The organism is Halioxenophilus sp. WMMB6 (assembly GCF_033283405.1).
GTDB lineage: Bacteria > Pseudomonadota > Gammaproteobacteria > Pseudomonadales > Cellvibrionaceae > Halioxenophilus.
Map to the genome: position 1 here is coordinate 1 of NZ_JAWMQR010000007.1, position 57,671 is coordinate 57,671.

General features: G+C 53.8%; 50 protein-coding genes and 1 rRNA gene (1 of these 51 running past the window's edge). 20 read left to right on the forward strand and 31 right to left on the reverse strand.

Annotated elements, in window-relative coordinates:
* The first annotated feature begins 5 nt into the window (after nt 1–5).
* The 5 genes from rrf to SBL51_RS15955 all read left to right on the forward strand — a co-directional run bounded on the left by rrf (nt 6) and on the right by SBL51_RS15955 (nt 4,879).
* Nucleotides 6–121, forward strand: a 5S ribosomal RNA gene (gene rrf, locus SBL51_RS15935).
* A gap of 963 nt (nt 122–1,084) precedes the next feature.
* Nucleotides 1,085–2,080, forward strand: coding sequence for a phytanoyl-CoA dioxygenase family protein (locus tag SBL51_RS15940; RefSeq protein ID WP_317932080.1), 996 nt, complete (start codon nt 1,085–1,087; stop codon nt 2,078–2,080).
* Nucleotides 2,081–2,142: 62 nt separating this feature from the next.
* The gene (locus tag SBL51_RS15945) at nt 2,143–2,898 is read left to right on the forward strand and encodes a class I SAM-dependent methyltransferase (protein WP_317932081.1); all 756 of its coding nucleotides are present in this window, start codon (nt 2,143–2,145) and stop codon (nt 2,896–2,898) included.
* A gap of 32 nt (nt 2,899–2,930) precedes the next feature.
* On the forward strand, nt 2,931–3,896 hold the full coding sequence (locus tag SBL51_RS15950; protein WP_317932082.1) for a glycosyltransferase family 2 protein: 966 nt from the start codon (nt 2,931–2,933) through the stop codon (nt 3,894–3,896).
* A gap of 5 nt (nt 3,897–3,901) precedes the next feature.
* The gene (locus SBL51_RS15955; protein WP_317932083.1) at nt 3,902–4,879 is read left to right on the forward strand and encodes a glycosyltransferase; all 978 of its coding nucleotides are present in this window, start codon (nt 3,902–3,904) and stop codon (nt 4,877–4,879) included.
* Nucleotides 4,880–4,935: 56 nt separating this feature from the next.
* Here the strand turns inward: SBL51_RS15955 and SBL51_RS15960 are convergent, their stop codons facing one another.
* The 6 genes from SBL51_RS15960 to SBL51_RS15985 form a co-directional block, all read right to left on the reverse strand.
* Nucleotides 4,936–5,727, reverse strand: a complete 792-nt coding sequence (locus SBL51_RS15960; RefSeq protein ID WP_317932084.1) for a 2OG-Fe(II) oxygenase — start codon at nt 5,725–5,727, stop codon at nt 4,936–4,938.
* A gap of 627 nt (nt 5,728–6,354) precedes the next feature.
* On the reverse strand, nt 6,355–7,107 hold the full coding sequence (locus SBL51_RS15965) for a 2OG-Fe(II) oxygenase (protein WP_317932085.1): 753 nt from the start codon (nt 7,105–7,107) through the stop codon (nt 6,355–6,357).
* Nucleotides 7,108–7,197: 90 nt separating this feature from the next.
* The gene (locus tag SBL51_RS15970; protein ID WP_317932086.1) at nt 7,198–8,913 is read right to left on the reverse strand and encodes a hypothetical protein; all 1,716 of its coding nucleotides are present in this window, start codon (nt 8,911–8,913) and stop codon (nt 7,198–7,200) included.
* An 8-nt stretch (nt 8,914–8,921) separates the two neighbouring features.
* Nucleotides 8,922–10,241, reverse strand: coding sequence for an NAD(P)/FAD-dependent oxidoreductase (locus SBL51_RS15975; RefSeq protein ID WP_317932087.1), 1,320 nt, complete (start codon nt 10,239–10,241; stop codon nt 8,922–8,924).
* Nucleotides 10,222–11,283 (reverse strand): lysylphosphatidylglycerol synthase transmembrane domain-containing protein, encoded by a 1,062-nt coding sequence (locus tag SBL51_RS15980; protein WP_317932334.1) that lies wholly within the window; start codon nt 11,281–11,283, stop codon nt 10,222–10,224. Before SBL51_RS15980 ends, SBL51_RS15975 begins: the two co-directional genes overlap by 20 nt.
* A complete protein-coding gene (locus tag SBL51_RS15985; RefSeq protein WP_317932088.1) occupies nt 11,228–12,184 on the reverse strand; it encodes a glycosyltransferase family 2 protein in 957 nt (318 codons plus the stop codon). Before SBL51_RS15985 ends, SBL51_RS15980 begins: the two co-directional genes overlap by 56 nt.
* 366 nt (nt 12,185–12,550) lie before the next feature.
* On the opposite strand from SBL51_RS15985, the gene SBL51_RS15990 reads away from it, so the two are divergent.
* Nucleotides 12,551–14,476 carry a sulfatase gene (locus SBL51_RS15990; protein WP_317932089.1) on the forward strand — a complete coding sequence of 642 codons (1,926 nt, stop codon included), beginning with the start codon at nt 12,551–12,553 and terminating at the stop codon, nt 14,474–14,476.
* Between the two features lie 23 nt (nt 14,477–14,499).
* Nucleotides 14,500–15,789: a hypothetical protein gene (locus tag SBL51_RS15995; protein WP_317932091.1), complete on the forward strand. Its 1,290-nt coding sequence runs from the start codon at nt 14,500–14,502 to the stop codon at nt 15,787–15,789.
* A gap of 1 nt (nt 15,790) precedes the next feature.
* Here SBL51_RS15995 and SBL51_RS16000 read toward each other — a convergent pair whose 3' ends face one another.
* The 6 genes from SBL51_RS16000 to imuA form a co-directional block, all read right to left on the reverse strand.
* Complete coding sequence (locus tag SBL51_RS16000) at nt 15,791–17,305, reverse strand: MBOAT family O-acyltransferase (RefSeq protein WP_317932093.1); 1,515 nt, start codon at nt 17,303–17,305, stop codon at nt 15,791–15,793.
* A gap of 17 nt (nt 17,306–17,322) precedes the next feature.
* Nucleotides 17,323–19,980 (reverse strand): DUF2339 domain-containing protein, encoded by a 2,658-nt coding sequence (locus SBL51_RS16005; RefSeq protein ID WP_317932095.1) that lies wholly within the window; start codon nt 19,978–19,980, stop codon nt 17,323–17,325.
* A gap of 138 nt (nt 19,981–20,118) precedes the next feature.
* Nucleotides 20,119–23,208, reverse strand: coding sequence for an error-prone DNA polymerase (locus tag SBL51_RS16010; protein ID WP_317932096.1), 3,090 nt, complete (start codon nt 23,206–23,208; stop codon nt 20,119–20,121).
* Between the two features lie 7 nt (nt 23,209–23,215).
* Nucleotides 23,216–23,554, reverse strand: coding sequence for a hypothetical protein (locus SBL51_RS16015; RefSeq protein WP_317932097.1), 339 nt, complete (start codon nt 23,552–23,554; stop codon nt 23,216–23,218).
* 332 nt (nt 23,555–23,886) lie between these two features.
* Nucleotides 23,887–25,581 carry a DNA polymerase Y family protein gene (locus SBL51_RS16020; RefSeq protein ID WP_317932098.1) on the reverse strand — a complete coding sequence of 565 codons (1,695 nt, stop codon included), beginning with the start codon at nt 25,579–25,581 and terminating at the stop codon, nt 23,887–23,889.
* The gene (gene imuA / locus SBL51_RS16025) at nt 25,581–26,441 is read right to left on the reverse strand and encodes a translesion DNA synthesis-associated protein ImuA (protein ID WP_317932099.1); all 861 of its coding nucleotides are present in this window, start codon (nt 26,439–26,441) and stop codon (nt 25,581–25,583) included. Before imuA ends, SBL51_RS16020 begins: the two co-directional genes overlap by 1 nt.
* Before the next feature lie 174 nt (nt 26,442–26,615).
* On the opposite strand from imuA, the gene SBL51_RS16030 reads away from it, so the two are divergent.
* Complete coding sequence (locus tag SBL51_RS16030) at nt 26,616–27,413, forward strand: SIMPL domain-containing protein (protein ID WP_317932100.1); 798 nt, start codon at nt 26,616–26,618, stop codon at nt 27,411–27,413.
* Nucleotides 27,414–27,439: 26 nt separating this feature from the next.
* Here SBL51_RS16030 and SBL51_RS16035 read toward each other — a convergent pair whose 3' ends face one another.
* Nucleotides 27,440–28,186, reverse strand: coding sequence for a metallophosphoesterase family protein (locus SBL51_RS16035; RefSeq protein WP_317932101.1), 747 nt, complete (start codon nt 28,184–28,186; stop codon nt 27,440–27,442).
* 46 nt (nt 28,187–28,232) lie between these two features.
* Between SBL51_RS16035 and SBL51_RS16040 the strand changes: the two genes are divergently transcribed.
* Nucleotides 28,233–28,853, forward strand: a complete 621-nt coding sequence (locus tag SBL51_RS16040) for a hypothetical protein (protein ID WP_317932102.1) — start codon at nt 28,233–28,235, stop codon at nt 28,851–28,853.
* Nucleotides 28,854–28,960: 107 nt separating this feature from the next.
* Here the strand turns inward: SBL51_RS16040 and SBL51_RS16045 are convergent, their stop codons facing one another.
* Nucleotides 28,961–29,344, reverse strand: a complete 384-nt coding sequence (locus tag SBL51_RS16045; protein WP_317932103.1) for a VOC family protein — start codon at nt 29,342–29,344, stop codon at nt 28,961–28,963.
* Between the two features lie 605 nt (nt 29,345–29,949).
* On the opposite strand from SBL51_RS16045, the gene SBL51_RS16050 reads away from it, so the two are divergent.
* A complete protein-coding gene (locus SBL51_RS16050) occupies nt 29,950–30,831 on the forward strand; it encodes a DUF4382 domain-containing protein (RefSeq protein WP_317932104.1) in 882 nt (293 codons plus the stop codon).
* Between the two features lie 80 nt (nt 30,832–30,911).
* On the opposite strand, the gene SBL51_RS16055 is transcribed toward SBL51_RS16050, so the two are convergent.
* Together SBL51_RS16055 and SBL51_RS16060 are read right to left on the reverse strand one after the other, a co-directional pair.
* Nucleotides 30,912–31,484: an Hsp20/alpha crystallin family protein gene (locus SBL51_RS16055; RefSeq protein ID WP_317932105.1), complete on the reverse strand. Its 573-nt coding sequence runs from the start codon at nt 31,482–31,484 to the stop codon at nt 30,912–30,914.
* A gap of 154 nt (nt 31,485–31,638) precedes the next feature.
* Complete coding sequence (locus SBL51_RS16060) at nt 31,639–32,154, reverse strand: Hsp20 family protein (RefSeq protein ID WP_317932106.1); 516 nt, start codon at nt 32,152–32,154, stop codon at nt 31,639–31,641.
* Between the two features lie 1,291 nt (nt 32,155–33,445).
* On the opposite strand from SBL51_RS16060, the gene SBL51_RS16065 reads away from it, so the two are divergent.
* The 4 genes from SBL51_RS16065 to SBL51_RS16080 are packed head-to-tail and all read left to right on the forward strand — an operon-like array spanning nt 33,446 to nt 36,212.
* On the forward strand, nt 33,446–34,333 hold the full coding sequence (locus SBL51_RS16065; protein ID WP_317932107.1) for a DUF6662 family protein: 888 nt from the start codon (nt 33,446–33,448) through the stop codon (nt 34,331–34,333).
* 24 nt (nt 34,334–34,357) lie between these two features.
* Nucleotides 34,358–34,900, forward strand: a complete 543-nt coding sequence (locus tag SBL51_RS16070; RefSeq protein ID WP_317932108.1) for an FMN-binding protein — start codon at nt 34,358–34,360, stop codon at nt 34,898–34,900.
* On the forward strand, nt 34,897–35,700 hold the full coding sequence (locus SBL51_RS16075) for an FAD:protein FMN transferase (protein WP_317932109.1): 804 nt from the start codon (nt 34,897–34,899) through the stop codon (nt 35,698–35,700). Before SBL51_RS16070 ends, SBL51_RS16075 begins: the two co-directional genes overlap by 4 nt.
* The gene (locus SBL51_RS16080) at nt 35,697–36,212 is read left to right on the forward strand and encodes a hypothetical protein (RefSeq protein ID WP_317932110.1); all 516 of its coding nucleotides are present in this window, start codon (nt 35,697–35,699) and stop codon (nt 36,210–36,212) included. Before SBL51_RS16075 ends, SBL51_RS16080 begins: the two co-directional genes overlap by 4 nt.
* 75 nt (nt 36,213–36,287) lie before the next feature.
* On the opposite strand, the gene SBL51_RS16085 is transcribed toward SBL51_RS16080, so the two are convergent.
* The 3 genes from SBL51_RS16085 to SBL51_RS16095 all read right to left on the reverse strand — a co-directional run bounded on the left by SBL51_RS16085 (nt 36,288) and on the right by SBL51_RS16095 (nt 38,351).
* Nucleotides 36,288–36,548 (reverse strand): hypothetical protein, encoded by a 261-nt coding sequence (locus SBL51_RS16085; protein ID WP_317932111.1) that lies wholly within the window; start codon nt 36,546–36,548, stop codon nt 36,288–36,290.
* A 356-nt stretch (nt 36,549–36,904) separates the two neighbouring features.
* The gene (locus SBL51_RS16090; RefSeq protein ID WP_317932112.1) at nt 36,905–37,150 is read right to left on the reverse strand and encodes a hypothetical protein; all 246 of its coding nucleotides are present in this window, start codon (nt 37,148–37,150) and stop codon (nt 36,905–36,907) included.
* 16 nt (nt 37,151–37,166) lie between these two features.
* Entirely contained in the window at nt 37,167–38,351 is a 1,185-nt protein-coding gene (locus SBL51_RS16095; RefSeq protein WP_317932113.1) for a Na/Pi symporter, read from the reverse strand.
* Nucleotides 38,352–38,798: 447 nt separating this feature from the next.
* Between SBL51_RS16095 and SBL51_RS16100 the strand changes: the two genes are divergently transcribed.
* Genes SBL51_RS16100 through SBL51_RS16110 form a run of 3 tightly spaced genes read left to right on the forward strand, consistent with a single transcriptional unit; the run spans nt 38,799 to nt 40,724 of the window.
* On the forward strand, nt 38,799–39,281 hold the full coding sequence (locus SBL51_RS16100; protein ID WP_317932114.1) for a DUF4265 domain-containing protein: 483 nt from the start codon (nt 38,799–38,801) through the stop codon (nt 39,279–39,281).
* 23 nt (nt 39,282–39,304) lie between these two features.
* Entirely contained in the window at nt 39,305–40,099 is a 795-nt protein-coding gene (gene yaaA, locus SBL51_RS16105) for a peroxide stress protein YaaA (protein ID WP_317932115.1), read from the forward strand.
* Nucleotides 40,100–40,124: 25 nt separating this feature from the next.
* On the forward strand, nt 40,125–40,724 hold the full coding sequence (locus SBL51_RS16110; protein WP_317932116.1) for a DUF938 domain-containing protein: 600 nt from the start codon (nt 40,125–40,127) through the stop codon (nt 40,722–40,724).
* Nucleotides 40,725–40,776: 52 nt separating this feature from the next.
* Here the strand turns inward: SBL51_RS16110 and SBL51_RS16115 are convergent, their stop codons facing one another.
* The 5 genes from SBL51_RS16115 to ubiA all read right to left on the reverse strand — a co-directional run bounded on the left by SBL51_RS16115 (nt 40,777) and on the right by ubiA (nt 47,027).
* A complete protein-coding gene (locus tag SBL51_RS16115; protein ID WP_317932117.1) occupies nt 40,777–42,441 on the reverse strand; it encodes a tetratricopeptide repeat protein in 1,665 nt (554 codons plus the stop codon).
* Between the two features lie 82 nt (nt 42,442–42,523).
* Nucleotides 42,524–43,669 (reverse strand): GNAT family N-acetyltransferase, encoded by a 1,146-nt coding sequence (locus SBL51_RS16120; RefSeq protein ID WP_317932118.1) that lies wholly within the window; start codon nt 43,667–43,669, stop codon nt 42,524–42,526.
* A gap of 151 nt (nt 43,670–43,820) precedes the next feature.
* Nucleotides 43,821–45,146 (reverse strand): phosphate regulon sensor histidine kinase PhoR, encoded by a 1,326-nt coding sequence (gene phoR / locus SBL51_RS16125; RefSeq protein ID WP_317932119.1) that lies wholly within the window; start codon nt 45,144–45,146, stop codon nt 43,821–43,823.
* 144 nt (nt 45,147–45,290) lie between these two features.
* Entirely contained in the window at nt 45,291–45,995 is a 705-nt protein-coding gene (gene phoB, locus SBL51_RS16130) for a phosphate regulon transcriptional regulator PhoB (RefSeq protein ID WP_317932120.1), read from the reverse strand.
* 129 nt (nt 45,996–46,124) lie between these two features.
* Nucleotides 46,125–47,027 carry a 4-hydroxybenzoate octaprenyltransferase gene (ubiA, locus tag SBL51_RS16135; RefSeq protein WP_317932121.1) on the reverse strand — a complete coding sequence of 301 codons (903 nt, stop codon included), beginning with the start codon at nt 47,025–47,027 and terminating at the stop codon, nt 46,125–46,127.
* A gap of 110 nt (nt 47,028–47,137) precedes the next feature.
* Here ubiA and SBL51_RS16140 point away from each other — a divergent pair, with 110 nt between their 5' ends.
* On the forward strand, nt 47,138–47,413 hold the full coding sequence (locus tag SBL51_RS16140; protein WP_317932122.1) for an HU family DNA-binding protein: 276 nt from the start codon (nt 47,138–47,140) through the stop codon (nt 47,411–47,413).
* A 126-nt stretch (nt 47,414–47,539) separates the two neighbouring features.
* On the opposite strand, the gene SBL51_RS16145 is transcribed toward SBL51_RS16140, so the two are convergent.
* The 3 genes from SBL51_RS16145 to SBL51_RS16155 all read right to left on the reverse strand — a co-directional run bounded on the left by SBL51_RS16145 (nt 47,540) and on the right by SBL51_RS16155 (nt 52,427).
* Nucleotides 47,540–48,955: an aminoacyl-tRNA deacylase and HDOD domain-containing protein gene (locus SBL51_RS16145; protein WP_317932123.1), complete on the reverse strand. Its 1,416-nt coding sequence runs from the start codon at nt 48,953–48,955 to the stop codon at nt 47,540–47,542.
* Nucleotides 48,956–49,227: 272 nt separating this feature from the next.
* Nucleotides 49,228–51,309, reverse strand: a complete 2,082-nt coding sequence (gene recG, locus SBL51_RS16150) for an ATP-dependent DNA helicase RecG (protein ID WP_317932124.1) — start codon at nt 51,307–51,309, stop codon at nt 49,228–49,230.
* Nucleotides 51,310–51,500: 191 nt separating this feature from the next.
* On the reverse strand, nt 51,501–52,427 hold the full coding sequence (locus SBL51_RS16155) for a hydrogen peroxide-inducible genes activator (protein ID WP_317932125.1): 927 nt from the start codon (nt 52,425–52,427) through the stop codon (nt 51,501–51,503).
* 163 nt (nt 52,428–52,590) lie between these two features.
* Between SBL51_RS16155 and SBL51_RS16160 the strand changes: the two genes are divergently transcribed.
* Nucleotides 52,591–53,484, forward strand: coding sequence for an SDR family oxidoreductase (locus SBL51_RS16160; protein ID WP_317932126.1), 894 nt, complete (start codon nt 52,591–52,593; stop codon nt 53,482–53,484).
* A 6-nt stretch (nt 53,485–53,490) separates the two neighbouring features.
* On the opposite strand, the gene SBL51_RS16165 is transcribed toward SBL51_RS16160, so the two are convergent.
* The 4 genes from SBL51_RS16165 to gmk form a co-directional block, all read right to left on the reverse strand.
* Nucleotides 53,491–53,874, reverse strand: a complete 384-nt coding sequence (locus tag SBL51_RS16165; protein WP_317932127.1) for a RidA family protein — start codon at nt 53,872–53,874, stop codon at nt 53,491–53,493.
* Between the two features lie 127 nt (nt 53,875–54,001).
* On the reverse strand, nt 54,002–56,113 hold the full coding sequence (locus SBL51_RS16170; RefSeq protein ID WP_317932128.1) for a RelA/SpoT family protein: 2,112 nt from the start codon (nt 56,111–56,113) through the stop codon (nt 54,002–54,004).
* 322 nt (nt 56,114–56,435) lie between these two features.
* Nucleotides 56,436–56,687 (reverse strand): DNA-directed RNA polymerase subunit omega, encoded by a 252-nt coding sequence (gene rpoZ, locus SBL51_RS16175; protein WP_317932129.1) that lies wholly within the window; start codon nt 56,685–56,687, stop codon nt 56,436–56,438.
* A 64-nt stretch (nt 56,688–56,751) separates the two neighbouring features.
* Nucleotides 56,752–57,369 (reverse strand): guanylate kinase, encoded by a 618-nt coding sequence (gmk, locus tag SBL51_RS16180; RefSeq protein WP_317932130.1) that lies wholly within the window; start codon nt 57,367–57,369, stop codon nt 56,752–56,754.
* A gap of 225 nt (nt 57,370–57,594) precedes the next feature.
* On the opposite strand from gmk, the gene SBL51_RS16185 reads away from it, so the two are divergent.
* A protein-coding gene (locus SBL51_RS16185; protein WP_317932131.1) for a DUF502 domain-containing protein crosses the window boundary here: on the forward strand, nt 57,595–57,671 show its 5' end (the start). It continues 544 nt past the right edge of the window; 77 of the gene's 621 nt are visible here — the first part of the coding sequence; the start codon lies at nt 57,595–57,597; its stop codon lies off the right edge, out of view.

The window sequence follows — 57,671 nt, forward strand, 5'->3', positions numbered from 1 at the left end:
AATTGCTTGACGACCATAGAGCGTTGGAACCACCTGACCCCATCCCGAACTCAGTAGTGAAACGACGCATCGCCGATGGTAGTGTGGGGTCTCCCCATGTGAGAGTAGGACATCGTCAAGCTTCTATACTAAAACCCCGAATCAGTGATGGTTCGGGGTTTTTCTGTTATGGGGCATCTCATTTTATTAATGTGGGGCAGCTCCCTCAGCAATGCGTATAGCTCGTGTCGTGGCGGGCTAGCCGAGCGGTGCTCGTCTCTAGATGCCTGCTGTCCAGTGAGTTCAATGGATTAGGGGACTTGGAATGCGCAAGAGGAGGTTGTGTGCTCCGAAAACAGAGAGTTTCTAAAGGGGGGGATTGTTCTTGTTCCTTGAGAACTAGCCATTGGGTAACCGAGTTGATAGTTGCAAATCAGCTAAATCAGGCTTGCCCCATAGGTGTTCCCTTGCTAGACAGCTTGTCTTGATAAAAAGATCGGCATTGTGTCTATCTTTCTGTGCATTTAAGGGGACGTAAATTAGTTCCACATGAACGGAGGTCTTTGAATCCTATCTCATTGTTTAATATAAAAAATACATTGAGGTCGAACAATGCAACCTCCTACATAAAGAATGGAAACCATTATTGCTGAGTTAGTTAAGTCCCTGCGATGGACCTGAGTTTGCGAGTTTAATAAAGCGCTGTCAGGCCTAGAGCAGTAAGAATCATAATGATATGAACTGTAATTAGCTTTGTTTTATCGTATTGTGTTTCTCTTCTGGCGTTATTCGAAGTTCGCTTTAAAGGTTTTATCAGTTAGACAAAAGTACGGGAAATGTGGATTAAAGCTACGTATGCCACTAGCCAGTGCTATAAATTTATTTGTTTGTTCAGCGATCGATGACTTGAAAAGTTAATTAACTGAACCGCATAAACTAAAGAAAAATGTACGGTACATAACCGACTGGCCTAATCAACTCCCCGTAAAGGTATCGTAAGAAACCTGTTCTTATAGAGATCAATAGCCTAGGATAACGGTGGTGCTGCTTTCTATAGTTAGGTGCGGCGATAATAAAAATCCAAAATGTTTTATGGAATGCCGCCATGTCGGGACAAGAGTATCCGAATAACCTACAACAAATGGATATTTCCAATCATTTGTTGAAAAATGCAAATCTCTTGAAGCAACGTATGAAGATGGATGGCTACCTCTACTTTAGCCAGATTTTGCCAGTCGAAGAGCTATTTGCACTGAGGGCAAAGATTACCAGTGTTCTGGCCGATTGCGATTGGATCTCCGGCGGTAAAGACAAGATGGAAGCCCGCTCGATATGCATGCCTGCACGAGAGGGCGAAGAAGAATATTTCCGTGTGCATGATCAATTAGTGAAGGTTGAAGAGCTATATCGCCTCGCACAAAACCCTAAGTTATTAGAGGTTATGAAGTTGGTGTTAGGGGATGGTGCATTTCCGCACCCGCTATCTATTATCAGATTGGTCTTTCCGAATAATCCAGAAATTACCACGCCACCCCATCAAGATTTCCGTAATAATCAAGGTACTGATCAATTGACGGCTGCCTGGATTCCTCTATCTGACTGCCCGATATCGATGGGGCCTATTGCTGTTCTAAAAGGTTCACATAATATGGGGGTTTTACCCTTAGAGTTTCATTTAGGACCTGGTAATCGAAGAGCAACGATTACCAATGAGGTTGCGAAGCTCACGTGGGTGTCGACAGATTTTAAATTAGGCGATGTATTGCTATTTCCAGCACTTACTGTGCACAGCGCATTAGAAAATAGAGACCCAGAAAGAATGCGCTTGTCTGTCGACTTTCGCTATCAATTAGAGGGCGAAGCGTTGGTTGAACAGTCTCTAAATCCACATTTTCAACGAGTCAGTTGGTCGGATATTTATAAAACATGGAAGAACAGCGATCTACAGTACTATTGGCAAACGTTAAAATTTAGGATGGTTGAATGGGATCAAACATTACAAGATCTACCAGATGACCATCTGCCTGAAGCAGTCAGGTTATCCCGAAAGTACAATGTGGAAAGACTAAGTCGTTTTCAAAAGAAAGCAGATACCAATTAGGTCGGTATTTTACAAGAAGGATGACCGAAAACATCCAGCTAGATATAAGAAGAGTACACTTGATGCCGATTTATCTACCCCCCTCATTACGTTATTTTGATAAAAATTTTAAAATCATCAGCTCTTGGATGGATCATGTCCCTTTTGGGTATGACTTAATTGAAGCGATAAAACCTAACCTGTTAGTAGAGCTGGGTACCCATGCTGGATTGTCTTTTTTTACTTTTTGCCAGTCCGTTGTTGATCACGATTTGGATTGTGTTTGCTACGCAGTAGACACATGGGAAGGTGAAGAGCATTCAGGAAAATATGAAAATGAAGTTTATGACTCGGTAGCTAATTACTGCCGAGAGAACTTTTCGGGGTGTTCGTATTTGTTAAGAATGCTGTTTGAACAGGCGTTAGGCCACTTCCAAGACAACTCAATAGATATAGTACACATAGATGGCCTGCATACCTATGATGCGGTGTCCGAAGACTTTAAAAATTGGTATCCAAAATTAAAACCTGGTGGAATCATGTTGTTTCACGATACAGCAGTTCGTAGAGATGATTTTGGCGTATGGCGTTTTTGGAACGAATTAGAAGCCAATGAAGGGGTAGAGACTTTTCAGTTTTATCATGGATATGGACTGGGCGTATTACGAAAACCCTTTCCGGAGAATAGCAATCTATTGCAAAAGGATTCTATGCTCCTGAGTTACATGTTTAGCGATGATACTAAAGATAAATCTGATTTGCGCGCATTTTACGTACATGCAGCTAGGCATAACGTGGTTAAGCACCGGCAGCCAAAAGTGCTAAAGCAAACTATTTAATTGGTGCAATTTAAAAATATAAGGAATGAATTTTGATAAAAAGATTGTTGCGGAAAAAATATAATCGAGACTCGAGAAAACCCCTTCTTTCTCTGGTGGTCATTATCTATAAAATGCCGGAGCAAGCTAAGAAAACACTTTTTTCATTGAGTGCTGAATATCAGCGGGACGTAGATCCAAATGAATATGAAGTTTTAGTTATGGAGAATGCGTCGGATAAACCGATGGGAAAGGAATATGTGTCAAATTTGAAAGGGAATTTCCGTTATTTTTACCGAGATGAAAAAATGCCTACGCCTGTACCGGCGATCAATGAAGGTGCTGCAAAAGCAGTGGGGGACCACATTGCCATAATTGTTGATGGGGCGAGAATGGCATCACCCGGTGTTGTGAAGCATATGATTATGGCAACGAGAGTTGCCCGCTACACGGCTGTTGCTGTGCCGGGCTACCATATTGGTGAAAAGGTTCAGCAAGAAGCAATTTACTCCGGTTATGGTTATGAAACTGAAAAAGCCCTGTTGGATGGCATTAACTGGCCGGAGGATGGATATAAATTATTTAACATAGCTTGCACTAGTGCCACGAGTCGACCAGGTTTTTTTCAGCCGATTGGTGAAAGTAATTGTATTAGCGTACCAACAGAGATATGGAATAAATTAGGTGGCTTCGAACCTAGATTTACAGAAACCGGTGGCGGTCAGGTAAATTTAGACTTTTATAAGCGGGTATGTGACTTAGATGAGGTCGAATTAGTGATGTTGGCTGGTGAGGGTACTTTTCACCAATTTCACGGTGGAGTTACGACGGGTACTATGGGTGACGAACGTGAAAAGATCATGCAAGCACATTTTGATCAATATAAATCAATAAGAGGTGAATACTATAACCCACCAACTAAACGGCCAATGCTATTTGGGACATTCAAAAATGAATCTCTGAGATTTGTGGATCATTCGATTAATGTGGCTAGGGCTGCATATCAATTGAATTGGTAATCTCAATGACGGGAACGCCAAAACTGTCGATTATTGTTATAGGCTATAAAATGCCAATGCAGCTGGAGCAAACGCTATATACTCTATCAGCACAATATCAGCGTGGTGTGTCAGTAGACGATTACGAAGTCGTTGTTGTAGAAAATGACTCCACAAATATGACATCAGAAGGCTATGTTCATCAGCTCGGTAAGAACATTCATTATTATTCCCGAAAAGAGCGAAGTCATTCTCCAGTGCCAGCTATTAACTTTGCTTTTGAGCAATGTCGTGGAAAGCTTATCGGTCTAATGATTGATGGTGCTCATATGGTCACTCCTCGCGTTGTTCAATATGCTTTAACAGCAAATAGAGCGTTTGAAAAGCCAATAGTTGTTGTGCCTGGGTATCACGTCGGTGGCCGCAGGCAATCAACTGACCCCTCTTATAATGAAACTGTAGAACAGGAAGTTCTTGCCGGCTTGCAGTGGCGAGAAAATGGTTATGAACTTTTTGATGTTGCTGAATTTAGCCCAGGTAATGAGCACAGCTATTTACATCCTATTATGGAGTGCAATTGTCTGTTCGCGCCCTATAAACTTTTCAAAGAGATCGGCTTTTGCGATACGCGCTTTATGCTAAAAGGTGGCGGCTCTGTTAACTTACATTTGTATAGACAGTTAGCGACCAAAAGCGGAACGACCATTGTGGTGCTTCCCGGTGAGGGGTCATTTCATCAGTTTCATGGTGGAGTTAGCACATCTTCATACGAACAGAAACAGCAGGAATTATCTGAGCATAGAAAACAGCTGCATGAAATATGGGGCGGGTCATTTCATTCAGTGAGTAGGGAGCCAGTGTTGCTTGGCGCAGTTACTCACTGGGCGCAGAGGTTTTTAGAACTATCTTCACATAAGGCACAGAAGCGATATAGGCGGCTTGCTAGTTTAGGACGTCAGGAGTGGGAAGACGACGACGCCCTTACAAAAACTGATGCTAGTTAAGCTGGTCTGATTATAAACATTTTCTATGAAAGCGTTAGCGCAAATGTTCAATATATTTAGATTACTGGATCTTTCCAGTCGGTGTAGCTTTGTGGAGATTTTTTACTATCGTCTCTACCATTTGAGTAATAGTACAGAGCAATCGATTTACGACTTCTATCAACTGGGCAAGTAAGTGGTTGTGGATGGCCATGAAACGAAGTTGGATTAGTGTTAAAGATAACGCACACGCCCGCTGTTGGTAACACCCGTTCAACGCACTCCGTCATCTCTTCATTCCATAATTCTAAATGACCACCAAACTCTTCTGGCCAATCTTTATTTAAATAAACGATAACGTTAATGCGTCTATCTAGCCCGTAGAGTGGATGTTTTTGAAAATCTGCATGGACTTTAAGCAGCCCATTTGTATGGGTTTCGTGCAGGCCGCCGCCATAGGTGAGGGGGTCAGAGATAAGGCGGGGTATACCGGTCAATCTTTGTAAAAACTGGATAAAGGGCCGAGAATTTAACTCCCAGATTAATTGTCGGGTGATTGGTCCCATCTGTAGAAAATCAGCACTATCCTTCTTTTTTAGTGAAGCATAGCTACCATTATCTAATGTGGCCTCGCGCTCATGCCATTTTATCTGGTCTGAGGCGCTGGGAAATTCAGCTAAAATCTTATCTATTGCTGCCGGTTTAATTAATTCAGAGATTATTAAATGAGGGAAAGGGGGTTGTTGCTCGTAAACTTCTCGTCGGTTACTAGCGAGTGGCATTAAGTACTCGAAATTTAGTAACCAGCCATTACTAAAATAGCAATCTTCGTTTTTTGTGCCAGCGTTAGGTTGTTTAATACCGAACATGATTGATCTCTGATAATTTAAATAGCAATACCGTCTGTATGTTGATAGTAGTGTACAACATACACCATGGTGGGACTGAATGCCGAGCTAATACCTGACTTAATCTTCGTATAATTCCTTGCGTTATTCGGAAGTAAAATGCAATCTCCGGCAGCTAGCTTAACCGTTTGATTGTTATAGAAAACAGTGCATGATGAAAGCGCGACAATAGTGGTCAGAGCTCGGCGTAAGCCATTGCCGGGGTGGGTAATGGCGTCCAGTGGCAAACAGAGCGTGCGTAGGAACGGTAACGGGTATAAACCCGCGTGTAAAGAGTATGCGTCTGGTAGCAGCTGGGATAAGCCTGAGGCATATTCGATATTCGTGATTACCGAGCCAGAGTTGAGCTCATAGAATAATAATCGTATGGCCTGATTAAATTGACCTGGCGAGTGAGACCGTAACTGTCTTAAGTCGCGGCATAGTTTACTACTGACGATTTTAGGCAGAAAACTATACTGTGTTGAGGTGCTCGAGTGGGAGATTTCCTCGATACACGATGTTAATTGCAAGTAGTCTATAAGCCCACAATTGAACAAATAGCTATTTTCTGTTGGGTTGCTGTTGCGCTTACTCATTAAGTACAACCTACTCTAGATCCGGCTTGATATGATCAGGTAGTTTTTGCCAGTCTGTTGCATTTGTTGCTGAGACAGGCTTATCGTCGCGGCCGTTGGTATAGTAATACAAGGCAATAGATTTTCTCGATTGCCCTGCTGGGCAATTTACCGGGTCTGGATGACCATGAAAAGAATCAGCGTCAGTATTAAATACAAGGCATCGACCTAGAGTGGGTTTGATCCTTCGGGCACATCGACTCATATCTCTTTCCCAAAGTTCAATATGCCCCCCGTAGTCTGCTTGCCAATCTTCATTAAGGTATAAAAGCACATTTATTCGACGGTCCAGCTTATAAACCCTGTGTTGAGTAAAATCGGCGTGTACACCAAGAATCCCACCTGGCAATGTTTGGTGAAGGCCACCCCCTTGAAGCAGTGGGTCTGCTATAAGCCCTTTAATTCCGGTGAGCTTTTCCAAGAATTTTAAAAAACTGCTGGAATTCATTTCCCACAACAGTTGCCGTATCAATGGATGAATTTCCCGCTCGTGTGGCAAACCCAGTTTGTTATACTGAACGTCGGTATCGTCGAGTTTTGCGTGAATCTTCCTCCAGTTTAAGCTCTGCTGTGCGCTGGGGTAGTGTTGTAATATGTTGGATAGGTGATCTTCCGCAATAAAATTTTCAAAAAGTATATGTGGAAATGGCAAAGCAGTTTGATAATCACTCGAGAAGCGGTCCGCTTTTGCCATTAATTCAGATTCTTCAAAATAGGTGAACATACCACCTCCTGATTTTATTTAATGCTCACACACGCTTATCGAATGTAAATTGATGTCAATCAAATAAAGCATTTGGTAAATTAAGGGTGTTTACGTAAATGGTACGTAATTAAAAATATGTATGGCCAACGGACTATTGATGTTGGTTATTTTACACCCGAGAATTTCATAGGATTCATTTTCGTAAAGTAACGAATTGCATTGAGGCAAGATAGAGTTTGAGGACCTTAGCAAATTAGAAAAGAACTTATTTCTTACAAATGCGAATTCAATTGGCGTATCTAGGGCTGCACGAAATGCTCTTTTTTCATTCTGACCATCTTTTATAAAATGTTCAAAGCCGGACTGGTAAAAGCCAAGTTTTAATCCCTGTGCAACGTCTTTATTCATCGCCAAGTAATAATTTTCATCGAATACTAAGTGAGACTTTAGCACCAGATAGCAGTCGCGAAAATTAAGTGCATCAGGCAAAACGTACTCGATTAACCGTGGTGTGTCCCAGCCGCAGCCAACTAATGGTAAAGCTGTATTTGAGTTTCGGATAAATTGTGCAGTTAAATTTGCGTCACGTGAGAAACTGTTTGCAAGTGATGAAAGAAAGCGTTGTTGAGCGTGGTTGGGAGACCAGATAGATAGGCTTAATAGTGCCGATATTACTATAAGCGGTAACGCTTTAACTCTTGTATCTCGAAGGATAAACATAGTCCCAACAAATAAGAAAAACACACCAAAAAACAGATACCGAGTAATACCAATGTAGCCGTTGGCTATGAAAATATTCCAGGTTAGATGGGCAAAGCCTGCGGCCATGAGTGCCAGGCCGGAGTTGTGCTGTTTTGATCGAAAACTAAGCACTAATGTTGCACACCCGATTATTACAAAAGTGATAAATAACACTAGTAGGGCATATGGATGTATGGAATAAGTACGAAAATGGTCACTAATATAACCTAAGTTTACCGAGGCGTTTTCCAGGATATAGTCAAACTTATTAACGGCGTCTGTAAACGGGCCGAGGCCCGATCCGTAATAATTAAAAAAGATTTTAGATTTGTTTTGGTGGGCTAATAGCTCGCTTACCGATAAATGACCAAACACCATCTGGGTATACAGTTTCCAAACAGTTAATACGGCCAGGAATGTCAATAAGAATGGCAGGAGCGGCGCGGCTCTAATAGATTTTTTAGGCTGCGACGAAAGTACATCCAGTAAGAAGAAGCACAAAAAACCTGATATGGGAACCAAGGCTAGAGTTTTAGTTAGTACAGCTAGTCCGGCGCAAAGCCCGGCTGCAGCGCCTTTTGTTCGGCTATTTAAGCGATCACTATAAAGCAACACTACTGAGAGTGTAATGAATAATACTACCGAAATTTCGCCCATAATTGTGCGCCATAGGCTTGGTTCGTACCAAAATGCGAATAATAAAATGGATAAGGTAAAAACTATTGTGGGCTCCGCATCGTTATTCTTGTGAACCAGCTGGAGTAAAATACCAAGTAAGGCAAGGTTCAAAACCAAAGTGGCTATGGCCGGTATCCATGTTTGTGGGCCTAAGAAATAAATTGCCAGGGCAGAAGGTAATAAAGCTGGTAGTCCGGTGGAAAGACGAGGGTTTAACGGCTCTATAGTGTGATAGCTCGTGGCGATACCTATTCCATTGGCAATGTTTTTGGCAACGGAAGCATTAAAAGCTTCATCATAAAGTAAATGTGGATCGTCAATCGCCAAAGATACGTTATATAAACAAAACAGCGCGAACAGCACTATTGATATCAGATGCCAACGGTTCGGTATTGATAAAGACACAACCATCTTTAATTTTGTGATCCGATAAAATGAGCTATTTTTGCGCCTTCTCTTATAGCATAGTTGGTGCCTCGGTCCTCTGGGTATATTTGTGCCATTGAGGCTAGATAGACATTGTTAACGGGTGTGCGGTGATCAGGAATTAATGTGCTGTAATTTTTCTCGACGATCGGTTGTGAATGTTCGGCCTTGTATAGGTGGGTTGCTAAAACCCAACTGCTGTCGAAATCAGGGAACATTGCTTTAATATGAGGTATGGCATACTCAAACATTTGCCCTTTATCCATCTTATAAAGAGGGTCGTCTGTCGGTAGATATTTTGATAGATAAACAATATGTCGATTAGCGTAGTTCTCTTTTGGTTCGAAGTTGGTATGTTCAATGATGCCAACGAAAGGAAAGTTTGGGTCACTGATATTTAGCCAATAAGTTTTAGATAGGCTTCTGTTCAGTTCCAATGTCAGGCAAACATTGCCGAGATATTTAATACGACGTAGACGGGCAAGGTATTCACTGGTGACATGCGGTTCTATTATTTGAGCAAATATAGGCAATGGGGTGGTGCAAAGTACCGTATCCACTTCGAACGACTGTGTCGGTGATTGAACGGCAGTAGCACGATTACCATAAACAGTCAGGCCGTGTATTGGCGTATTAAGGTGAATTTTACCTCCATTCTCTTCGACTTTTTGGCGGATGGCCTCCGCCAGTGCTGAAAAGCCACCTCGATAGTAAGCTAAAATCTCCTTGCCGGAACTATCTCGGCTACCACCACGCAGAACCAATTTATTCCAAAACCAAACGGCTGAAACATCTTCGGAAAACTTACCAAATTTCCCAATTAATAACGGTTGCCACACTTTTTCCAATACTTCGTTACCCGCCATCTTACGGATCCAATCGTAGGCAGAGATATTCTCCAGCGACTGCCAGTTACGGACTGTTTTGGCAATTAATACCAACAATCCCATACGCAACCGAGCGTAAAGAGAAATTGGTGTGTATTTGAGTAGGTCCAGGGGGCTGCTCAAACGAAATATTTTATTAGCGTAGTAGGAACCGGTTTCTGTGGGGCGATAAAGTATATTGCCCTCTTTACCCAGTTCACGAATTAGATCTGTAACGTAAGCGTCGTTGGTAAACCAGTGGTGATAAAATTTCTCAAGCTGTTCTCCTCCCACCGTAAAAGAGCCAGCCAATCCGCCAAGCTGATCATCGGCCTCGAAAACCTGAACCTTGTATCCGAGCTCGGAAAGTTTGAGCGCGGCAGTTAATCCAGTGAATCCGCCACCAATTATGGCGATTGATTTATTTGGCATTGAATTCATTTTTATGAACCGAACCTTTTAGCCTGTTGAATCGACCGAAACCGTGTGTCAGCCAAAGTAAAATACTGCCTATTAAAGTGATTGGGGCCCAAACCACTAAATGGATTAACAAAGCTGCTAATGTAGCTTGTGATACCTCCAAGCCTATGAGAGTAAGAGTTCTTGCAGCGAAAAAATCAAAAGTACCAGCATAGCCGGGACTGCTTGGTATTAGAGTGGATAATGTGCTTATCGCCATGGTCATCCATCCAGCTCCAATGGCAGGCTCAATACCTAGGCTAAGTAATACGCAGCTAAAAGCCAACCCCTCCAGAATCCAGGCAATAATTGTAGAAATGATTAAGCTGGCACTATTGCCTTTCTGATTAATTTCCACTAAGCCGGATATTACAGTTTCAATTGGTCTGATTGGTATTAAAAGGCGGGGCCTGTCACTTATTAAATGATGTGCTAATTTGAGTGGTGTTTGTAGGACTTTTGGAAAAACCAAAATCAATAAGATTGCGAAGGTTGCCACTGAAATCGGCAAGATTACAAACGTTTTCACATATTCATGCAGAGTTTCTGCCGGGAAGATTAGCAATGCGACTAACAGAGCCAGTAAGAGTGCTAACAAATCGTAAACTCGTTCGACTAAAAGCGTGCTAGCTATGTGCGCTCTGTCAATTTGAAGCCGGTCGCGGTATGCGGCAACTCTAACAATGTCGCCTGCACGCAGTGGCAGCACGTTGTTAAGAGCAAAGCCGCCCCAAAATGGTGTAATACACTGTTTGAGGGTTAGTGCTGAATTGAAGCAACGCAGCATAATCAACCAGCGAAAAGTCCGCACGCAGAAATCTGCTAAAAGTAGCAATACTGCGACGCCAACCCATATGACATTGGTTTGTTTGAGAGTGCTGAGGACGGATTTTATTTCAATTTGTCGGAATACGAGCCAGAGAAAAACCGTTGTAACGATCAGCCCTAAAAGTGTCCTGAGCTTGATATTAAAACCCCTTTTTGTCGCGAATGAGGTAGATAGGTCGATTTTTCGTGGCCTGATAAATTCGTCCTATATATTCCCCAATCAGGCCGAGGAACAACATTTGTACACCACCCATAAACAGGATGGTGACCGCTAGAAATGTCCAGCCGCTCACCCAATTGTCGGTGAGCAACCTTAATGTAATGGCGTAAAAGATACCCACTAATGCCAATGCCGAAGCGGTAAGTCCCATCCAGGTTGCCAATCGTAGTGGTTTGTTGGAAAAAGAGAGTATGCCGTCAGTGGCAAACCGGAGCATTTTGATAAGCGGGTATTTACTGGCACCGGCAAACCGTTCTTGGCGTTGGTAGGTTACCGCACACTGATTGAAGCCAACCCAACTGATCATGCCTCGTAGAAAGCGGTCTCGCTCTGGCATCAGGTGAATGGCATTCACCACTTGGCGGTCCATCAACCGAAAGTCGCCGGTATTCAGTGGAATTGGGGTATCCGAAAGCTGATTTAAGATGCGATAGAAATATTTGGCGGTAAGCAATTTAAGTGGGGATTCACCCAGGCGCTGCGTTCTTACACCATAGGCAACATCATAGCCCCTTTGCCAATGTTCTATCATGGTCAAAATAACCTCTGGGGGATCTTGGAGGTCCGCATCAATAAGTACAATCAAATCCCCTGCGGCAAAATCGAGCCCGGCGCTGACCGCATTTTGATGACCGAAATTACGGCTCAGATGAATACACTTACACTCTGGTTGTTGGGCACAGATGTTATTAAGCAGAACTTCCGTGGCGTCACTGCTGCCATCATTAATGTAAAGTATTTCAAACCGGAATGGTCGCCGTGAGAGCGTGGTGAGTAATTGAGTGTTTGTCTCCGAGATTACCTCCTGCTCGTTAAAGCAGGGCACAACTACACTAAGCAGTTTTCCTTCTATCGGCCTTATAAAATTTCCGTTCATAGCGATGTCCATGTTACTGCATAAAGCCTTTAGAAGCGTATCTAGTTCCCGGTGGGGAGATTACCTATCAAAAAAGAGGTTGTGGTAAGGCGCGCGGTGGTTGCTGGTTGTGGGTATTGGATTAGTAGCCCCACTGGCGCTGATCTGTTCAGTTATATTTGTTATACGGAAACGAGATTCCGGGCCCAGAATTTAGCAAAAGTTGGATTTTGCGTAAACAAGAGTAATACCATGCTCGATTCATGATCGATATACTAGCGAAGTTTGCCATAGAGCAATGGCGACTGTTTACCACTAATTGGTGCTCAGCCGGCGGAAGAATACGAAAAATAATGAAAAGGCCTAGCTAGCACAGGAGCTTTGGGTTTGAGGAGATATGGTTGGCCATGGGGGCTGTTGCTAACGGCTGTTCTGCTGCAGGCGGGGTGTGGTCCAAAGCAGAGTACACCTACGGGAAGTGACGAGGCCAGGCCCAATGTCCTGTTGCTCTACCTCGACGACTTTGGTTTTAACGATATGGGTGCGAATGGTGGGCCGGGGCCACTGCCCACCACCAATTTGGACAAATTTGCCCATCAGAGTGTTCGCTTCACCCGCCACTATACCGAGAGTACCTGTTCCCCCTCCAGAGCGGCGCTGCTTACCGGTCGCTACCCAGCGAGAGCCGGCTATACGCCAGATGGCCCGGGTTTATCACAACAGGTACAGACTCTGCCAAGGGAGTTAAAGCGGCTGGGCTACACCACCCACCATGTCGGTAAATGGCATCTTGGGCACGCATCCCTGCAGGCCTGGCCGGATGCCGTTGGTTTTGACACCTGGTTTGGCTTTCTCAGCCAGTGGTTGCTCACAGAGCCAGAGCAATACCCTTATCGCGAGACTATGTTCTCGCAACCGACGTACCAGAATCCGTGGTTAAACGATAACTCCCACAAAGCTGAACATTACACCGGCCATTTGTCGGAGATCATTACCGAGCACACTATCGGGTTGATTGAACAGCACGCCGGCGACGATCAGCCATGGTTTATCAATCACTGGTTTTATCAGCCGCACACCCCAATTCAACCAGCCCCAATTTATGCCGCGAAATACCCCAATACGCCGGAGGGGCGTTATTTGGCTGTACTTGAACAGCTGGATAGCAACGTCGGCAAAATTCTCTCCACTCTGGAGGCCTCTGGCCAAAGTCACAACACCCTGGTCATCATTGCCAGTGATAACGGTGGTACGAACAAACAACGGGATAACAATTGGCCCTTTTATGGCCACAAGGCTCAGTACTTCGAGGGGGGTATCCGAACGCCGTTGATGATTCGTTGGCCTGATGGCCGCTGGGCCGGCCAGGTTGTGGAGGATACGGTAACGGTGATGGACCTGATGCCGACTATCCTGCATGCAGCGCATGGTGTGGCTCGTGAGCCAATAGATGGCCTGGATCTTACCAGCCGTTTGGCGACAGGCCGCGCGTTGCCAGCGCGAACCTTAATGTGGGAGCACCGCATTCAGGAACGGTATATCTTTAGTGTGCTTAGCGCTGAAGGTCACTGGCGGGTAGTCACCCCGCTACTGGGTGGCCCGCCGCGCAACGACAATCTGCCGGAGACCACCGGTGTGGTACTTAACGATCTAATCAAAGAGCCCAGGGGCGAAACGGATGTAACAGCGCAGGCGCCGCAGGAGGTTGTTGCGTTAATGGCGCAGTATCAGCAGTGGTTTACCACTGTTCACCAACTGAATTTGTATTTCCAGGAGGGCGATGGTCGTGGCGTTGGTGTTATGAGTGGCGATGATCTGCAACGTACTCCTGGCAATGGTGCTATCACCTATGCATTTGCTGTACAGGGAAAAAGCCAGGGGGACGTTGGTACCATTATGTCACTCATAGAGCAGGCGGGTGTTTGGCGGGTTGATTACCACCCACAAGATCAGCGGTTAAGTATCCACTTGCAGGAGAATGGTTTTGAGGTTCCCTTTTCGTTAAACGATCAGTGCCAGTCGATCGTTCTGGCCGGGGTTATGGATCGGCGGTTCAATAATTGGCGCAGCTCAGAGAGCCGCATTTCGCTGAATGTCTACATCAATGGGGCATTGGCTGGAAATTTCTCCAAGCCCGGTTACCTGGCCACCGGTGAAGCAGTGGCGGAGCCCACCGTTATTGGTGGTTATGGCAGCGGCGAACGGGAGTTCAACGGCTTTATTGGCCCGGTGCATGTTTACAATGCCCCCGCCAGTAACAGTAACTACCTTAAGCCCATGCAGCTGCATCGGGAACTGTGTCAGACGCCATGATGAACACCCAGCCAGCAATCGCCATGGTTAAGTGCCGCCCTGCAGCCAGCAGAATCCTGCTGTGGAGCGTGATCTTACTCGCCTCGATCGGGATCCTGAATATCGCGGTTGATCCCTATTATCTGTTCGCCAGCCCCAATATCCGCGGGATAAATAAGTACAAGCCCGCTTTTTTCTTTCAATTGGGTATGACCAAGCCCTACCAATTTGTGCGTAGCAACGCCTCTGCGGTGATCATTGGCTCTTCACGGGCCGGCAGTGGTTTTAATCCGAGTTATGGCGTGCTGAGTAATCAGGGCGTCTATAACCTGGCGGTGCCCGGTGCCCGGATACGTCAAATTGATCAAAGTCTGCGCTCGGCGGTAGCATCGGGCGGTGTAAAGCGCGCTATCATCTGTTTGGATCTGTTTGGCTTTAACAGTCATGGTGATCTGCCGCCAATCTTTGCCGATGCCTTGCAAAATCGTTTTACCCAAAACCAACATCCCCTACTCGATGGCAAATTTCTGCACCAGGCGGTAATGGATTACTCCGGTTCGCTGTTTGCTTATAAAGCGATCTACGACAGTGTCGATACCCTCCATCGCCAGCCACTCTTCGAACAAAATAAGAATTCCTATTTTCAATTACACGACGATGGTCACTGGAGCATCCACTTTGCAGAGGATCGTAATGTATTGCAGGCCTTTCGCAATGCGGAAAACTCCTACCTCAACGGCAATTGGTTTCCCCAAAGCGATCACACTTTCTCTTTTGAAACCTACAGTGGCTTAAATCCTTTTGATGTTTTTGCCAAGATGCTAGATTTTGCCTATAGCAACAATGTTGAAGTGACCCTGGTATTGATGCCGGTACATGCACGCATGTTGGAAACGATGGACCAGGCCGGGCTTTGGCCGTATCTGGAGGAGTGGAAAAAACGCTTGGTAATGATAAATACCCGGCAAGCGCAGCTGGCGACCACTGAGCCCTATGCGTTATGGGACTTTTTGGCTTATTCACGTTTAACCATGGAGGCTATTGGCGACAAGACAACAAGCGAGGAGGTTGTTTGGATGTACGACTCTTCCCATACCAGCTATCGCACCGGTAACCGCATTGCGGAAATTATCATGGGGGCAGAGCCAAGGTTGGATGGTAAAAAGCTGGAAGTCACTAATGTCACTCGCTGGTTGGTATTTCAGCAGCAACAGCAACAGCAATATCGCTCGCAACATCAGGAGCAGTTTGCAGAAATCGGCAAACGCGTAGCGCGCCATCGGAACAAAAATAGTTGGCAGGTTGAGCCATTAACTTATTCCATTGAGCAGTAGCCTAAAACTGGAAATAGATAAATTCGCTAATGCCAAACATACCGATTATTGATAAGGCCAAGGCAGCCGCACAGAGGAACTCCCAGGCGCTGTGTTTGCTTGAGCTGGTTGGTTCAATTCGCTCAAACTGATCCAGTATCTGCATGCTGTTGGGGGCCAGTAAAATAAACGCCTGCGTAACCAGAATTAAACAAAGAACTACACACCAACTCGCTAAGTGTTCATTAAACAGCAGAAATAGAAATGGAGCGAAGCTTTGAGTCTGAATGGCTTGGTTAAGTGAGTGTGAAATACCCAGCTCCCCCCGGCCAAACAGTGCCATAACCACTGTGTTTGCATCGCTTAAACTCCCCGCCCGAAAATAGACCCAGGCCACCATAACCGCCAGCGTTGTTACCACTATGCCCAACCCGGTAAAGAGCCGGCTATTAAACAAATGGGCAAACGGTACGCGTCTGGCGGCTACGTGAAATAGATGATTGATTACCAAAAAGCCGCCGTGCAGCGCGCCCCAAACAACAAATGTCCAGGCGGCACCGTGCCAAAGACCACCCAGCAACATGGTCATCAGTAAGTTGGCGTGGCGACGTAGCTTGCCTTTGCGATTGCCGCCCAAGGTTATATAGAGGTAGTCTCGGAGAAAGCGCGACAAGGTCATATGCCAGCGTCGCCAAAACACTATAATCGACTGTGCTTTGTAGGGTGAATCAAAGTTAATTGGCAAGCGAATACCAAACATATAGGCCAAGCCAATGGCCATGTCTGAGTAGCCGGAGAAGTCAAAATAGATTTGAAAATGGTAAGAGATGGCTCCTATCCAGGCATCGCCAATAAGCAGTGAATTGGCATCGACTTGGTTGAAAAGCTGATTGGCGTAGACGGCAAAATTGTCTGCAAGCAGTACCTTCTTGCCAAGGCCGATACAGAAAAGGGCTGTGCCCAGGCCTAGATATTTGCGCCATTGGCCGGTGGCTGGCAAAGCGGCAAACTGTGGCATCATCTCCTTGTGATGGACAATAGGGCCGGCAATGAGCTGAGGAAAAAAGCTGACAAACAAAACGTAGTTAAGAAAATTTCGCTCAATCACCACGCCGCGATAGCTGTCCACTAAATAGGCAACCTGCTGAAAGGTAAAAAATGAGATCGCCAGTGGCAAGACAATGTTTTGTAAGGGTAGTGGAATAGTTATTAATGTGTTCAGATTGGCAATAAAGAAGTTGGTGTATTTGAAATAGGCGAGCAGGGCCAAATTGGCGGTTACACCCAATATCAATAACAGTTTGCTGTGGCGTGATGTCTGTAGATTGGTCAACCGTTGGCCGAGGAGGTAATTGAAAACTATCGAGCCTAACAGGATGGGTAGATTGCTCGGATTCCAGTAGCTGTAAAAAACAAAAGAGCCCACCACCAAAATTGCAATAGCCCAGCGTACCGAGAGATAACGTCTCGCCAGATAAAAGCAAGCCAATGTAGCGGGCAGAAACAGCAACAGAAAAATAAAAGAGTTAAACAGCATTAGCTTAAAAATCTACCTTACAAATGAGTGCTGGCAGTCTTATCGTGAGCGGTCAAAAATCGATGGCCGTAGGCCAGTACCAACAAGCTCAATCCCATCCCCATGAAGCTGGCAACCCGCAGCAGGCCTTTCAGGTCGCTCATATCAATTAGGAAGAGTTTAACAATCACCAACAGCAGCAGGCCCAGGGCAATGGGGTACCAGAAGCGCAGCTTCTGTCTGATGCCAACCACCATGCCGACAATGGCCATGATCATCCAGGCGAGTGAATAACTGTATACCTCGGGGTCGCCAGTAGGGCGATTATGATGCACATTGCTGCCAAAACTGAAGCGCAGCTCCAGAGACACAAACAGCACACTGGCCACCATGGCGGCCAGGGCCAGCCAGGCGGTGTTACCCCGCTCTTGGTAGCTTTGCCACAGCAGTGCCAGTGCCGGCAGGCCGTAACAGAGCAGCAGGGTATTAAACAGTATTACTCCCTCCACTTGGCTGTGGGAGTTGAGCAGCGGGTTTAAGAAGAAGAGCACAAACAGCGCGTAGTTGACGATGGCCATTACCCGCAGCAGGTTGCCGGCGAAGCGGTAGAGCAGCGCCAGGTGGTCGGCAAAACGGGCGCGGTAGCTATAACTCTGGCCCAGCAGGCCCCAGGTTAGTGTCTGCAGGCCGGCTTCGGCCAGAGTGTAGTCGCCTTCGAAGACCTCGCCCTGGTTCATCCAGTAGCGCACCTGCAACAGTACAAACAGGGTAAACAGGTGTAGTGCCGCGGCCTCCAGCCAAAGGTTGAATTTGCGCGGGCTGGCGTCGATGCGGCCGGCCAGGTAGCAGAGGCCGGCGCAGAGGGCGTAGGTGCCAATCAACCACTGATCCTGCTCGGGGTAGGTGAAGATGAACGGGTTGGCACTTAGGCGTATCACCACCACCGCCACCAGCGCTTTGATAATCCACCCCAATTGGTTGGCGTCAAAGCGCTTGCGCAGGTAGCTGAGCGAGAGCACTTGCACGGCCAACAGCAGAGTGAGTGTGGTGCGCTCAAAGATAAAGAGCACCGCCAGTGAGTAGCCCAGGTGAGCGGCGATGGTCAGTGCCAGCACGGCCTGTGTCGAACGGTGGTGGTTGGCCAGCCAGATAGCCCAACCCAGATAGAGGCAGGCAATCGCTGTTGCCGCCAGCGCCCAGGAGAGGTTGCTGGTTAACGCGGGCAGCAGAAAATAGCCGGGCACCAGGGTGAACAGTGGTGTGAGGGCGGCCAGTGAAGACCAGTGGCCAAGGCTAAAGCCCCGGCGCAAGTTAAACAGGGCCGCGCCCGAGAAGAGCGCCACAATGGCGGTCAGCAGGATGGCGAACTGATGCTGCTGTTCCAGGTTGAGCGGCCGCCAATTAGTGGGGAGGGTTGGCGTCCAGTGAGCCAGCAGCAGGGCAATGATGGTTGCCACCAGCGAACCCCAGGCGAGCGGCGTAAAGAGTGGCTTGCTACTGGCCAGGTAGAGGATAAAGGTTGGCAGGAGCAGGGTTTGCAGCAGATTGTAGTGGCCGGTGGCAATGGTGGCCAGCTGCACCGCCTGTAGAAGTAGCAGGGCAATCAACACCGCGAAGTTGCGTGGGTAGAAGTGACCGGCTTTGGCACTCTGCCAAAAGGCGCGCCAGCCGGTGATGGCCGGCTCGGGCGAGGCCTGCTGCAGCAGCCAGTCAAACCGGGGGGCGGCAAACAGTGCGTAGGCGAAAACAGCCACATAGAGGGTTAACGCCAGGCTGATCAACTCGTAGTTGCTGTGCATGCGGCTATAGGCCACCAGCCACCAGAAGCCGGTAAAACCGATAATCCCCAGCCATAGCCAGGTGCGGTAGACGTAGCGCAGCAACAGCAGGGCGCCCAGGTTGATGGCGGTAACGTACATCAAGGCACCGGCCACATTACCGCTGCCGGTATCCACCAAAATCGGTACGCAGTAGGCACCCAACAGGCCGATGGCGGCGAGTATGGGGCCGTGTACCAGGGCCAGGGCGGTGGTGGCCAGGGCGATGCTCACCAACCCCAAAAAGGCCCAGCCGGGGGTAATCAGGTGGTAGAGGTTAAGGGCCGCCAGCACTGCGCCAAACAGGGTAATACTGCCGGCGCCGGCGAGGGCGGCCAGGGCATCGTGGTGGCCGCGCTTGAGGCGTAGGTAGTGCGCGCCGCCGTGCAGCGCCAGGCCGGTGAGCAGGCTCATGACAATGCGCGCTGTCGGCCCAAGAAAACCGCGCTCGATACTGTATTTGGCGAGGAATATGCCCGCCAATGAGAGCATCAATCCGCCCAGCCAGATCATCCACTGATCCTTGGCGCGCGACAGCAGAATATCCAGGGGGCTTGGTGTGCTGGGGCGGGTGGTTGTGGTTGGCCGGGCGGTGGTTGTCTGGGCTGGTTTTGGCTGGTTGGCGGCCGGCGCAGGTGTGCTGGGCGGTGCAACCGGATGCGTTGCAGCGGGTGGCGACATTATGGGTTGTGGGGCTGCTGGCGTTGGGCTGGCTTGGTTAAGCGCCGATAACTGCTGGTGCAGAAAAGTTAACTCGCGCTGCAACTGCGCCTGCTGCTGTTGTACTTTGCTCACTTGCGCAAAGGCGATAAGGCCAAGCACCGAGCCCACCACCATCATCAGCAATAGCATCCCCAGCAGCACAATCAATCCTTCCAATGCTCACCCCAATATTGTTGTTATTCTCCTGCGAGCGCCAAGGTTAGCTGAGACGGGGGGTTAAGCAAAGGCCTCTGCGGTTTCAGCCGCCGGGAAATGGTGGCCCATCACACTCGGCAAATAATCTGGGTATAGCGCTTAGTGAAAATCGCGCGACTTCAAATTGAACTCGGCCAGTTCGTCACTGGCGTCTTGCAAGTGGCCGGCAATCACATGAATAACATTGCTGTCGGTCTCTACCGTACCTTTGATAATCAATAATTTGCTGGCCAATAAAATCGAGCGAAAGCGCTCCTGGATAGCGGTCCACACCACAATATTCATATTGCCGGTTTCGTCCTCCAGGGTTAAAAAGAGCACCCCCTTGGCGGTGCCGGGGCGCTGCCGGCCAGTGACCAAACCGGCCACGCGCACAAAGCCGCCGTTGTGTATCTGCGCCAACTGCGTCGCCTGCTTGCAGCGGTTAAAGGGGTAGCGGCTGCGCAAAATCGCCAGTGGGTGGCGGCGCAAACTTAGGCCGGTGTGCTGGTAGTCCTGAAAGACGTCGTCGGTTTCGCTGGGTGGTGCCAGCGCCCCCGGTGGTAGCGAGTTGTCGAGGACCGGCACGGTGGCGGCATCGTCCAGCAGCGGCCGTTTGGCTTCAACACCAGAGGCGAGCCAATGGGCCTGGTGACGGTGGCCGGCGATGGTGTGCAAGGCATCGGCGGCGGCCAGCAAATTCAGCTCGGTGCGGCTTAAGCTGGCAGCGTGGGCCAGGGCTTTTAACTGCCGGTGCCGGCCGCGGGCGGCGATAATTTTTGCCGCCACCTCGTGTGCCAGCCCTTTAATGCAACAGAGGCCCAAGCGGATGGCGCCCGGGTGATGGTCCGTGGGGAAGTGCTCCAGTGTGTGTTCCCAGCCGCTGGCTAAAATATCCACCGGTAGAATGGTGACGCCATGGCGTTTGGCATCCTGCACCAGTTGCGCCGGCGAATAGAAACCCATGGGTTGGCTATTTAACAGGGCGGTGTAAAACGCCGCCGGGTGGTGGCGCTTCAGCCAGGAGCTTAAATAGCAGAGGATGGCAAAGCTGGCGGAGTGAGATTCGGGAAAGCCGTAACCGCCAAAGCCTTTTAACTGTTCAAACATGCGCTCGGCAAATTCCAACTCATAGCCGCGCGCCAGCATGCCGTTGATCAGTTTATCTTTAAAACCCAATAAATTGCCGTTGCGCCCCCAGGCGGCCATGGCCCGGCGCAGTTGGTCGGCTTCACCGCCGCTAAAACCGGCGGCCACCATGGCGATACGAATCGCCTGCTCCTGAAAAATCGGTACCCCCAGGGTGGGCGCTAACACATGTTGAATGGCCTCGCTGGGGTAGCTGACCGGCTCTTCGCCGTTACGCCGGCGCAAATAGGGGTGGACCATATCGCCTTGAATGGGGCCGGGGCGGACGATGGCAATTTCAATCACCAGGTCGTAAAAGTTTTTGGGTTTTAAGCGCGGCAACATCGCCATCTGCGCGCGGGACTCCACCTGAAACACGCCAACACTGTCGGCCCGGCTTAACATGGCGTAGGTGGCTGGGTCCTCTTTCGGGATATCTTGTAACGTTTTAATGGTCGGGTGGTAACTGTGCACCAGCTCCAGCCCCCGGCGCAGTGCCGAAAGCATACCCAGGGCCAACACATCCACCTTTAATAAGCCCAGCGCTTCGATATCGTTTTTATCCCACTGAATGACCGTGCGCCCGGCCATGGTGGCATTTTCGATGGGCACCAGCTCGCTGATTTTACCTTCGCTAATAACAAAGCCACCCACGTGCTGGGAGAGGTGGCGGGGGAAGCCGATAATGGTGTGCACCAGCTGATAAAAGTGTTGCAAGAGTTGATCGCTGATATCAAAGCCGTACTCGGCGAAACGGGTTTTAAGCTCGCGCGAGCGCTCCCACCAAGCAATATTTTTACTGAGGTGGTCGAGCAGGCCGCTATCAAAACCCAGCGCCTTGCCCACCTCGCGCACGGCACTGCGGGCGCGATAGGTAATGACCGTGGCGGTTAACGCGGCGCGCTCGCGGCCATATTTTTCATAAATGTATTGAATAACCTCTTCGCGTCGCTGGTGTTCAAAATCGACGTCGATATCCGGGGGTTCATCCCGCTCTTTGGAGATAAACCGTTCAAATAAAACGTTGATTAAATCGGGGGAGACTTCGGTAATACCCAAGCAGTAACAGACCACCGAGTTGGCCGCCGAGCCGCGCCCTTGGCAGAGGATGTTATTGCGTTTGGCGAAGGCGACAATGTCGTTCACCGTTAAAAAATAGTACTCGTAATTGAGCTCCTCAATCAGGGCCAGCTCGTGTTCGATTATGGCCCGAACTTTTTGGCTGGCGCCCTCTGGCCAGCGTATGCGAATACCCTGTTCGGTGAGTTGCCGTAAATAGTGGATTGGGGTTGTGCCCTTCGGTACCAGTTCGCGAGGGTATTGGTAGCGCAGCTCATCCAGGCTGAAGCTAAAGAGCTTGGCGAAGTCTTCGGCGTTGTCGATCAGCGCTTGCGGATAGCGCCGATAAAATTCCGGCAGCGGTTTTATGTGGCTTTCGGCGTTTATCTGCGCTTGGCTGCCCAGCTGTTGTACGGTGCTGCCCAGCCGGGTGGCGGCGAGAGTATCCTGCAGGCTCTGCCGGCAGCGGTGGTGCATTAATATGCGGTCGCAGGCGAGCAGCGGCGTGGCGATGCTGGCAGCCAGCTGTTGCAGCTCGGCAAAGGCTTTTTGCTCCCCCGGCAGATAACTGTGGCTAACGCCAAGCCACAGCCGGGCCTTAAACATCTGGGCGAGCTTTTTGCCAAGCCAACGATTATTGGCGTGGCGAGGTGTGGCCAGCCAAACGATCAAACATTTTTTCAGGCGAAACTGCAGGTCGTTTAATTCCAGTTGATATTCACCCTTGGGACTGCGGCGTCGGGCAAGGCTAATTAAACCGGAGAGCTCGGCGTAAGCGTCGCGGCTGGGGGCATAGACCAGCAGTTGGCAGTGATTATCCAGGCGAAAATAGCTGCCGATAATCAGGTGAATTTTATCGAGCTTGGCCTGCACGTGGGCTTTAACCACACCGGCTAAAGAGCACTCATCGGTAATGGCAATGGCGTGGTAACCCAACTCCGCCGCCTGATTGACCAGCTCCTCCGGGTGCGAAGCGCCGGTTAAAAAGGAGAAATTAGTGTGGCAGTGGAGGAGACTGGTCATAGTGATTTTATCGGGGTTTGGTATTGTTTAAGGTGTCCGCTGATTTGCTTGTGTTTATAAAAATAGATTCCTGCTCTTTGAGATCGAGGTGGCGAAAGATTTCCGTTGCATAGACGCCGTAAATACCTCCCTGACGGCTTGAATGCAGCATCGGACCACCAAGGATGGTGGAAATGCCGAAAACGCAGGGGCAGTTTTCAGCCCGGCTGCATGCGATCTGCAATGGGTGCCTGCCGCCAAAACCCGCTGATTTTTTTTGCGGGTTTTGCGAGCAAGGAAAAATGACATTTTTTCCTTTCGCTACCGCGAAGCGGCAGGATGCCGCTTCAGGATAAAAACCACTCAAGGTACAAACCGATCTCCCATCAAATGGCTGGACAGTTTGGGCCCGGCCGCGGCACAGGGAAGTGCCGCCAAAACCCGCTGATTTTTTTGCGGGTTTTGCGAGAAAGGAAAAATGACATTTTTTCCTTTCGCCACCGCGAAGCGGCAGGATGCCGCTTCAGGATAAAAACCGATCTCCTTAAAATAACTGCGCGGTTTGGGCTCGGCCGCGGCACAGGGAAGTGCCGCCAAAACCCGCTGATTTTTTTTGCGGGTTTTGCGAGCAAGGAAAAATGACATTTTTTCCTTTCGCTACCGCGAAGCGGCAGGATGCCGCTTCAGGATTAAAGCCCTCTATCCAAATACCCCCTGTAAAAACCACCCTTTGGCCTGGTGATCGTGAAAAATCCACAGTCGCCGGTAGTCATCCTGCTCGGCAATAAAGTAGTCCCGGCATTGAGCCTGGCCGCTGGCATCGGCGGGGCTGGCCAGCCACCAGCGCCCCTGTAATCGCTCCGGCCCCAACAGCAGGGTTAACGGCCCGTGCCAAAACAGCCGGTGGTTGCGCTCGCTGAGCGCTACCGGCGGATCGATCAGCCAGCTGGGCCTGGGGGCCAGCGCGGCCCCGGTATGGCCCGGCTCGGTAGCGGTGAGGTGATAGTGGGCTGGCGCCTCGGCTACCTGCGCTGGTGCGCCGTTACGGGCGTTGGACTGGCTTTGAATCTGGCTTGCCTGCCAATGGTTGAGCTGCTCTGGCCAGTGTTCGGGCAGCTGTTGCAGTTCCAGGGTGCTGTTGTTGCCCAGGCGGTTGTGCAGACGGGTGAGCAGTAGCTGCCAGCGGCGCTGTACCTCGGCCCGGTCGAGGGCGAGTTCCGGGTCGGCGGCGAAGAGGTCGCCGGTTTCATGAGTGAACGGGGAGTGCTGGCTTAAATAGAGTTCCACCGAGTCGACCTCAAAGGCCAGCGCCAAGTGCTCAAAGTGGATCTGCGTTAATTGCTGCAGCAGTTGCCAGTCGCCGTGTACCGGTTGGCAGACGATGGGGATGGCCTGCCGCTGGCCGGTGGCGGAGAGCAGCAGCCACTCAATGGCTTCGCACTGCTGCTGTTCACGCCGTAAAAAGTCGGCCAGTTGCTGCAACAGGGTGCTGACCACCGGCTGTAGCTGCTGCAGATTGGTTACCGGGAAATTCAACTGCACCCGCCGGCGGAATTCGGCCGCCTCCGGCCGGCGCATCAGGGCGTGGTTCTGTTGGCCAAGCAGGGCGTAGAGATAACCAATAAAGGCCTCGCCAAAGCGCCGGCCCAGCTCCACCATCGGCATGGCCAGCACCTCGCCTAAGGTGCTGAGCCCCATCTGCTGCAGTTGGCTGAAGCTGTCATCAAAGCGGTCGAGTTTGTTGAGCTCGATGGCCGCCAACTGGGCAACGTAATCTTGGCTGGAGTATTGACTGTTGATCGACTGGCGGGTGTTGGCCAGCAGCCAGGCGGATTCGGGGCTGAGGCCGAGACCCGGCTGCACAAAGCAATGGCGCCCGGCCAGGCGCGAGAGCAGTTGCTGGCAGAGGTTTTCCAGCCCCTTGAAGAGCTTCAGGCTGCCGGAGATCTCCAGCAGCAGGCCCGCCTGCCGGTTGCGGGGCTGGTTGCTTGAGCCGAGCTCCGGGGCGTTGTGCAGGCTGACGTGGGGGGTGAAGTCGTAGCAGTCGCCGGCCAACTGTTGCAGGGCTACCCATTCGCGGCTGACGTCGCGCGGGTAACAGCGGTAGTGGCGCCGGGGCGCTGGGCTGGCGCTGTTGTCGGCCTGTTCCTCGCTATAAACCTGCAGCAGTGCTTCAGCGGTGACCAGGCTCATCCCCTGGCGTACACCGACTGCCTCGCTGGTATCGTTGCAGAGCAGCACCTGTTTACTGCCCTTGGGGGCGTGGTAAACCAGCAACGGTAGCGAGGGTGTACCGCTTGCTATTAACCCGCAAGCTTCGGCGGCGGGGGTGGTTGCCTCCCGCTTAAAAACATCCAGGGGCAGTAGGGGAAGACGCAGTGCCAGCCAGAGCATCACTCACCCCCTGGCCGCCCTTGCCGTGGTTGACTGGCTTTGGGGCCGGTATTAAAGGCCAGCACCTTGGCCAGTGCCTGTTCACCGGCGCCCTGCTGGGCACTGGCGGCGTTGGCTTCGGTGTGTAGCAGTTCGGCGTGCTCCGGTGCCCACAGGCTGGGTAGCGGCAGGGTGCATACCTGGGGCCGGAACTGCCCCCGTTGCTTTAACAGTTGTACCTGCAGCCCCTGGCCGGAGAGCTGGCTGCGCAGGCGCAGTGGCGCCGGTGACTGCACGCGGCCGGAGCGATCCTGGCGCAGGCAAACGCTTAAGCACTGGCTCTGGCTGGCGGCCAGTTGCAGTTTGCGCAACTCGGCATAGCGCCAGTTAAAGCGCCCCTCCCAGGCCAGCACCGCCAGGCAGCACTGGGCCTGCAGAGTATCGACCAGCGCGGACAACAGGGCCTGGCGCTGACGGGTGCGCACTACCTTGATGGCTTGGTAGTTGATGCCCAGCTGTGCCAGGCCGGGGCCATAGGGCTGCGCTGGTGGGTTGACCAGAACAATCAAGCCGGCCTGGTGGCTGAGCCGGGCCAGGGTAGGGCCAAACAGCTGCCACTCACCGTGGCCGTTGTTGGCCTGGGAAAGATCAATCAGGCTGCCCAGGGGCCAGCCGCCCCCCTGTAAACAGCTGTTCAAACTGCCATAGCCGCTGTCGAGCACCTCGTTCTGGCCGGCCGTAACCGTCCCCCGCCACACATCCTTACGGGCGAGTAGCTGCTCCAGTACCGAGTTGCCGGTAGCGCGCCCGGCCAAGCCTGGGCCGCTGCCATAGAGGCTGGCCTGGCTTTGGGGGGGAGTTGTCCGAGTTTGATAAGTCATACTGTATTTATATACAGTATATAGGGAGCGGTCAAGCCGGGTGTGATAAAGAGTGTGGATGGGTGATGTATTGATGGCCGGCCAGCTAAACCTGTCAAATAGCACCAGTGGCTTAATCGTGGCGCATACATCAACCTTGAGCCTCCGCTTTCTATAACAATAAGGAGATCGTTTATGTTCAAGCGTTGCGTGGTTGGGGTGTTGGCCATTGGTAGCTGCTGTGTGAGTGGCTGGAGTTTCGCAGCGGCTGAGCTCACCGGTTCAGCAGAGGAGCTGCGCAGCTTCCTGCACCCCAACGAAAAATTGGTGAGCCTGGCGGGCGATGCTGAACAAAAGGCCTATTCCGATGAGGCGTTGGTCAGCATGGTGGTGAGCACCAAGGCCAAGCAGCTGGCCGAGGCATTGGAGGCTAACGCCCGTCTGCGCGACAGCATGCGCGCGCAACTGTTGGCTGGTGGTATCGCCGCAGACGACATCAATAATTCACAGTTTTCCAGCTCGCCCCAATACGGTTGGTTTGGCAAAACACCCAGCAGTTTTGAGGTGGCCAACCGGGTGGTGGTTAGAATTACCCATGAGCAGCAGTTGCAACTGCTGGCCGAAGTGGCCGATCAACACAGCGAAATCGATCTGGCCGACACCGAATTCAAACACTCAAAAAAAGAGCATTTTTTGCAGTTGGTAAAACAGACGGCGTTAGACAAGGTGCTGGTCGAGAAGGCGTTATACGAAAAAAACCTGGGCGTAAAACTGACACCGGTAAATTTCCGGGAAGAGCGCTTGTTAACGCACGCAACCCCGGGCGCCAGAATGCTGGAGGAGATAGTCGTGACGGCCCGCCGGCGGGATAGCAGTTATGCCGATGTGCCGGTCGCCAGGAAGGAGCCTGCCACCCGTTTTGATGAAATAGAGTACAGCGCTCATATTGTGGTCGATTTTAAAATTGTGGCGCAGAGCGACCAAGCCCAATGAATGAACGAGCGTTGCCGGCTGCCCCATTAATTAAGTACCGCGCGGCCGGTCATTAGGGCGTAGGCCCAGTCGGGCCGGCCACAGTCGCGAGCGGCGAGGGCGGCCTGCTGGTGTGGGTAGGGTATACGCCGCTCCTCCACCAGCCAGCCGGCGGCGGTTTTTTCCAGCAGGCAGTAGCGAGCGTGCGGGCTGTAGTTTTCCATGGCGTGGGGTAGTGGCAACAGGTCGCGGTAAGCCGGCAGGCCGACACTGCCCGGATTGATGATCAATTGCCCTGACTCCAACCAAACCGTGCGCGGAATATGGCTGTGGCCACAGACAATCACCTCAGCCGTAACGCCGGCAATGTCGCGGCGGATGGCGGCGTCGCTGCGCACCAGGGGTTGGCCCGACTCAACATCTTCCAGCAGGTAGCGGCTGTCATCGTCGGGCAGGCCGTGACAGGCAAAAATCTGTCCGTGTTGAGCGATTTTAGGTAGTTGAGTAAGCCAGTTTAGTGCGCTCGGTTCGAGTTGTTCCAGCACCCAGGTATAAGTGGGCGGGAGATTAGTTGAGCGACTGCCAGCCTGGTATAAATCGCGGTCTTGATTACCCTGGAGGGTGATACAATCCAGGGCCGCCAGACGTTCAAACGTGGCGGCCGGGGCAATAGGGCCGTAGAGAGAGTCGCCTAAATTGATAATAAAATCGGCGCCCTGTTTGCCAATATCAGCCAGCACGGCTTCCAGTGCAAAAATATTTGCGTGTATATCGGAAATAATGGCCCCACGCATTTTGGTTTTCCTAACGATAAAAACAGAGTGAGAGGTTACCAAACCCATGGAGTTTGCAAAATTATTTTTGGAGTACCTAAAAGTTTTGGTTTGGCCAGCTATTTTAGGGTTGGTAATTATTTTATACGGCACCCAGGTGTTTGAAATTTTAAAAACCCGGGATGTCAGCGCCTTTGGTTTAGAGGTGAGTGGCAGCCTGGATAATCTAGCGCAAAATTATGAGCAGCAGATCAGTGAACTTAAACAACAGATCAGCTCAATGGATACCACCGAAGGCAAGCAGGACTTGTTATCGCGCCTGGATCAAATTAACGGCAACGTTAAACAGGAGCTCGACAATGTTCGCAGCCAAATTCAAGCACCGGACGATACCCTGGCAGCCAGTAAACGGGAGCAGGCGGTTGTGGCCGAGCGCCGGGGCTTTGAGGCAATTATCAAGGGCGATGTTACAGCGGCGTTGGCCGAGTTTGATAAAGCCCAGACTTTTTGGCCGAGCTACCATAATGTGAGTGAAATCCACACGCTGCTGGTTCGCCACCGCGACCAGTTAAATAGCCCAGAGCAGTGGGCCAAGTTGTGCCAGCAAATACTGGCGGCACACTCTTGGGGCATGCCCAGTGATATTCGCCGGGCAATTGCAGAGAAGGCGCAGTTGGCCGACCAATAAAAATAGCTTACCAACGGCATAGCAGAGTGCGGGGTGGCTGCAAACCGCTGAGTCAATCACCAAACCCTGCGTTGCCGCTTTACTCGGCGGGCAACAGCTAGTGACCGTTAAACCTGGCCAAAGGCATAAATGCTGAATTTATTGCCATCGGGGTCGCGCACATAGGCACCGTAAGCGTTGGGTACCACTTCCCGGGGGCCGGGCTCGCCTTCGCAGCTGCCGCCGTTGGCCAGGGCTGCAGCGTGAAAGGCGTCTACCTGGGCGCTGGTGTCCGCCTTAAAGCCGATAGTGCCGCCGTTGGCGAAGGTGGCGGGTTCGCCATTACGCGGCTTGGTGACAATAAAAGCCAAACTATCGGTGCCGTACATCAGGCGGGCATCGTCTACTGCCATTAAACACTGCATGCCAATAGCCGCGAGCACGGCATCGTAGAAGGCTTTGGATTTTTGGATATCGTTACTGCCAACGACAACATGGGTAAATACACTCATGAGAGCTCCTTAACTGAGTTTGCTGAATTAGAGTTGGCTAATGGAAAGTTTTAATAAAACTGCCACTTAGCACGACTCGTATAAATGAAAAGCTTTTTATTGTTCTTTATTGCTGGTGCAACGCGTATTGGTCAACAGCGGCCACACATCAGTAACGAAACCCTCGCCCGGTTCCTGATCAACAGCAGTAGTATTTATAAAGCGTTGACCAGGGCAATAGCCAGTACTCTGGTTGCCTAGTTTGCGAGGATCGAGTTGGTTCACTCATCGTACAGCCACTTAATTTCCCCTCCCAAAGCGCCAGCCGTTATGCAACTGCTCAGACTTTTTAGATTTAAGCCGCCTAGCAGATAGTTGTTTTTTGCACAATGGAGTGCAGCTAGAATTGGCACTGTTTACCATATAAACAGATACTAATATCGCTAAAGCGAGCAGTACATCACGGTTTTTGGGCTGAGGTGGCACGGGATTCGTCAACTGGTTAACAAATATTTACATTGGCCGGGCGCAGTTCTCGTTCTAAACCACTATTGATACTACTTCACATCAGAATCTGAGAGGGTGTATATAATTCCTCAAATCACGCAAATAATATGGAGTTGCATGTGAACTATTCTAAATTTCTTCCGGTATTAGGGGTTTGTGCTTTAGTAACCGCTTGTGGCGGCAACAGTGGAAGCAGTAGCAGCAGCCGGTTGAGCCTGGCGATTACCGATGGCCCGGTGGAGATGGCCGATGCCGTGGTGGTGGTGTTCGATTCTGTTGAGCTGCAGGGGCCAGAGCGCACCGAAATTACCCTGGATGAAGCCGTCGCGATTAATCTGCTCGACTATCAGAACGGTGAAAGCCTGCTGTTGCTGGATGGCGTTACCCTGCCGGCCGGTGAATACCAGTGGATTCGCCTGGGGGTGGTAGAAGCCGAGAGTTACATAGAAATAGACGGCATGCAGTACCCCTTGGAGATCCCCTCTTCAGCACAAACCGGCTTGAAGATGAACCGTGGCTTCACCCTGGCCGCGGGTGGTATTTCCCAATTCACTATCGATTTTGACCTGCGCAAATCGGTGCATCAGGAAGGCACTGGCGATTACAAATTACGCCCCACGCTGCGCCTGGTGGACAACCTGGAAGTGGGTGTCATCAGTGGTACGGTTAGTGATGCTCTGATTACCGATGTCGAGTGTGACAATGGCGACAACAACGATATGGGTAACGTTGTTTATCTGTACTCTGGCCTGGATGCTACAGTGCTGGATGTGCAGGGCGCGGAAACCGACCCACTGGCCAGCGCCAATGTAGAATTTAATACTGACACCGGGCTTTATGAGTACACCCTGGCTTTTGTTGCCGCTGGTGACTACACCCTGGCCTTTACCTGTGATGCCGTGTTGGATGATCCGTTGCTGGATGACAGTGCCGTGGTCACCTTTACCGCGGGTACCAATGTTTCTGTTACTGCCGATGAGGTTTCCACGGTCGATTTTTAATTCACCGCTGGTTTCGCAAAAAAAACGGCGCTGTTACCAGCGCCGTTTTTTTTGGGGGGGCGCGCAGTGCGCGGCCAAGGTTAGTGGTGTTGTTCGCTAATTTCGATTCGCCGGGCATTGTCCTGTTTGGTTACCGGGTGCCTGGGTATCTCCAGCTTTAATACACCATCGGTCAGCTGGGCCTGAATGTCTTCGGCGATGGCATCTTCCGGCAGCGCCAGAGTGCGTTGGAAGCTACCATAGCGGCGCTCCATACGATAAAACTGTTTCTCTTTGTTCTCCTGCTCGTGGTGAATTTCGCCTTTAATGGTTAATACGTCGCCGGCGATATCGATGCTGATATCTTTGGCCGACAGGCCGGGAACATCCAGTTTGATTTGGTAATTTTTAGTGGTTCCAGAAATATCAATATTGGGCCGGAAAGTATCATCAAAGGGCGACCAGTTGCGGGTTGCAGAAACCGGGTTGCCAACCGCGCCGAACAGTTCATCGAACAGCCGATCAAACTCCTGATGAAGCCGGGTTACCGGATGACTGTTGGCAGAATAAAAGTGGGCATCATTTTGTACGCCCTGACGACTGTGGTGCACAGTGGGTTGATGGGACTCTTCGTGGGTAAACCAGTTCCACGGGTTAAGTTTTTGTAAGTTCATAGCGTTTATCCTCCACCGGGTGCCGGGGCACTGGCGAAAACAAACAGCGTGTCAGTGGCTGCGGCACAATTGATTAAACGTGTACGCCTCTCTCTAACAACACATAACCCGGTAAAAAATTACCGGGTTAAGTGCATGCCTGGGTTTGACAATGTTAAGCGATTTTTTCTTCGTGGGTTTTTATTTCACTGTGATTGACTGCTTCACTTTGATTGGCGCTCTCTTGCTCCACATTTTCCAATGCGGATGCCCCAGTACCAATCGCAATGGTACGTGGTTTCATGGCCTCAGGAATTTCGCGTACCAAATTAATGGTTAGCAGTCCGTTGGCGAGGTCGGCACCTTTAACCTCGACGTGGTCGGCCAGGTTAAATTTGCGCTCGAACGCACGGTTGGCAATACCCTGGTGTAAGAATTGACGTTCGCCGTTGGACTCTTTGCGACCGCGCACAGAGAGCACATTTTTGTCGATGTTGATATCCAGCTCTGCTTGTGAGAAGCCGGCGACAGAGAGGGTAATGGCGTATCGGTTTTCGCCAAGAACCTCGATGTTGTAGGGCGGGTAGCTGTTGCTGACCGCGTCGGTGCGCAGAGCATTATTCAATAGAGATGACAGGTGATCAAAGCCGACGCCGGTGCGGTAAAGTGGGGTTAAATCGATAGATTTCATAACGTATCCTCCAGAAGAAGCAATAGTGTAGTTAGTAGCAGAACTCTTGGAGCCTCTGCCACTGGGTAATTAGTTGAGGATCTGTTGTGCTACTTTCAAGTGGTTGTGATAAAAAACTTAAATTAAAAATAAATTTATAAATACTTTATTAGAAATAATATCTATAAATCATATTCGGGCGATGCGAGAAAGCTGGACGTTGCTACCGGGGTCCAGAAAAAATCAGATGGAGAGAAAAACAATCAGATAGAAGGGGGCGGAGTTTACGAAAAATATTTTTATGGCGGTGTGCTCGTCTGAGCGGTTCCTCAACGGTTGCTAGATAGTTGGTAGTCGATTGATGTAAATCAGATGGCGATAAAGTGGATGGCTCAGATAAATAGAATGAGCCACATGGAAATACGAATCTGCCAGAAAGTGGGGCTAATCAATCGAAAAATAATGTTTAAGGTGTTAAATAAATATTTAACTCTGGCAAACAGGCTCATTAAAAGGAGTGAAAAGGAAGAGGAGTGAAAAAGCGAAAAGAAAAAGATTCACAATAACAGAGCGTGAAAAGCTGTAGTCAGCTCGTTACTCTGCTGAAAATAGATTCTCTTGGTAAAAAAACCTGGCTTAAACCAGCTTGCTTTAAACCCCTCGGCCACACGCAATGCCCGCACTTGCAACCTTGGTTGGATTCGCCCCGGTTAAGCTTCAAATAAAAATGTCTGCCAGTAATGCAGTAAGTTGAGGTGAGTCATCAATAAATCAAGAGCGGCCAGAAATTTTTTCTTGGGCAATCAGTTCCACTCTCAAGTTTATTGCTAGGGTATGTTAATGGCGTATTGCTTTGCAGCTGCGCACAACATCCGGCTTTTTATCAATTAGCCCTATCAACCGGCTCACCCACCAGCTCTACCAATCAAACCGTCATGCTCGGCAACGACTGAGTTGAGCTGTAGTGGGTTGAGTGCGAGACCTTGGCGGAATACAGCCGATCCTTGTTGTTACCAGGTAATCCGGCTTGCCTGGATAGCCTCTCCAATGTGCCATAAGGCGTCTGAAGACGCCCTGACAAATCCCAGTACCCCCTGACAAGCACTTGAACTCGTTGACGCCAAGCTACTCCGTTGGCTGTTAGCAGGCCGAGGTTTACTGCCGTTACGGTTAACAATTAGGCCCCAAGTTTGGTGGGTTTGATGAAGATCAAGAAGTTCGCCGCCACCCCTTGGAAAAATAAATATAAATCTATATGATAATCGTTTTTATTAGCAATGACGTTGGAATGGACATTTTGGGGGATAGAACTGTGGGAAAATTAACAACTTTAGGGCTGCTTATGAGCGCCTTCTCTCTGCCGGCCATGGCGGGAGAGAGCCTGTTTGGCTTTGTGAAAGGGGCGGAGACCCTACCTGAGGGGGCCGGCGAGCTCTATCAGAAGGTAATCTCCCGTAGTGATAAAGGAACAGGCGAGTACGAGGCGATTAACTGGGAAACCGAGCTGGAGTACGGCATTACCGACCGCTTCTCCATGTCGGGCTCCTTCAAAATGCTGAGCCTGGATACCAGTGGCCTGATTATTGATGGCTACCTGCCCAAGGAGGAGGATTTCAGCTTTAAACCCATGGGTCTGGAAGCGGCGGCCACCTACATGTTCTTGAGCCCAGCGAAGGACAACTTCGGCCTGTCGGGCCAGATCTCTTTCGACTACAGCTGGTTGGATACCCACAGCGGCCAGGAGAAAGATACCTACTCCCTGGAGCTGGACGCCATCGCCCAGAAGTTTTTCCTGGAGGGGCAGTTGGTGTGGGGCGCCAATTTTGGGGTGGAAACCACCTACGCCGATCGCAAAGAGATCGACGGTCTGCCGGCGGATTTCGACTGGCCAACCGACCCGGAGATGGAAATTGAGCTGAAGTTTGGTACCGGTTTGAGCTATCGCTTCGCGCCCAACTGGTTTGTCAGCCTGGAGGCCTACTACGAAACCGAATTTGAAACCGAAGTGGGCCAGGAGCGCTGGTCGGTCTTTGCTGGCCCGTCACTGCACTACGGCGCTGCCAAATGGTGGGCCACGCTCAGCTGGTTGCCGCAGATGAAAGGCGGCGGTGAGCAGTATGAAGGCCAGGAAGATACCGATCTGCACCTGATCGAAAAGACCGAAGAAGAGCTGCGCCTGACCGTGGCGTTGAACTTCTAAGCGCACGGCGATTGGAGAACCACTATGCGAGATCCTCTAGCGGGTTTGTGGTTTGTGCCGTTGAGCGTCATCAGTGTCAGCGCATATTGCGCTGACTATCTGACCGTCAGCCAGGCACAAAAGGCCATCTTTGGCGAACAGGCGATCTTTTTGGAGTCTCCTCTGGAGCTCTCAAATGATCAGAGAAAGGCTATTAAAAAGGCCGCCGGCACCCGCCAACGCCAGCAGACGCAGGCGGCGTGGCAGGTGATGGGCGCCGATGGCAAGCTGGTGGGCTGGTTTTTCGTCGACGATGTGATCGGCAAGCACGAATACATCAGCTACGCCTTAGGGGTCTCGGTTGCGGGTGAAATCCTGGGTATGGAGATCATGAGCTATCGCGAAAGCCACGGTGACGAAGTGCGTGAAGCCAGCTGGCGTGAAAAGTTTGTCGGCAAGCATCTGGGTGACCCCTTCAAGCTGGATGAGGATGTGCCCAATATCAGCGGCGCCACCCTCTCCTGTCGCAACCTGCTGGATGGTGCCAAGCGCTTGTTGGTGATCTACGATCTCTACCTGCAGCAATGAAGCCGCTGGTTACCCGTCGAGCCCGGCCGGGTTTGGGCACGTTGGTGGAGGTGGGGGTGGTCGGCCTGGCCACCGAAGCGGCCAGTGCGGCGCTGGCGCAGGCGTTTCAAACCATCGCTACCATTGACCGGCAGTTGAGCTTCCACCGGCCCGATAGCTGGCTGTCGCAACTCAATGGGGCTCCCGGCCAGTGGTTGGCGGCGGAGCCAAGCTACTACCGACTGCTGCTGTTGGCCAAGCGGTTGTGCCGCGCGAGCGACCATCGTTTTAACCCCACGGTGGGTGGTCTGCTGGTGCGCAGCGGCGCACTGCCAGCCCATGTGCAGCACCCCTATCTCGATAGCGGTGTGGCCGATGATATCGAGCTGCAGGGCGGCCGGGTGCGTCTGCGGCGGCCGGTGTTACTAACCCTCGATGGTATCGCCAAGGGCTATGCCATTGACTTGGGTATCAAAGAGCTGAAAAAATCAGCGGCCGCCGGCGGCTGGATTAATGCAGGCGGTGATTTGCGTGCCTTTGGCGAAGCCAAGCTGGCTGTGCAACTGCGCGGTACCGATGGCCAGGCGCAGATCAGTAATGGTGCCCTGGCAACCAGCCGCTTGTCGGGGCAGTATGATGAGCGTTTCCCGGCCTGCATGAGTGATGGCACCAGCCTGCTGGCGGCCAGTAGTGAAACGGTCAGTGTTCGGGCGCGCTTCGCCTGGCGGGCCGATGCTCTCACTAAGGTGGTGGCCGGTAGTCGCGGTGCCGAGCGGCAACAATTGTTAAACAGATTTCGAGGCAAGACGTTTTCGGTATGAGACAAAAACAGCGCTCAGTAGGCTTTGCCGGCTACTCGCCCTGGTTTATTCCAGTGCTGGTGGTGGCCACCGTGGTGGTGGTGGCCAGCGGTGTTGGTCTGCTACCCAGCATGTTGGAGTTTAAGTTCTACCTCGAACCCCCGCTCACCATCAGCATGCAGAGCCGCGTGGCCGTGGCCGCAACCCACTGCGGCGCCGGTATTGGCCTCTTTTTCCTGGTGGGAGCACTGTGGCAGGCGCATATGCGCTCCGGCTGGCGCCGGAAGAAGCAGCGTTGGAGTGGTGTGATATTGCTGGTCTGTTTTGCACTGTTGGGCTTGAGTGCTCTGGGACTCTACTACTTTGGCGCTGAGCTGTCGCAGCAGCTCGCCAGTGTGCTGCATATGGCGGCGGCCGTGGTGTTTGCCGGGTTGATGCTCTGGCATGGTCTGGCCCATCGCTTTCGCGCGGCAGCCAAGGCTACTCTGGCTGAGAAGGTGGCCACTGGCAGCTGTGTACCTAGCGCTAAGTAGGATTAGAGCTAGGGAGGTTCAGGGTTGGGAAGGCGCTGGCTTGGTCGGGGTGTTAGTCTGCTAGGCGACGTATTCTTAGCCGTGTCGATACTTGTGGCGATGTAACAACTTCTTCAGGTCAACCATTAGCAATTCGCCGAAGTCTTTCAGGCGATAAAAGCGTTGATCCACCTCTGCCAGGCAATCTTCCAAGTGATCGACCATCACGTGTTGTTCCGCTTCCTCTAACTTCTGCAATTCGAACTTCATCTCCACCAGGGTGGATTCGAGTTGAACAATTTTGTGCTCGAGAAGAGAACGTTGCGCGTGCAGCTGCTCCAATTGTCGATCAAACATAACTCACTCCTAACTACTATGAGAGATATGGCTTTGGCTTCTCTATGTAATGGTCCGATGCAGGGGCGGATACAAGAAACCCCACCGTGGTGGAAATTACAAATCTGCGCATAAACATAGCATACTCAAATAAGTATCACAAAGATATGCTTAGTATATACATTAATAGGCGGCGGTGTGGGGGTGGGTCACTGTCACTGTGAACGCCCGCGGTAGCAGCGGTGGCTAGTTAGAGAATCTCGGAGGCGGGCCCACCAATAGAGGCGGGGCCCAAAAGGGCAGCAGGGGCGCAAGAAAGTTGCCACTCACCTGCGTGCGTAAGCGGGTGCGCAGTAGCGGTCGATTGGCAGGGGGGGTCAGGAGTGGTGCAGCAATTTTTTCAAATCGTTCAGCAGCATGTCGCCAAAATCTTTGAGGTGGCTGTAGCGCTCGTCCGCTTCAACCAAGTACTCCTCCAGGTGGTCCACGGCTTCGTGTTGCTCCAGCGCTTCAAGCTCGGCCAATTTACCTTTGAGGTCACTCAAGGTTTGCTCCAGGTGGGCAATCTGGGTCACCAGTTGCTGCCGTTGCTGGTGGATTTTGTCGATGTTGATCTCGCTCATAACCGGCTTCTCCGCGCTATTCAAACAGTTGGCTGATGCCAACAAAAATCAGGGGAATCACCAAAAAGACGAGCAGCAGATAGGCCGCTATCACCAGTTTGTTCTTCATGGCGGCGTTAGCGAGCGCCTCGGCACAGGTGAGCGGAATCTCCCGCAGCCAAGGCAGGGTGTAGATGACAATCACACCCAGGAAATTGTAGGCAAAGTGCACCATGGCAATTTCCATGGCCAACACAGAATTGGTCCCGGTAATGGCCGTGGCGGCGAGGATACCGGTAATGCAGGTGCCGATATTGGCACCCAGGGTGAAGGGGTAGATTTGACGCAGGGTGAAGACGCCGCTGCCGGCCAGAGGCACGATCAGGCTGGTGGTGGTGGAGGAGGACTGCACCAACACGGTCATCAGTGTGCCAGAGCCGATGCCGGTAATCGGCCCGCGGCCAATGGCCCGGTGTAGCAACTCCTTGGCCCGGCCCACCATTAGCATCTTCAGCAGCTTACCGATGAAGGTGATGGAGACAAAAATAGCGAGTACACCCAGGGCAATCACCAGTGAGCCGGCCAGGGTGTTGGGCATAATCTCTTTCAGTACGGCCAGCAGGCTTTTCACCGGTGGTGAGACAATCGCCTTCATAAAGTTGAGGTCGCCCATGGCCAGTGAACCGCCGCCCACCAGCAGGTTGGCGAGCAGGCCACCCACCTTCTCCAACAGGCCGAACATCATCTCCAGTGGCAGAAAGATCACGACCGCCAGCAGGTTGAAGAAGTCGTGTACGGTGGCGGCGGCGAAGGCTCGACGGAACTCCTCACCCTGGCGAACGTGGCCGAGGCTGACGATGGTATTGGTGATGGTGGTGCCGATGTTGGCACCCATTACCATGGGGATGGCAATGCTGACCGGCAAGCCGCCAGCCACCAAGCCGACGATGATCGAGGTCACGGTGCTGGAGGATTGGATCAGGGCGGTGGCGACGATACCCATCACCAACCCGGTGACTGGGTTGCGGGCAAATTCAAACAGAGATTCAGCGTGGCTGCCGGCGGCCAGTTTGAAGCCGCTGCCGATCATCGAGACCGCCACCAGCAGCAGGTAGATCAGGCCAATAACAAACAGCCAGCTCTGCCAGGTGGGATGGTGGGTGGTATTGCTCGCGGAAGGTGTGGCGCTGTTGCTGGGGTTAACGCTGCTATCTGAATTCATTTTGACGGTTTACTGGTTCCAGGCGTGCAGCCGGGCTGGCGCTCTGTGGGGTGACTTTTTCGGTCATCACGCACGGCAGCGCAAATTGGGTTAGGTTTCCATTGTGTTACAGAAACATTAAGAAAATATGACATTCATCGGCTTGGGAGCGCATTTTCCGGGCGGGGCTGCCGCTCTCGCCTGGCGATATTACCCCTCTCCGAGCCAATTCCAGATGCCAAAATTGGGCGCGACTATACACCAGATGACAATCGGGAGGAACTGGAATCGATCAAACAATGAGCAGTGGTATTAAGTTGTATAGATTGGTAACAGAGTGGCCAAGCCGTTGCTATATTCACAGCGCAAGCAGGTGTCTTATCCACAAAAGAAGTAGGGAAAATAAATGCGTATAATGCTCCCGATTAAACCAATTGATTATCAATAGCACAGTGATAGCGGTATGTTATGCAGTCTTTACAAGTGATCGAGATGTTTGCCGGTACCCGCCCGGATGGGCAGGCGGTGGTCGAGCGTTTACGGGTGACCGTCAATCCCGATAACAGCGCCCAACTGGCCCTGGCGCCGGCCTTTGTCCAGGGGCTGGCGCGCGGAGATACCATCGCCAAGGATCCGGATACCGATGAGTTCACCCTGGTGCGGCGCTCGGGCAATCTCTGCATCCGGGTCTACAGCCGCGAACATATCGATGCCATCTCACTGGAGCTGACGCCGGCGTTGGAGAAGCTGGGCGGCGAGTTGGATGTCGAGAGTGAACGCATGCTGGTCTACAGCATTCACGTCTCTTGCGGCTTTAGCGCCATTGAAGCGCTGTTGAACCAGGCCATAGCGCCCTTTAGCGAGAGCACCTGGCTCTATGGCAATGTTTATGATCCTGCCGATGGCGTGACACCGCTCAATTGGTGGCAGGAATTTCTTTCACCGGAATGATCAACTAGGGAACCCCACGTCGTATGTTATTGGTGATCTCACCCGCGAAAACCCTCGATTTCGAAACCAAACCCGTTACCAAAACCGCCACCCAGCCCGATTTTCTGGCCGACTCCGCGTTGTTGATTGATGAGTTGCGCGAATTGGCGCCGCAGGATATTTCGGCGCTGATGTCGATCAGCGACAAGCTGGGGGTGCTCAACTTCGACCGCTTCCAGCAGTGGTCGCCACCCTTTAGCGCCGACAACGCCAAACAGGCGGTGCTGGCCTTTAAGGGTGACGTCTACACCGGCCTGGAGGCCGAATCCTTCAGCCGCGACGAGTTCAAGTTTGCCCAGAATCACCTGCGCATCCTCTCCGGCCTCTATGGCGTATTGCGGCCGCTGGACTTGATGCAGGCCTATCGCCTGGAGATGGGCACCAAGTTTGCCAACCGGCGCGGCAAGGATCTCTACCAGTTCTGGGGCGATAAGGTCACCGATGCCCTCAACACGCAGCTGGGCAAACTGAAGAGCGAAGTGCTGGTTAACCTCGCCTCCAATGAATACTTCAAAGCGGTCAGCAGTAAAAAAATTGCCGGTCGTATCGTCACCCCGGTATTCAAGGATCTGAAAAACGGCGACTACAAGATCATCAGCTTCTACGCCAAGAAGGCGCGCGGCATGATGGCCGCCTGGATCATCCGCAACCAGATCACCGATGTCGAGCAGCTGGTCAATTTCAATGTTGGCGGCTATCAGTTCAGCAAAGCGCTCAGCAAAGGCGACCAGTGGGTATTTACCCGCGACCACGCCGAAGAGAGCGATCAGGCAGCGTAAGCGCAGTTACCAGCGAGGCCCGCGAATGAACCCGGAGAAGCCATTTTCCCAGGCGTGTGAAAATAACCAGGCGCCCATCTTTACCCATCTGGCGCGCCTGTTCAGTGACCGGCAGCAGGTGCTGGAGGTGGGCTCTGGTACCGGCCAGCACGCGGTCTACTTTGGCGAGCGGCTGCCGCACCTCACCTGGCAGACCAGCGATCTGCCCGAGAACCACGCCGGTATAAAACTCTGGCTGGACGACTACCCGGGCAGCAATCTGCGGCCACCGCTGGCCTTTAACGTTAATGGTCAGTGGCCGGCGCTGACCGTCGATGGCCTGTTCACCGCCAACACTCTGCACATTATGAGCTGGGCCTCGGTGCAACAGTTCTTTGCCGGGCTACCCGGCCTGTTGGCGCCGGGTGCTCTGCTGGTGGTTTATGGTCCGTTTAACTACGGCGGGCAGTTTACCAGCGACAGCAACGCCCGCTTTGAGCAGTGGCTGAAGTCGACCGACCCCGAGCGCGGCATTCGCGACTTTGAAGCAGTGTGCGAGCTGGCCACGGGTGTGGGTTTAACGCTGCTGGAAGACAACCCCATGCCGGCCAACAATCGTCTGCTGGTGTGGCGTTATCAAGATTAGTGGTGGGGTTGGACAATCCTGAGGCCCGAGCCGGCAAGGGTGTGCGGATAGCTTAGCTGGTGGCTTCGCTGCCAACCTGCTGCGCTTCCTGGAACTGCTGGCGCAGCGCCTGGGCGCGGGCAAACTGCGGGTCGCTGGCGTCGATATCGCGAATGCGGTCGAAACAGCGGTTGATCACGGTGACGTCGTTCTCATCCAACAGCGTCTGGTGGCGCTCCAACAGCACCTGCACCAGGTTTAGATTCAAACCGGAGTGGTTGGGGTAGAGGCTCAATGCCTGTTTGAAAATGTGGGTTGCCTGGCTGTAGTTGCGCTCCTGGTAGGCGCCAATCCCCGACTTGGTGAGCTTGGCCACCTCGGTCCTGGCATCGGCGGAGAGGGGCTTCGGGCTGAGCCGCTCGAGCTTCGCCATAACTTCCCGCTGGTCGGCAAACTGGCCGGCACAGAGGCGCAGGTGTTCCTGGGCCAGCTGTTCGTTGCCAGCGGCCTGCAGCAGGCGCACATAGTCCAGGTGGCTGGCGGCGTCCTGGGGCTGGCTCGCCTGAAACAGCTGGCGAGCCTGTTCCGCCTCCTGCTCGGCGCCGGGCAGTTGGAACGACTGCTTCACATTGGCGCTGACCAAGGCCGACTGCAGCGCCATATCGGGCTCATCGGTGTACTGTTCACGGGCGCGACGCACCTGTCGCAATGCCTGCTCCCCTTTCTCTTTGCTCAACTTGCCACCCGCCAGGCGTGCGCTTTCGGCGGTTTTGCGGGCGAAGTTGAGGTAATCGCTGCCGCTCTCCTCAATGCTGCCGGAACCCCAACGGATTGCCTGTTTGTAGGAGCTGAGGCTGGTTTCGACATCGCCATTGAGTTCGGCCAGGTCGGCCAACAGGCGCTGGCGGCGCACCGATTTGGGTGACAGGTCGCAGGCCCGTTCGGTGTGCTGTTGTGCCTGTTCGTAGTCGGTGCGCTTGCGGCTGAGCTTGGAGAGCAGGTCGTGGGCTTCCACATAGCGGTGATCCTGCTCCAGGACCTTGTAGAGAATCTTCTCCGCCTGCTCCTCAGCGCCTAAGTCAATCAGTGTTTGCGCCAAACCGAGCATGGCCCAGGGCAGTGGCCGCTGTTGGATAATGCGCTCGTAGTGTTCGCGCGCCTCGTGCAGTTGGCCCAGCAGAAACAGAATGCGGCCGCGCAGCCGCTCGGCATCGAAGGCGTAGCGCTCCTGGTTGGCGATCATGGTGTCGCACAGGGCGAGGGCCTCTCGGTACTGCTTTTCGCCAAACAGTTTTTTGATGGACAACAGGGCTTGATGTTTGATCAGTAGCCGGTCCAGGCGCCGGCAGAACTGGCTGGGGGTGAAGGGTTTGGCGATATAGTCGTCGGGCTGGCTTTCGATGGCGCCCAGAACCATTTCGCGCGAGGTCTCGCCGGTGATCATGATAAACAGGTCGGTGGGGAAGAGCAGTTGCTTGGCGCGCAGGGTCTCGAGCAGCTGCTGGCCATCTTGGCTGCGGCCAAGGTTGTAGTCGCACAGAATCATGCTGTAGTGGCGTGTGCTGCACAGGGCAATCGCCTCGGCGGCGTTGGGAGCGGTGTCGATTCGGGCCAGCCCCTGGTTGGCGACCATGCGTTTGATCGCGCCCCGCATCTCCGGCATATCATCGATGATCAGGCAGCGATGCTCTTCGTAGAGCTTCAGCAGATCGATTTTTCGGGTCTGTTGGTCGTTCAATGTGAGCACTCGGAGCGTTTAACTTTCAGTTTAGTTGAAAAATACATTAACGCTGGCTAATTGAGCGCTGCGCCCGCCAGGGTTACTCCTGTTTGAACGGCAGCAGCTGGGCGGCCTCCGCCATATAGGCCTCGATATGGGGCACTTCGCGGGTGACGAAATCGACCACCGCCGCGTGGAAGCGGTGGTCGGCCAGCCAGTGGTTGGACCAGGTGGCGGTGGGGGTGAAGCCGCGCTGGATCTTGTGTTCGCCCTGGGCGCCCGGGTCAAAGCAGGCAAGCCCCTGTTCGATGGCGTACTCGATGCCCTGGTAGTAGCAGGCCTCAAAATGGAGGCCATCGAACTCATCCAGGGCGCCCCAGTAGCGCCCGTAAAGGTGGCTGCTGCTTTTAAAGAAGAGCGCGGCGGCGACAAAGCGATCCTCTTTAAAGGCCTGCGCCATCATCAGGTGGTCGGCCAGCTTTTCACCCAGGGCCTGGAAAAAGGCCTCGTTCAAGTAACCTTCGTGGCCGCTGCGTTTGAGGTAGGTGAGCCGATAGAAATCGTAGAAGCGGTGCCAATCCTTCGGGGTGAGCTCCACCCCCTCGACTCGGCGCAGGGTGATGCCCTGCTCGGGGATTTTCTGCCGCTCTTTTTTCAAATTCTTACGCTTGCGGCTGTTAAAGGTGGCCAGAAAGTCGTCGAAGTTCGAGAAGTTGTGGTTAAACCAGTGGAACTGGCAGGCTTGGCGCAGACAGAAGCCCTGGGCCGCCAACTGCTGGGCCACCTCGGTCTCTGGGAAGAGGCAGTGCCAGGAGGAGGCGTGCAGCTCCGCCGCGAGGCTCTGCACACGCGCCAGTAACTGCCCGGTGAGCCCTTCCCGCTCGGCGGGGGTTAAGTGCTCAGCAAAACAGAAACGGGGGCCGGTGGCGGGGGTAAACGGGATGGCGGTGACCAACTTGGGGTAGTAGTCGTGGCCGATGCGGCGATAGGCGTCGGCCCAGGACCAGTCAAACACATACTCGCCATAGGAGTGGGTTTTGATAAACAGCGGCAGCAGTGCCACCGGCTGCCCATCCTCGTAAGCCACCAGGTGGCTGGGCTGCCAGCCGCTCTGGGCAGTGGTGGCTCCGGACTCCTCCAGCGCCAGAAAAAAGGCCTGCTGCAGAAAGGGGTAGTCGCGACCGGTTAATTGGTGCCACTGGGGGTCGGTCAGGGCGCGGGCGCTGGCGATAACTTCAATCGGCATGATAAGAGGTCCGGCTTCTGGCTTGTGGGCAGATGCGCTATCTAACCACAAAGCGTTCGCAAAAATGAGGCTCTCTCAAAATCTGGGCCAGATATGCTCAAAATCTGGTCAAGCTAAATTGAGTGTTGGGGAGGGGGACAATCGGCGGCAGTTACTGCGCCTGTTCCTCAACCGGCTGTGCGGGGGCGGGCTCGATCACGCGCGAGGCGGCGAAGCTGCAGGCGAAGGTGCTGCCGTGGTTGACCCGGCTGCGGATATTGAGCTGGCCGTGGTGCCGAGAGAGCACATGTTTGACAATGGCCAGCCCCAAACCGGTGCCGCCGGTGTCGAGGCTGCGACTGGCATCGACCCGGTAGAAACGTTCGGTGAGGCGCGGCAGGTGGCGCGCTTCAATGCCGATACCGTGGTCCTGCACCTCTACCACCGCCTCGTCCTCCTTGCGGTAGCAGCGCAGAATTACCAGGCTGCCAGCCGGCGAGTAGCGGATGGCGTTGAACGCCAGGTTGGAGAAGCAGCTGCGCAGCTCTTCGCGCACGCCAAGCAGGGTAACGTCGTCGACAATGTCCAGCTCGACCTTGTGCTCTTTGTCACCACTTAAGGAGATGGCATCGACGCGAATGGCGGCCAGCAGTTCGGGAATGTTCACTTCCGTCTGCTTGTAATCGGTATCTTCGGTTTCCAGCTTGGTGAGGGTGAGCAGGTCTTCAATCAGCAGGGTCATGCGCTTGGTTTGCGCCTCCATCTGCAGCAGTGCCTTCTTCCAGACCGCAGGCAGGGTGTCGCTGTTGTCCGACATGGTCTCCAGGTAGCCGCGAATCACCGTCAGGGGGGTGCGCAACTCGTGGGAGACGTTGCCGATGAAATCCTTGCGCATGATCTCGAGCTTGTGCAGGCGGGAAACATCGCGCACCACCAGCAGGTATTCCCCCTGGCCAAAGCGGCTCACCTGGTAGTTGAGAAAGAGATCGGCGTCGGCAGAGGCGGCCAACAGCAGCGGCTCCTGGAACTGGCCCTCTTCCAGGTAGCGCACAAATTTGGGCGAGCGTATGTAGTTGAAGATGGGTTTGCCGTTGTCTTCGGCACGTAGGCCGAGCAGACGGTAGGCGCTCTGATTCCACCATTGAATGGTCGTGTTGTTGTCGAGCAGAACGACAGCGTCTTTTTGTGCGGCGGTGGTCTCTTGTACCCGGGTGATCAGCCCCTGCAGCCGGCGGCGCTCCTTGTTGTGACGTTCCTGCTGCAGCAAAACCTGGTGCACCACCTCTTCCCAGATGCCGTCGCAATCAGGGGCGTTGTCGAGGCCGCGGTGGGCCAGCCAGTTTTCCACCCGCCGCATCTGCCACAGGCTCCAACCGATGTAGCCAAGGGTGGAGGCGAGCAGCACCAACGTCATGTGGCCGGTGGCAAGGCCCACCAGCAACGCAATCAGCAGAAAGAGAAAGAGGCGCCGAAGTTCGGAGGAGAGGCCTCGCTGCACAGTTAACCCCTAGGTGTAGCCATAGCTGTAGCCGGTAAGGATATAACGAAGCGCCGTCGAAGACGAACTGCGCTGGTGCCCGCCGGGCGTTTTGCCATTGCCAAACCGTTCAGGGGAGTGGGCTCCAGGGCCGTCGCCGGGGCGCTAGGCGCGTTCGGTGACCTTGGTGGAGAAGCGGTAGCCGGTCCCGCGCACGGTTTGCACAAAGCGGTCGTGCTCATCGATGGAGAGCGCCTTGCGCAGGCGGCGGATATGCACATCGACGGTACGCTCTTCCACATAGACGTTGCCGCCCCAGACGTGATCAAGCAGTTGGCCGCGGGTGTAGACGCGCTCCTGGTGGGTGAGGAAGAACTCCAGCAGCCGGTATTCGGTGGGGCCCATATCGACGGGTTTGTCGTTGATGGTCACCCGGTGGCTGACCGGGTCGAGCAGCAATCCCTCGACGGCGATGGGCTCATTGTTGGTGAGGGCTTCGGTGCGGCGCAATACCGCCTTCAGGCGGGCCACCAGTTCGCGGGGGGAGAAGGGCTTGGTGATGTAGTCGTCGGCGCCGGTCTCCAGCCCCTGGATTTTGTTATCCTCTTCGCCTTTGGCGGTGAGCATGATGATCGGAATACCGGCGGTCACCTCGTCGCGTTTCAGTCGGCGGGCCAACTCGATACCGCTGGTGCCGGGCAGCATCCAATCCAACAACACCAGATCGGGTTTTTCATCGATGATCAGTGTGTGCGCCTTCTGCGCATCTTCGGCTTCCAAACACTGATAGTCGGCCATCTCCAGGGCGACACGCAGCATGTCGCGAATGGGCGCTTCATCGTCAACAATCAAAATAGTTCTTCCAGCCATAGGAGTGCCAGTGCTCATTTAAGTAAGGCGGTGGGTGAAATTTACCCGTGCATTAAATAAAGGTTTTGTTGCGCTTTTATGACAACTGTAGCAAATAGCGTGGTTGGCGGGCAGCGAAAGCGCTGCCGGCTAGGCACTGGCGAACAGGTAGTCGAGCGCCAGCCCCAGAAATATCGCAAAACCGACCCACTGATTGTTGAGAAAAGCGCGGAAGCAGGGGTCGCGCTCGCGGTTGCGAATCAGGTACTGCTGGTAGCCAAACAGCAGTGCGGTAACGGCTATCGAGCCATAGTAGTAGAGCCCCAGCTGAAACTTGCTGCCCACCAGCAACAGGCTGACGAGCGTTAATATCTGCAGCAAGCCGGTGATGGTGCGATCCATATCGGCAAACAGAATGGCTGTGGATTTAACGCCAATTTTGAGATCGTCGTCGCGGTCGACCATGGCGTAAAAGGTGTCGTAGACCACCACCCACAACAGGTTGGTGATGTAGAGCAGCCAGGCGTTGGCGGGCAGGCTGTTGCTCTCGGCGGTAAAGGCCATGGGAATCGACCAGGAGAAGGCGGCGCCGAGAACGATCTGCGCCAGGTGCGTGTGGCGTTTGGCAAAGGGGTAAGCCGCCGCCAGCAGTACACCCACCAGGGAGAGGGCAATGGTGAGCTTGTTGGTGAGCAGCACCAACAGCAGGCTGACTACCAGCAGAATCACAAACAGGGTCAGGGCGTTGGTCTCTGACAGGCGGCCGCTGGCCAGCGGCCGGTTGCTGGTGCGCTTAACCGAGCCGTCGAAATTGCGATCGGCGTAGTCGTTGATAACACAGCCGGCCGAGCGCATCAGAAACACACCCAGGGTAAAAATAATCAGGTTTTTAATGCTCGGTTGGCCGTTGCTGGCCAGCAGCAGTGCCCAGAGGGTGGGCCAGAGCAGCAACAGGCTGCCGATGGGTTTATCCAGGCGCATCAACTGCAGGTAGTCGTGCCATTGGCCGGATTTGGGGTGCAGAAATTTCACGGGGGAGTCGTTACTGTTCACAGGGGTCCCTGGGTAGACTTGGCGGGCTTGATAAAGCCACAAATTGAACTAAAAAGAAAGCCAGAGGAGTTATCCTCTCGGCAAATTCACGCAACTATTGTAGGAAGGTTATGCACAAAACCGAACTTGTTGACGCCGTCGCCAGCGCGGCCAACCTTTCCAAAGAGGAGGCCCATGAAGCGGTGACCACCATTTTGGACGAGATCACCAACGCCTTAAGCCGCAATGAGCCGGTCAACCTGGTTGGCTTCGGCAGTTTCAGCTGTCGCGCCCGGGCCGAGCGCAGTGGCCGCAACCCGGTCACCGGTGCGGTGATAACCATTGCCGCCAGCACCGGCGTCGGCTTTAAGCCGGGCAAGGCACTGAAGGACGCGTTAAATAATTGAAGGACGCGTTGAATAATTGATGGATGCTTTGAATAAGGGTTAACCGAACACACGCCAGCAACAAAAACAGGAGCCGAGGCTCCTGTTTTTGTATCCGACTGCCAGTCTGGCGGGTTGCCGCTCGGTTTATCCGGCCAGCTCGCCGGCGATGTTTTCCAGCTCCATTTTGGAATTCATGATGCTGCTGACGGTTTCGTCGAGGCCGCTGCGCTCCAGGTGGACGCGCGCCAACAGCTCATTGGAGAGGTAGACCGTGGGGCCGCTGCCCATGTTGTACTTCTGCAGCAGTGCCTGGGCGATGTAGAGCAGATTGGCGTAGACGGCGTGCTCGCCCTGGTAGCTTGGGTCGTTCTGGTGACGCAGAGCAACGACTACCTCTTCGGGCATATGCCAGCTCTCCATCAGCCAGGCGGCCAACTGGGCACGGTTGACGCCCAGCAGTTGTTTCTCAACCACTTGGTGGCTGACGTGGGGGTTGGCATTCCAGGTATCGCACAGGCGATCAAAGTGGGGTGGAAAGACATCCGCCAGAATCAGAAAACCGAAGTTGTGCAGCAGCCCGCTCAGGTAGGCGAGGCCGAAGCCGGGCCGATACTGGCGGGGAATAGCCGTGACCAGGGCCTCCATAATGGCGGCGGTATAAACTGCTGAGCGCCAGTAGGGCTGAATGCCATAGGGGCCGCTTTTGGGGATCTCCAGGGTGCGGCTTAAGGCGATACCGAGTGCCAGGTTCAACACCATATCGAAGCCGAGTACCCGCACAATGGCGTCGTGGATACTGCGAATCTTGCCGGGCGCCGAGTAGTAGGGCGAAGAGGCCCAACTGACCACCTGGGCCGCCAGGCTGGGGTCGGTCTCGACGATCTCCGACAAGTCACTGATATCGGCGTTGGGGTCGACCCGCAACTTGATGATGCGTTGGGCGGTCTGCGGCAACGGCGGCAGTTCCAGGGTATCTTCCAGGCGCTGCTTGATGCGCAGTTGGGTGAAGTTAGACACTGCATTACTAATATCTTTCATATCACCACCAGGATTGCGGCAGGACTGCTCTACGTCCGCGATAGAGATGGCGATATCCAGGCACAGGGCTTTGTTTTCCATCAACTCAGCCAGAGCCTGGTTATCAACCTGTAACAGATGCGGTGACTTACCGGAGTCGAGCAGTACGCTCTTGCCACCGTTGACTAGACGCTCATCAATGACGGTGGTTAAGCCGGCAATATTGGGAATGGCGGGGATGGCGTCCAGGTTTTTACTGCGCGTGAATTTTTCCCACTCCCGGGGGGAGACCGGCGCCAGCGTGCGCTGGGTAAGCTGGCGCAGGCGCTGGAGATCGAGCATGCAATCACCTGGAATCAGCGCCAACAGCTTGCCTTCGCTGTCTTCCAACAGGATGGAGCGGGCAACCGATTGGTCGCGCAGATGTTGATCGCGGTAATCTTGGGGCTGTGGGTCTTTATCGTCAGCGTACATGGTCATGGTGTATGCTATCTGCTTGTTATCTAACAACTTTTTTACATTGCTCGGAAACTGCACCGACATAATTCCTGCCTAATCTAATCCCGAGAATTAAATCAATGGCCATGCCTGGCGATGGCCGGTGATCGAGCCGGCCAGTGTTAGTTGCCGGCCTGCGTATTTGAAAAATTTTGGTTAGTTCACCACCTGGGGTGCAGGGTATTGGGGTGCACCAATGGACGGGGTGACTGTTTTTAAGTGTAGATCAGGGTCTGGGGTTAGCGGGGGTAAAATTTACAATTTGCGCTAAACAGCGCACAGACTGACGCTCTTTTCAACGAAATTGTAGTTTAAACTCACGCTTCGGCGAACTGCTCCCGCTCCGCCAGCCAGCGTTCAATCAACGGCGTCACCCGCTCCGGGTACTGGGTGAAAAGCGTTTCACCCATGGTTTCAACGTGGGGCAGGAGTGCCTGGTGTTGGCTGAGATCGGCGATACGGAATTGAATATCGCCGGTTTGGCGGGTGCCAAGCACCTCGCCCGGGCCGCGCAGTTTCATATCCTCTTCCGCAATCACGAAGCCATCGCTGGTGGTTTTCATCACCTCCAGCCGTTGCCGGGCGGTTTTGCCCAGTGGCTTCTGGTAGAGCAACACGCAGTGGCTCTCGGCGGTACCGCGGCCGACGCGACCGCGCAGCTGATGCAGTTGCGCCAGCCCCAGCCGCTCCGGGTTTTCAATAATCATCAGGCTGGCATTGGGCACATCGACCCCCACCTCAATCACCGTTGTGGCCACCAGCAACTGCAGCTCACCGGCTTTGAAGCGGGCCATCTGCCGGTCTTTGTCGCTGCCGCTCATGCGGCCGTGAATCAGGCCAATGGTGAGCGTGGGCAGGGCTTTTTGCAGGCTCTGGCAGAGCTCCTCCGCCGCCTGCGCCTGCAGCGTCTCGGACTCATCGATCAGGGTGCAGACCCAATAGGCCTGCCGGCCCTGGGCGCAGTTGCCGCCGACGCGGGTGATCACCTCGGCCCGACGTTCATTGTTAACCGTAACGGTTTTGATGGCGGTACGCCCGGGCGGCAGCTCGTCGATGACCGAGATATCCAGGCTGGCATAGAGGCTCATGGCCAGGGTGCGTGGAATGGGGGTGGCGGTGAGTAGCAGCAGGTGGGGCTTGGCGCGCTCATTCTTCTGCTGCAGCGCCAGCCGCTGGAAAACACCAAAGCGGTGCTGTTCATCGATGATCACCAGGGCCAGGTCGTCGAAGGTGACCGACTCCTGAAACAGCGCCTGGGTGCCGACCAGCACCTGGAGGTCGCCGCGGGTGATCCCCTCCTGGGTGGTCTGCCGCTGTTTGGCGGTCAGGCGACCGGTGAGCCAGCCGACCCGAAGCCCCAAGGGCTCCAGCCATCGGCAAAAATTTTGAAAGTGCTGTTCCGCCAGAATTTCCGTCGGCGCCATCACCGCCACCTGCTTGCCGGCAGCCACCGCGGGCAGGCAGGCGAGGGCGGCAATCAAGGTTTTGCCACTGCCGACATCGCCCTGCACCAGCCGGCGCATGGGCATCTTGCGGGCCAGGTCAGCGCTCACCTCCTGATGCACCCTCACCTGGGCGGCGGTGGGAATAAACGGCAGCTGTTGCAGAAACTGTTTGGTCAGCGGCAGGGCCGGTTGCAGGGCATAGCCACTCCCCTGACTGCGCCAGCGCTGCTGCCGCAGGCTCAGGTGGTGCGCGAGCAGCTCTTCCAGTGCCAGCCGTTGCTGCAGCGGGTGGCTGCGCTGGGTGAGATCCTGGGCGTTAACCGAACGCGGTGGCCGATGCAGAAAACTGAGGATATCGGCGATGGCCGCGCGCCCGCTCAGTGGTTGAATCTCTTTTGGAATCAGATCCTCGATTGGGGTCTGGCCGCAGCGCTCGAGCAACTGCTCGGTGAGTTGCAGCCACTTCTTCTGGCTGATGCCCTCGGTGCTGGGGTAGATGGGGGTGAGCCCTTCCGGCAGCGGCGTGTCGGCGCTGATCAGGGTGGTTTCCGGGTGGTAGAACTCGAGCCCCGCGGCCCCCCGGCGCGCCTCACCAAACACCCGCAGCAACTGGCCTGGGGCCAGTCGCTCTTTTTGTGCCGCCGAGAAGTGAAAAAAGCGCAATTGCGTGGTACCGCTGTCATCGGCAATACGGCACACCAGGCTGCGGCGTTTGCCAAACACCACCTGGCTGCCCTGGATATGCGCCTCGACCACCGCATAACTGCCCGGTTGCAGTTCGCCGATGGGGGTGATGTGGGTCTGGTCGATGTAACGCAGCGGCAGGTGGAACAGCAGATCGCGAAAGCAGCGGATACCGAGCTTCTCCAGCTTGGCCGCCAGTTGTGGGCCAACGCCCTTAAGCGCTGTGATGGGGGTCAGTTCAAATGGCGGTTGTCTGCTGCCGGCGGTCAAATTTATGTTCCCAGTTGTGCTTATCACCGGGGCTCTCCAGCCCAGGGGTTAATGCTAGTCGTTTTTGCGGGAGAAGGTGAAGTCGCTGTGGCAATTTGCCGGCCATCGGCGCCCGGTCGTGCAGCACTGATGACAACATTTCATCATAAATTATAGGTAGTGGGCGTTTGCCAGTGTTCGGCGGCAACTTGCTACTGTTGCCGCTCCAGCTGACACTGGTTGATCGCCTGGCGCAGCACGTCGATGGCTTTATGGCGCGGAAAGCTGGCGCGCCAGGCCAGGGCCACCGTGCGGCTGGGGGCCAGGTCGGAGAAGGGGCGCACCACCAACTGGTCGCTGTTGTAGAAGGGGCTGGTGGCGGCGGAACTCGGCAGAATGGTGATGCCGAGGCCCGAGGCGACCATGTGGCGCAGTGTCTCGAGCGAGCTGCCCTCGGCCGCCGTGCGAATTTTGGAGTGGTTGAAGTCGTTCTCCGCCGAGGGGCGCAGGTTGGGGCAGGCTTCAAATACCTGGTCGCGGAAGCAGTGGCCCTCACCCAGCAGCAGAATATTTTGTGACTCCAGATCCTGGGCCGAGATCGACTCCTTGGCGGCCAGCGGGTGGCCTTTATAAAGCAGCACCACAAACGACTCATCGTACAGCGGCTGGGTAACCACATCGGCCTCGGTAAACGGCAGGGCGACAATAATCACATCCAGCTCGCCGTTGCGCAGGCGCTGGCGCAGGGTGGCGGTGAAGCCCTCCTCGACATAGAGCGGCATATCAGAGGCGCGTTTGAGCAGTTCGGGAATAAAGTGCGGAAAGAGATAGGGGCCGATGGTGAAAATCGCACCCACCTGCAATGGGCTGCGCAGCTGATCTTTGCCGGCGGTGGCCAGGTCTTTGATGGCCGAGGTCTGTTCCAGCACCAGCTGCGCTTGCGTGACGATGGACTCGCCCAGCGGCGTCGGTTTCACCCGGGTCTTGGAGCGCTCAAACAGCGCCACACCCAGTTCATCTTCCAGTTTCTTAACAGCGATACTCAGCGTTGGCTGGGAGACAAAACACTTCTCGGCGGCGCGGCCAAAATGCTGCTCTTGGGCCAGGGTAACAATGTAGCGCAGTTCGGTCAGGGTCATGCGGATCTATCTCGTTGGATTTATAGTCACTACTGGAGGGTAAGCCTACTAAAGGTTTTTGTCGTTGGCTATCAGTTACGGGTTTGTGATTTATTTTATTAAGATATGAGATAAATAGCTTTTTTCTATGATGTTTTAGTTTTGTTGCGAGGGTGCGGTGGAGATGAATAGTATGGGTGAGCGCAAGCTGCTCTGGTTGGGTTGTGGCAGCCTGGCGGCGGAGTTTGCCAGCTTGCCTGAACGGCAGGCTTATACCCAGGCGCTGGGGGTGCGTCGGCGGCCGGAGCGGATAGCCGCGGGCTTCGAGGCCCTTGCCGCCGATTTTAACCAGCCGGGCAGCCTAGCCCCTATCTTGGCCGGCGGCCGCTGCAGCCACATTGTGGTCAGCCTCACTCCCGGCGAGCGCTCCGATGCGGGCTACCAGCGCGGCTATGTGGCGGCGAGTGCAACGATCATCGCCGAGCTGCAGGCTGCCGGTGTGGCACCCGAGCGGGTGGTGTTTGTCTCCAGCACCAGCGTTTACGGCCAGAGTGATGGTGAGTGGGTGGATGAGAGTAGTGTCGCCGAGCCCGATGGCTTCGCTGGCCAGCGTCTGCTTGAGGCAGAGGCTCTGTGGCGGCAATCCGGGCTGCCGGTGGTGTGTGTGCGCTTTTCCGGCATCTACGGCCCAGGGCGCAACCGTCTGTTACAGCAGGTGTTGCAGGGGCAAGGGGGGGTAAAAGCGCCGCCGGTCTATACCAATCGCATTCATCAACACGACTGCGCCCGGGTTATCGCCCATCTTCTGGCAAGCCATGAGGTACCAGAGCTGTTAATTGGCACCGACAGCTGCCCGGCGCCGCAATGGGAGGTGAAAAGCTGGCTGGCCGAGGCCTTGGGCCAACGGCTGGCCAAGCTGCCGCCGCTGTTGGCGAGCGCTGGGCCGAGTGCCAGCAAGCGCCTGAGTAACAAGCGCCTGTTGGCCATGGGTATCGAGCTGCAATACCCCAGCTACCGGGAGGGTTACCCCGCCATCATCGATGCATTTATCGCGGGTGGGGCCGGTAGTGGGGAATAAAGGCGGTTAGATGACGGCGATGGCGTCGGCTTCGATCAGTGCGTCTTTGGGCAACTGATTAATACCGATGGCGGCGCGCGCAGGGTAGGGCTTTTCGAAGTAGCCGGCCATCACCTCATTGACGATGGGGAAGTTGGCCAGGTCGGTCAGGTAGATATTGAGCTTAACAATATCTTTGAGGTTGCCACCGGCGGCCTGAATAACGGCGGTCAGGTTTTTGAACACCTGATGGGCCTGTTCGGTGAAGTCATCCGAGACCATCTCCATAGTGGCCGGCACCAGGGGAATCTGGCCGGAGAGATAGACGGTATTGTTGACTTTGACAGCCTGGGAGTAGGTGCCAATGGCGGCCGGCGCCTGGTCAGTGTGAATGGTTGCTTTGTTAGTCATAGCGCCCCCCGTATGGGCTAAGGTTAACGAGGGACAGGCGGGGATTTGAGCTGATGTCGGGTGGTGGTTGGTCTGCCTGCCGCTCGGGAAAAGCCGCCTAGTATAATTACCCGGCGGTTTTAGGCAATCAGTTTTTGCTGCGGCTCACCCGCAACACTGGGTGCATGCTGCGGATGCGGCGCATGATATTGGCCAGGTGGGTTCGGTTGCTGACCGTTAGTGTTATTTGGATCACCATATTCTGGGCGTCGCGCTCATTGACCTGGATCTTCTCAATGCCGGCCCCCTGCTCGGAGATACGGGTCGCCATGTTGGCAATAATGCCGCGCTCGGAGGCCACCTCCACCCGCAAGCCCACCACAAACTCACCACTGACATGCTCCGCCCAGCTGATGGGGCTGATCGATTCCGGCTTGCTGTTGCGAATCTCCGAGAGGTTGCGACACGACTCCTGGTGCACCACCAGCCCCTTGCCGGCGCTGGTGTGGGCGGCAATGGTGTCGCCCGGAATGGGGCGGCAGCAGCGCGCGAAACTGATCACCAGGGCGTCGGCGGAATCGATAATCAGCGGTGCCCCGCCGATGTAATCGTCGCCGCCGGTGGACACCGGCGCCAGTTTTTGGGCGATGGTCTGCGGTGGCCGGCGGCCGAGGCCGATCTCTTCGAGCAGGGCGTCCATGGTCTCCAGTTTGCAATCATCAAGCAGCGACTTGGCCTGCTCGGCGCTGAGGCCATCAAGGCTCAGCTTGTAGGTGGCCAGGGCCTGGTCGAGCATGCGCGCACCCAGCTCCACCGATTGATTATGACGCTGGTTTTTCAGGTAGTGGCGAATGGCACTGCGTGCCTTGCCGGAGACGACAAAATTGAGCCAGTTGGGGTTGGGCTGGGCCACCTCGGAGGTGATGATCACCACCCGCTCGCCGCTTTGCAGCTGGCGCGAGAGCGGTGCCAGGCGATCGTTTACCCGGCAGGCGATACAGTGGTTGCCGATATCGGTATGCACCGCGTAGGCGAAGTCGACGGCGGTGGCGCCGGCCGGCAGTTCGACAATCTTGCCCTTGGGGGTAAAAACATAAACTTCGTCGGGGAAGAGGTCGATCTTGGCGTTTTCGATAAACTCCAGCGAGTTGCCCGCCTGCTGTTGAATCTCCAACAGGCCACTCACCCATTTGCGCGCCCGGGCGTGGCTGATCAGGTCTTTGTCTTCCGATTTGTAGAGCCAGTGGGCGGCAATGCCCTGGTTGGCGAGGGCATCCATCTCCTGAGTGCGAATCTGCACCTCTATCGGTTTGCCATGCAAGCCGACCAACACTGTGTGCAGCGACTGATAGCCATTCACCTTGGGAATGGCGATGTAATCTTTAAACTCGCCGGGGATGGGTTTGTAGAGGTTGTGGATGGAACCCAGCGCCCGGTAGCAGTCGTCGACGCTCTGCACGACAATGCGAAAGGCGTGCACATCCATAATCTCTTTGAACGATTTCTTTTTGCTGCGCATCTTGGAGTAGATGCTGAACAGGTGTTTCTCGCGGCCAAACACCTCGGCCTCGACCTTATCCCGGTCGAGGCGGGCGGCGATATCGGAGCGGATGGTGTCGACCAGCTCCTTGCGGTGGCCGCCGCGTACCGACTTTAAGGCGGCGTCCAGGCGCCGCGCCCGCAACGGGTGCATCGCCTGGAAGCAGAGATCTTCAAATTCGATACGGATGTCGTTCATGCCCAGGCGCGCGGCGATGGGGGCGTAGATCTCCAGCGTCTGCTTGGCGACGCGCCGTTTTTTCTCCGGCCGCAGTGCGCCTAAGGTGCGCATGTTGTGCAAGCGGTCGGAAAGTTTTACCAGAATCACGCGAATATCCTTGGCCATGGCCAAGGTCATTTTGCGGAAATTCTCGGCCTCTTTTTCCGCCTGGGATTCAAACTCCATCTGCGTCAGCTTGCTCACACCATCGACCAGCTCGGCAACGGTTTCGCCAAACTGCGTGGTGAGCGCGCCCTTATTGATGGCGGTATCTTCGATCACATCGTGCAGCATGGCGGCCATCAGGCTTTGATGGTCCATGTGCATTTCCGAGAGGATGGAGGCAACTTGCAGAGGGTGGGTAACGTAGGCTTCGCCGGAGGTGCGGCGCTGGCCGTCGTGGGCCTGTTCAGCATAAAAGTAGGAGCGGCGTACCAAATTGACCTGCTCCGGGTCGAGGTAGCTGGCGATATGCTGACTTAATTTTTCGATGTTGACCACGTTCGTATTGCCGACGGCCGAATTACCAGTGAATGAGTGATTGACTTTCCCTGGCCTGACTGCCCGGTAGGTGACAATACCGGCAAAGCACACCCTTTGCCAAGCCCCCGGCACGTGCCCAGGCGCAAATCTATGACACAGACTGTCATTGCTCGGTGGTGTTGAATTGCATCGAGAGCAGTTTGAGGGGGAGCTGTTTTAAGCGCGGTGTATGCAGTGAGGGTTTTAGAGCAGCACTATTAAGCGGGTCTTAATAGCGGTTGGTCGGTGGTGGCGCAGGCCGCCTTGGCTAAGGCGGCCGGTGCACGGATGGGGCGAGCCGTTATTCGTCGAGCAATTCGATACTGCTAGGGAACTCGTCGTCGACCTCTTCTTTCTGGTCGAGAATGCTGGCATCCACCAGGCCCTCTTCAATTTCACGCAGGGCAATTACGGTGGGCTTGTCGTTCTCTTCCGGCACCATGGGATCTTTGCCGCCGACGGCGATTTGGCGGGCGCGTTTGCTGCCAACCAGCACCAGCTCAAAGCGGTTGTCGACATGGTTCAGGCAATCTTCAACAGTAATGCGGGCCATAGGTGTTTCCGTATTGGTCAATAGGGTTGTGCTAAGGGCGGAGGATTGTACGCAAATTGTCCAGTCAGGACAATAAATTCTCCAGTTGGCTGCCGTGGCGCGCCTGCTGATTATCCAAAGTGAGCCGCTGTGCGCGAATCACCGCCTGGAAGTCGGCCAGTGCCACGTCAAAGTTTTCATTGATGATCAGGTAGTCGGCTTCAACATAATGGGACATCTCGTTGATCGCCTTCTGCATGCGCGCGGCAATCACCTGGGCGTCGTCCTGGCCGCGGTTGGTGAGGCGCTCCTCCAGGGTGGCCCGGGAGGGGGGCAGAATAAAAATGCCGACGGTGTCGGGCAGTAGGCGACGAATCTGGTCGGCGCCCTGCCAATCGATCTCCAAAATGACATCGATGCCGCGCTTGAGGGTCGCTTCCACCCAGCTCTGGGCGGTGCCGTAGTAGTTGCCAAAAACCTCGGCGTGCTCCAAAAACTCACTGTTGGCGGCCATACTGTGAAACTGCTCGGCGGTCACAAAATGGTAGTTAACGCCATCCTCTTCGCCGGGGCGCTTGCTGCGGGTAGTGTGCGACACTGACACCTGAATGTCGGGCATGGCTTGAATGAGGGCTTCCACCAGGCTGGTTTTACCGGCGCCGGAGGGCGCGGAAACGGTAAAAAGTGTGCCGCGACTGTGCATGGGATTTCACTCGATGATAGATTGCCAAGCAGGGTACGGCTGCCACTTGGCTACCCTGCGAAAAACTGCGCATGCTAACCGCTTGCCCGGCAAGTTACAACTGAGCAAGAAATAACCAGGGTTGGGCGCCTATTCAGTTTAGTACAGAGTAGACCGGCTGCCCCGGCTAAAAAGCGGGCCGCCGTGCCGGGCAACGAGCCACCATTGATGTTTTAGGAGTAATAGATGCAAAAGCTGTTCACGCTCATTCTGCAGGGGTTGGTAACGCTGCTGCCTTTGGCCTTAACCTTGTACGCCCTGTA

What these genes read in the sequence shown, in the direction of transcription:
- SBL51_RS16055 (WP_317932105.1), bottom strand. Translation starts at nt 31,484, where the DNA reads ATGAACTTACAAAAACTTAACCCGTGGAACTGGTTTACCCACGAAGAG.
- SBL51_RS15965 (WP_317932085.1), bottom strand. Translation starts at nt 7,107, where the DNA reads ATGTTCACCTATTTTGAAGAATCTGAATTAATGGCAAAAGCGGACCGC.
- SBL51_RS16090 (WP_317932112.1), bottom strand. Translation starts at nt 37,150, where the DNA reads ATGAGCGAGATCAACATCGACAAAATCCACCAGCAACGGCAGCAACTG.
- phoB (WP_317932120.1), bottom strand. Translation starts at nt 45,995, where the DNA reads ATGGCTGGAAGAACTATTTTGATTGTTGACGATGAAGCGCCCATTCGC.
- SBL51_RS16060 (WP_317932106.1), bottom strand. Translation starts at nt 32,154, where the DNA reads ATGAAATCTATCGATTTAACCCCACTTTACCGCACCGGCGTCGGCTTT.
- SBL51_RS15960 (WP_317932084.1), bottom strand. Translation starts at nt 5,727, where the DNA reads ATGTTCGGTATTAAACAACCTAACGCTGGCACAAAAAACGAAGATTGC.
- rpoZ (WP_317932129.1), bottom strand. Translation starts at nt 56,687, where the DNA reads ATGGCCCGCATTACTGTTGAAGATTGCCTGAACCATGTCGACAACCGC.
- yaaA (WP_317932115.1), top strand. Translation starts at nt 39,305, where the DNA reads ATGTTATTGGTGATCTCACCCGCGAAAACCCTCGATTTCGAAACCAAA.
- SBL51_RS16035 (WP_317932101.1), bottom strand. Translation starts at nt 28,186, where the DNA reads ATGCGTGGGGCCATTATTTCCGATATACACGCAAATATTTTTGCACTG.
- SBL51_RS16165 (WP_317932127.1), bottom strand. Translation starts at nt 53,874, where the DNA reads ATGACTAACAAAGCAACCATTCACACTGACCAGGCGCCGGCCGCCATT.
- SBL51_RS16030 (WP_317932100.1), top strand. Translation starts at nt 26,616, where the DNA reads ATGTTCAAGCGTTGCGTGGTTGGGGTGTTGGCCATTGGTAGCTGCTGT.
- SBL51_RS16095 (WP_317932113.1), bottom strand. Translation starts at nt 38,351, where the DNA reads ATGAATTCAGATAGCAGCGTTAACCCCAGCAACAGCGCCACACCTTCC.
- SBL51_RS16085 (WP_317932111.1), bottom strand. Translation starts at nt 36,548, where the DNA reads ATGTTTGATCGACAATTGGAGCAGCTGCACGCGCAACGTTCTCTTCTC.
- SBL51_RS16070 (WP_317932108.1), top strand. Translation starts at nt 34,358, where the DNA reads ATGCGAGATCCTCTAGCGGGTTTGTGGTTTGTGCCGTTGAGCGTCATC.
- SBL51_RS15940 (WP_317932080.1), top strand. Translation starts at nt 1,085, where the DNA reads ATGTCGGGACAAGAGTATCCGAATAACCTACAACAAATGGATATTTCC.
- SBL51_RS16075 (WP_317932109.1), top strand. Translation starts at nt 34,897, where the DNA reads ATGAAGCCGCTGGTTACCCGTCGAGCCCGGCCGGGTTTGGGCACGTTG.
- SBL51_RS16080 (WP_317932110.1), top strand. Translation starts at nt 35,697, where the DNA reads ATGAGACAAAAACAGCGCTCAGTAGGCTTTGCCGGCTACTCGCCCTGG.
- SBL51_RS15945 (WP_317932081.1), top strand. Translation starts at nt 2,143, where the DNA reads ATGCCGATTTATCTACCCCCCTCATTACGTTATTTTGATAAAAATTTT.
- SBL51_RS16155 (WP_317932125.1), bottom strand. Translation starts at nt 52,427, where the DNA reads ATGACCCTGACCGAACTGCGCTACATTGTTACCCTGGCCCAAGAGCAG.
- SBL51_RS16120 (WP_317932118.1), bottom strand. Translation starts at nt 43,669, where the DNA reads ATGCCGATTGAAGTTATCGCCAGCGCCCGCGCCCTGACCGACCCCCAG.
- SBL51_RS16100 (WP_317932114.1), top strand. Translation starts at nt 38,799, where the DNA reads ATGCAGTCTTTACAAGTGATCGAGATGTTTGCCGGTACCCGCCCGGAT.
- SBL51_RS16160 (WP_317932126.1), top strand. Translation starts at nt 52,591, where the DNA reads ATGAATAGTATGGGTGAGCGCAAGCTGCTCTGGTTGGGTTGTGGCAGC.
- SBL51_RS15975 (WP_317932087.1), bottom strand. Translation starts at nt 10,241, where the DNA reads ATGAATTCAATGCCAAATAAATCAATCGCCATAATTGGTGGCGGATTC.
- SBL51_RS15955 (WP_317932083.1), top strand. Translation starts at nt 3,902, where the DNA reads ATGACGGGAACGCCAAAACTGTCGATTATTGTTATAGGCTATAAAATG.
- SBL51_RS16010 (WP_317932096.1), bottom strand. Translation starts at nt 23,208, where the DNA reads ATGACCAGTCTCCTCCACTGCCACACTAATTTCTCCTTTTTAACCGGC.
- SBL51_RS15995 (WP_317932091.1), top strand. Translation starts at nt 14,500, where the DNA reads ATGGTTAAGTGCCGCCCTGCAGCCAGCAGAATCCTGCTGTGGAGCGTG.
- imuA (WP_317932099.1), bottom strand. Translation starts at nt 26,441, where the DNA reads ATGACTTATCAAACTCGGACAACTCCCCCCCAAAGCCAGGCCAGCCTC.
- SBL51_RS16045 (WP_317932103.1), bottom strand. Translation starts at nt 29,344, where the DNA reads ATGAGTGTATTTACCCATGTTGTCGTTGGCAGTAACGATATCCAAAAA.
- SBL51_RS16140 (WP_317932122.1), top strand. Translation starts at nt 47,138, where the DNA reads ATGCACAAAACCGAACTTGTTGACGCCGTCGCCAGCGCGGCCAACCTT.
- SBL51_RS16110 (WP_317932116.1), top strand. Translation starts at nt 40,125, where the DNA reads ATGAACCCGGAGAAGCCATTTTCCCAGGCGTGTGAAAATAACCAGGCG.
- gmk (WP_317932130.1), bottom strand. Translation starts at nt 57,369, where the DNA reads ATGCACAGTCGCGGCACACTTTTTACCGTTTCCGCGCCCTCCGGCGCC.
- SBL51_RS16145 (WP_317932123.1), bottom strand. Translation starts at nt 48,955, where the DNA reads ATGTCGGTGCAGTTTCCGAGCAATGTAAAAAAGTTGTTAGATAACAAG.
- SBL51_RS16000 (WP_317932093.1), bottom strand. Translation starts at nt 17,305, where the DNA reads ATGCTGTTTAACTCTTTTATTTTTCTGTTGCTGTTTCTGCCCGCTACA.
- SBL51_RS16020 (WP_317932098.1), bottom strand. Translation starts at nt 25,581, where the DNA reads ATGCTCTGGCTGGCACTGCGTCTTCCCCTACTGCCCCTGGATGTTTTT.
- SBL51_RS16040 (WP_317932102.1), top strand. Translation starts at nt 28,233, where the DNA reads ATGGAGTTTGCAAAATTATTTTTGGAGTACCTAAAAGTTTTGGTTTGG.
- SBL51_RS15985 (WP_317932088.1), bottom strand. Translation starts at nt 12,184, where the DNA reads ATGAACGGAAATTTTATAAGGCCGATAGAAGGAAAACTGCTTAGTGTA.